This is a genomic window from Algoriphagus antarcticus, from assembly GCF_002150685.1.
Lineage (GTDB): Bacteria > Bacteroidota > Bacteroidia > Cytophagales > Cyclobacteriaceae > Algoriphagus > Algoriphagus antarcticus.
Genome location: NZ_MSSW01000050.1, coordinates 1 through 57,671 on the forward strand (window position 1 = coordinate 1; position 57,671 = coordinate 57,671).

Here is a 57,671-nt window from a genome sequence, read left to right on the forward strand (position 1 = left end):
AATTAAGAATCTTGTTCGGATTAACCGATAGATACTCTTCTGAATGCAGATACAGTCATTCCTTTGCTTACACCGTCAAGGTATTGAGCGATGGTCTTGTTGTTGTCTTTTACAAAAGACTGGCTAAGAAGCGTATTCTCTTTGTAGAACTTGTTCAGTTTACCCAAAGCAATTTTCTCAAGCATTTCTTCTGGCTTGCCTTCAGCTCTTGCCTGCTCTTTTCCTACTTCGATTTCACGCTTTACCGTAGTAGCATCTACTCCGTCTTTGTCAAGAGCTACTGGGTTCATCGCTGCGATTTGCATTGCTACGTCTTTGCCAGCTTCTTCTACGTCAGCTCCACTTGTGTTAGTCAATCCTACCAAAACACCTAATTTACCATTAGAGTGGATGTAAGGAACAACAGTTTCAGCTTCGATTACTTCAAAGTGGGAAATCTCAAGTTTCTCTCCGATTTTACCTGTCATTTCAGTGATCTTGGCTGCTACCAGCTGATCTTCGAAAGGAAGTGCAAGAATTGCTTCTATGGTTGTAGCCGAGTTTTCGACAGCGATGTCCATTAATGAATTAGCGAAAGCCACGAAACCTTCGTTTTTAGCCACGAAATCTGTTTCACAAGTCAATGTAAGTATATAGCCTTTTGAGCCATCAGCAGTGATTCTAGTTACAGCTACTCCTTCTTTGGTCTCACGATCAGCTCTGGAAGCAGATACTTTTTGCCCCTTCTTTCTGAGGATGTCAACAGCTTTTTCGAAATCGCCTTCTGATTCGGTCAAAGCTTTTTTACAATCCATCATACCGGCACCGGTCATTTGTCTCAGTTTGTTTACTTCTTGTGCAGTAATTGCCATTGTGTTATCAGTTTGTATGATTAAACGATATTATTCTATCGGGAAAAACTTCTGGGTCTTAGTGAAGACTTTCGAGGTTCTTTATTGGATAATGTGATGCATTTGGCCTATAAGAGAATTCTCAGGGAGCAAATGTAGGTAAAACAAAAAAATTGAACATTGGCCGAAACCTGATGTTCAATTTTTAATATATTTCAATCAAGTAGTGGATTAATCTTTTGTTTCAGCAGCGTCCACAGCTTTCTTCGCTTCTTCCTCTTCAGTAAGTTTAGCGTCTTCTTTGTCTCTCTTACGCTCTGAAAGACCTTCTTCGATAGCTGCGCCGAATGCTTTAACTAGTAAAGAAACGGACTTGAAAGCATCGTCATTAGCAGGGATTGGGAAATCTACCTCATTTGGGTTAGAGTTCGTATCTACTAATGCGAAAACAGGGATACCAAGCTTTTTTGCTTCAGCAATTGCAATGTGTTCTCTTTTGATGTCCACGATGAAAAGCGCAGCAGGTAGTCTGCTCAAGTCAGCGATACCGCCAAGAACATCTTCCATTTTGTCTTTCTGACGAGAAACCATCAAACGCTCTTTTTTCGCAAGGTTCTTATAAGCTTCCTCTTTCATCAATTTGTCCAAACCGGACATTTTCTTCAATGATTTACGGATAGTAGCGAAGTTGGTCAACATACCACCTAACCATCGTTCAGTTACGAAAGGCATGTTAAGTCTCTTCGCTTCTGAAGCTACAAGATCTTTCGCTTGCTTCTTAGTAGCAACGAACATCACTTTTTTGCCTGAGCGTACGATTTGCTTGATTGCGTTAGATGCTTCGTCGAGGCATACAAGCGTTTTGTTAAGATCGATAATGTGGATACCATTTTTCTCCATGAAAATGTATGGAGACATTCTTGGATCCCACTTTCTCGTCAAGTGTCCGAAGTGGACACCAGCATCTAGTAAGTCTTTATATTCTAATTTTGCCATTATAAAATGTGTTTTTCTATATAAGGAAGATCCTCCAGATTAACGTTTAGAGAACTGGAACTTTCTTCTTGCTTTTCTACGTCCTGGCTTCTTACGTTCTACCATTCTTGGGTCACGAGTAAGGAAACCTTCTTTTTTCAATGCAGGTCTGTGTTCTATGTCGAACTCACACAAAGCACGAGAAATAGCCATACGAGCTGCTTCTGCCTGACCTGTGATTCCACCACCATCTACATTGATCTTGATGTCGTAGTTGCCATTTACGCCTACTAGCGCTAATGGCTGCTTCACTACGATCTGGTGAAGCTCGAATGGGAAGTAAACTTCCAGAGATCTGTTGTTAACGGTGATTTCACCTTTTCCTGGAGCCATGTAAATTCTGGCTACAGAGGTTTTTCTTCTACCGATTTTGTTGATCATTTCCATGATAGACGATTAAAGAGTGATGGCTTTAGGCTGCTGCGCGGTATGTGGATGCTCAGATCCTTCATACACGTACAAGTTGCCGTATAATTTTCTTCCCAATCTGTTCTTAGGCAACATGCCTCTTACAGCTTTCTCGATCAAGATTGTTGAAGATTTCTCTTTCAATAATCTTGGCGTAGAGATACGCTGTCCACCTGGGTAACCTGTGTGTCTCACATAAACTTTGGAGTCCCACTTGTCACCAGTTAATCTGATTTTGTCTGTATTGATTACGATGACGTTGTCACCACAATCAACGTGAGGCGTGAAGCTTGGCTTCGTCTTACCTCTTAAGATTTTTGCTACCTCACTAGCCAATCTACCTAAAACTGCAGCTTGGGCATCCACTACCACCCATTGCTTTTCTACAGTTGCGGCATTGGCTGATACGGTCTTATAGCTCAAAGTATCCACTGTGTAACTGTTTAATATTTAGCTTGTTAAATTTATTTCACCCTCAAAAAGGGACACAAAGATAGGAGTATTTTATTTTTGATGCAAAACATTTCCAATACTAAGTCCTAATTTTCACTGGCTTAGCGTTTTAATTCCAATCAATTCTGGGTTTTTCTTACTCTTTTTCAATGGAAATTTCTCAGCTGGTTTTCTCTAATTGATTGACCAAAACCTTGAAATCCTTCGGATAAGGCGCATTTACGAATAATTCCGTGCCGTCCAAACCCTGAAATCCAATCGAATAAGCATGAAGCGAAACCCGCTGCATAATTGGTAATTCTTCTGTCTCTTTTTTTAAATTGAAGCGACGCTTGATAGAAGAAAGGTATAAAGGGTTGCCTCCGTAAAGTGTGTCTCCGCAAATCGGAGACTTGAGGTAAGCCAAATGAACCCTAATCTGATGCAGTCTCCCGGTGATGGGTTTGCATTCGACTAGCGTATGTGCGTAGTATGTCTTCAACGTATTGAAGATCGTTTGCGCTGGCTTGCCGTCTTTACTTATTTTAGCGATTCCTTTGTTGTTGGCGGCGAGATTTCTGTCCACCAGCTCATCGCTGAATTCCTTGATCCCTTCCACCACTGCATGATAGACTTTATTTACTTTTCTGCTTTCAAACTGCATGGCCAAATGCCTGTAGGCCGCTGGATTCTTGGCAATCACTAGACATCCTGAAGTTTCCTTATCCAATCGATGACACAGTTGGGAATCGGGGATGTGTGTCTTGGCTAAGTCTAGGATGTTCTGCGCTTCGTGCCTATCGTCTAAGCTTGATAGGTACGGCGGTTTATTGATTACCAGGTAATCCTCGTTTTCAAACAGAATAAGATTGTCAAAATCTACTTTCTTCATGATTCTCCTGCCTCTTCAAATGAGGCTGCAAAAGTAGGGAAAAAAGGATGGGTAAAAAACTTCTCCCACTTTTATTCTTAGAGAGTTAACACTTTTAGTTTTTCTTCTGGAGCGTCGATTTTTACAAGAGGAAGTGAAAAACTGAAAATGGATCCTTTTCCCACCGTTGAGCTCACAGAAATCTTGCTTTTGTGTCCTTCGAGGATATGCTTTACGATCGCCAATCCTAAGCCCGTACCGCCTTCTTTTTTGTTTCTGCTTTTCTCCACACGGTAGAATCGCTCAAAAATCCGCTTCAAATCTTCTGGTGGTATTCCCTGCCCATCATCTTTGATGTCAACTTGAATTGTGTTTTTCAGTGTCCTGATAGAGACTTTTACCGCGCCACCAGTATGATTATACTTCATGGCATTGAAGATCAGGTTTTGACAAACTCGATAGAGCTTCTGTCTGTCCCCATTTGTCAGGTAATGCTTATTAGGCTCCACCTCAAATTCTATATGCATATCGCGCTTGGAAGCTTTGTGCTCTAGCTCCTCCATTACCTCTTCTATGAGTGCCTTAAGGTCAAATGCCGTGTAATTGAATTTGATCACACCGCTTTCCATTTGATTGAGCGTGAGTAGATCTTGAACTAGTACATCCAGGGAGTCTAAGCTTTTTGCTGCCCGCTTGAGGAAGCGCATGCGTACCTGCTTATCGTCAATCGCTCCGTCCAAAAGCGTATGGATATATCCTTGGGTGGCAAAAATTGGAGTTTTCAACTCATGTGAAATGTCAGCGATAAATTCCTTTCGGAATTCAGCGTTCTTTTGCAGGGTGTCAATTTCCTTTTGCCGCGCAATAGCATAGGAATTGATGACTTTATTGATTTTCCGTAAAGGAGAAATAGATCCTTTTCTTCCTTTTTCACTGATTTCAGATAGGTCTTTACGTTGGATTTTTTCCAAAAGTGAGTAGATATCTCCTATTTCCTTGAAAATGAAAAATTCAAGTGTAAAAGATATCAGCAGGTAAGCGGATGAAAAAGAAACACCCCACGCTACCAAGAGCAAGAGATAGGTGGATTCATCCATTAATGACAAAAATGCTGCAACCAGAGCCGAGATGGCTAAAGCCAGGATCAAAGAAATTCCTCTGGAAGTGCTAAACATTTATTGTCCTAATTCGAATTTATATCCTACACCTTTTACTGTAGTGATGTAGTCTTCTCCGATTTTCTCACGCACTTTTCTGATATGTACATCCACTGTTCTTGCCAATACGAATACATCAGTACCCCAAATATTCTGAAGAAGTTCATCCCTACTGAAAACTATATTAGGGCTTTTGGATAGGAAATACAAAAGCTCAAATTCTTTTTTAGGAAGGGTGATCGTCTTGCCGGCCTTGTCGATCGTATAGCTTCCACGGTCAATTATCAGGTCTCTGATTTTGATTTGAATCTGCTCTTGTTCTTTTTTGGACTCGCGTCTGAACAAGGCTGAAATACGGCTCATCAGGGCCCTAGGCTTGATAGGCTTAGTGATGTAATCATCTGCTCCCACGTCAAATGCCGCCACTTCTGAGTATTCTTCCATTCTAGCTGTCAGGAAAATAATGAAGGTGTTTTTGAGTTCAGGAATCTGCCTGATCTGCAAGCAAGTTTCTACACCATCCTGATTAGGCATCATGATGTCCAAGAGAATCACATCAGGTAAAAATTTAGCAGCAGTTTTTACTGCTTTCAATCCATCTTCAGCAGTAGCTACCTCATAGCCTTCTTTTTGAAGATTATATTTCAGGATTTCAACAATATCAGGTTCGTCGTCAACTACCAGAACTTTGATTTTTTGCTTATCGCTCATCAGTGATTTCTTAATGTTTGGCTTAAAATTAGGGAATATTTAAGGATTGAAGCCAAATAAAAGATTGTCAATACCCATACTTGATAATGTGAATGGTATGAATATTTGGTGATAGCGGCACTGTGTTATCACAATGTTAAGAATTTTTTAATTAATTGTTTTTCAAACCCTTCGCAGAAATGATATCTAAATTAAGAGAGCCGATGAATAGGTTGGCTTTGATCTTCACGGGGATTTTGTTCTTATCCTTTGTGACCCAGACCTTCACGGGGAATTCTCCGCGGAAAAGTTTGTTTTTCGGTAATTGTGGAGAGAAAATGTATGTCTCCTTCTTGCCTAAGTTCGTCTCCAGGGTTTCTGTGCCCTCGTAGATTAACTTTATGTTATATATTTCTTTATCAAAGAATCCACGGATAAGGATGACTTCACCTTGCTTCAAATCCCGTAAATCTTTCGATCTCAAATAATAAAAAGCACTGACCATATCCTGCACTTGACCCGGTAAATCAAAGTCCTTTGTTTCTTTCAGGTTTCTATTCTCTTTGTCAAAAAGCTTCATAGTAGCTTTCTTGTTTTTCTGGTCAAAGTGAACGAACTCATGCTTTCTGTATTTCCCCTCCTCGATATGTCTATAGGATAATGAAGGCAGAATGGTCTCTACATCGAGGTATGTCCCCCAGTTGTCATTTACTTTACCGAAAATAGTCGCTGCACCTTTAGTTTTGCCATACACATCTATCTTATAATGTGGCTTATCATTTTGATCTTGGGGTCTTTTGGCGACCTGAAGTTTTGCGTCCGCAAGGTTCAACCATCCATAAGAAACCTGAAAAGACAATTCCTCTCCAAAAGTAAATGGCACATTGCCTACTGGATCTTGCGCTGAGAGATCGGATAGGGTAAAGAAAAGAAGGAGAATAAGTGATCCGAAGATTCTTTTCATAAATTTTAATGACAATACCTGACGAAAAGGGCGGTATTCTAAAGGTATTACGAAAAAACGTGCCGAAAGGCGATTAAAATTACGAATTTGGCTTTCCAAAACAATAGTAGTGGGTGTCTTGCTTATAGTCCACTGTTTATTTACTTTCATATAACTATAGATTCTAACAAAATAAAAGAATGAGTAATAACGCTGAAAAATTAAAAGCCCTTCAACTTACCATCGACAAGTTAGAAAAGACTTACGGAAAAGGAACCGTAATGAAGCTGAGCGATAATAAAGTGGTGGACATACCAGCTATATCTACCGGGTCATTGGGCTTGGATATCGCTTTGGGTATAGGAGGGATTCCTCGTGGACGTGTGATTGAGATTTATGGTCCAGAATCTTCCGGTAAAACTACCTTGACCCTACACTGTATCGCTGAGGCGCAGAAGGCTGGCGGATTAGCAGCCTTCATTGACGCAGAACATGCCTTTGACAAGAGCTATGCAGAAAAGTTGGGGATCGATACAGAAAATCTACTCATCTCTCAGCCAGACAATGGGGAGCAAGCTCTTGAGATTGCGGAGCATTTGATCCGCTCAGGAGCTATTGATATTATTGTGATTGACTCTGTAGCTGCTTTGGTTCCCAAAGCAGAGCTAGAAGGCGATATGGGTGATTCCAAAATGGGCTTACAGGCCCGATTGATGTCTCAGGCTTTGCGTAAGCTGACCGGTGCCATCAATAAGACTGGCTGTTCATGTATTTTCATCAACCAGCTTCGTGAGAAGATTGGGGTAATGTTTGGTAATCCTGAAACTACCACTGGTGGTAATGCATTGAAATTCTATGCTTCTGTAAGATTGGATATCCGCAGAATCGGTCAGATTAAAGAGAGTGCAGATAATATTCTTGGCAACAGAACTAAGGTGAAAGTGGTGAAGAATAAAGTCGCTCCACCATTTAAAGTTGTAGAGTTTGACATCATGTACGGGCAGGGGATCTCCAAAGTGGGAGAAATAATCGATCTGGGAGTGGAGTTGGATATTATCAAAAAAGCAGGTTCTTGGTTCTCTTATAATGGAGAGAAGCTAGGCCAAGGGCGTGAATCTGTAAAAACACTTTTACTGGATAATCCTGAATTGATGGATGCGCTGGAGGTTAAGATCAAGGCTGCATCTGGATTATCGCCTAAGGGAGCTAGTGAAGTGGTAGAGAAAGAATAAGCAGTAAAGCTCTTTCAGATCTGAATGCAAATAGAGGTTGCTCAATAATTGAGCAACCTCTATTTTTTTTAGGAGTATAAATCTCTGAATGTTAATTAGTTCTGATTGCCTCTACAGGATCCATACGAGCCGCGAGTGTAGCAGGGACAATACCAGAAACGACTCCAATGATAGTAGAAACGCCGAGTCCGAGCATGATATTATTAAAGGATAGGGTGATTTCCAAACTGCCCAACTGAATGAAAGTTAGGAAAAAGACAATGATAATACCGGTGATTCCACCGATCAAACTCAGACATATTGATTCGAAAAGAAACTGGAAAAGTATGAAGTAGTTTTTTGCTCCCAAGGACTTCTGAATTCCGATAATATTGGTTCTTTCGCGAACTGACACGAACATGATATTCGCAATACCAAATCCACCAACAAGAATAGAAAACCCTCCAATGACCCAGCCTGCCACAGAGATCACGTCAAAAACTGACCCAATGGCATTTTGAATAAATTCGGTTTTGTTCAAAGCAAAGTTATTTTCATCTCTAGGTCTCAATCCTCTTTTGGCACGAAGTAAACCCGTCATTTCATTTTCCAGAGCAACTAATCCAATGTCCTCCACCATGCCTTTCACGGCAATGGTTGGTTCCATACCATTTTTTCCAGTATAATACATTTTATTGAAAGCTCCGTACGGAATAAGGCATGCCTGATCCTTTGAAGGTGTGTCAAATAAACCTTCACCCTCCTCTTCAAATACACCGATAACGGTGAATTTCATACCTTTTATTTTGATTTGGTTGCCAATGACTTCTTGCTGAGGAAAAAGCGTATTTGCTATTTCTTTACCGACAATTGCAAAGTTTCTGGAGGCATTGATTTCGGATAGGGTGAAATATCGTCCTTCCTCTAATGAGATCTCATATACGTCTTGATAGGAGTAAACAGCGCCAGTGAGAGACATGCCTTGGTAAGCGTTGCTTCCTGCCTTTACAGTAGTATTCGAGGAGGCAGAGATCGTGACAGCTTCTGCTGAAGTAAGTCTTTGCTGGAGGAATTCATATTCTGCTACTGTTCCCGGTGGTCTGCGAAAATATTTCCACCATGGGTAATCTTGTGGGCCATTTGCATATGGAAATCTGTCTACCCGCATCACATTCGTACCCAAAAAAGAAAATGAAGACCTGATGTTAGCCTCTAGTGAGTCGACAAGAGTAAATACCGCGATAATAGCAAAAATACCCACTGTGACACCTGAAAGCGATAATACAGTACGGGTCAGATTAGTTTTTAATGCTGATATTGCGAAGCGAAAACTTTCCCAAGATAGTTTCAAAAAGAGCATGCCTTATAGTTGGTTTAAAACAATTTGTTAAGTTAGCTGAAATTGCCTGATATTGTTAGTATCTTTGCATTTTTTAGAGTTATTCTAAATCACTCAAGACATCTAAAACTTATCTATGAAATTATCGGATTTCAAATTTGACGTTCCAAAGAAACTAATCTCTCTTTATCCTGCAGCAAATCGGGATGAATCCAGATTGATGGTACTCCATCGAGATACGGGTAAAATTGAACACAGAGTTTTTAAAGATATTACCGAATACTTCGGTGAGGGTGATGTCTTCGTTACCAATGATACAAAAGTTTTCCCAGCTAGGCTATACGGCAATAAGGAAAAAACCGGTGCAGAAATCGAAGTTTTTCTTTTGAGAGAATTGAACTCTGAGTTGAAGCTTTGGGATGTCTTGGTAGATCCAGCTAGAAAAATCAGAGTTGGCAATAAGCTTTATTTCGGAGATTCCGATCTAGTTGCAGAAGTCATTGACAATACTACTTCTAGAGGACGTACGATCCGTTTCTTGTTTGACGGTACGGATGAAGAATTTCATAAGACTATCGACACACTTGGAGAAACTCCGCTTTTAAAAGAATTTATAGAAAGAAAAGTAGAAGCTGAAGATAAAGAAAGATACCAAACTGTATTTGCTAAGAACGTAGGAGCAGTAGCTGCACCAACGGCTGGCTTGCACTTTACTCCGCATTTGCTGAAAAGGCTAGAGCTACAGGGCGTGGATGTCACTCCTATTACACTTCATGTTGGCTTGGGTACTTTCCGTCAGGTGGATGTGGAAGATCTGACTAAGCATAAAATGGATTCTGAAAATTACAGCATTCCTGATAATACTGTAGCGTTGGTGAATAGAGCATTGGATGCTAAGAAGAGAGTAGTAGCTGTGGGTACTACTTCTTTGAAAACGATTGAGTCATCAGTGACTGCAAATGGTCGATTGAAAGCAAGCAGCGGTTGGACAGACAAGTTTATCATTCCTCCATACGAGTTCAAAATCGCAAATTCATTGATTACCAATTTTCACCTTCCAGAATCTACTTTGCTGATGACAGCATCGGCTTTCGGAGGATACGATTTGGTGATGAAAGCATACAAGGAAGCCATCAAAGAAAAATATCGATTCTTCTCTTACGGAGATGCGATGTTGATCCTTTAATACTGAAAGCTCCGAAAGGGGCTTTTTTTATGTTCACACAGAGATAACTTTGCGGTAGAACATGAGGAGATTGGATCACTTATTTTTGCAAAAAATTAGTATGACAAATAAAGCAGCGATCCTGGTGGCAGGTGGGAGAGGTCAAAGAATGGGCGGGCCAATTGCCAAGCAATATTTACCTGTTGCCGGACAGCCTGTATTAATGCGTACACTTTCTGTTTTTTACCGAGTAGACCCATCTTTGGATTTGATTTTGGTATTGCCTGAGAGCGATTTTGTGTACTGGGAAGAACTATGCTCGGAATATAAATTCACAATCGCTCATCGATTGGTTGCTGGAGGGAATTCTAGATTTCAATCGGTACGAAATGGATTGAATTCACTCAATTCTAAAACAAAGCTGGTTGCAATCCACGATGGTGTAAGACCATTTGTGACTGAGGAAGTTATTAAAGAGAGTTTTGAGGTGGCTGAGCGCCAAGGGAGTGCTATAGCTGTGATTGCGTTGAAGGATTCCATCAGGAAGCTTAGGGATGACGGGAAGTCGTTCTATGAGGAGCGACAATATTTCCGATTGGTGCAGACACCTCAGACCTTTCAAGTTGAGAAAATCAAAAAAGCATTTACTGTGACCGAACTTCAGCAGTTCACAGACGATGCGACAGTATATGAGAATCAAGGTTGGCAAGTGACCTTGATTTCTGGAAACGCGGAGAACATCAAAATCACTACGCCTGAAGACATGGACTATGCAGAGTTTATTGCAAGCAGGGGATTGTCAGATCGGTAAGATTTTAGGGTGAAGACTCACCGACTTTTTTGTAGGCTTTACCGACTTTTTGGATGAATTGGCCTTTTGTTTATTTCAGGATGTCAACCCACACCGTACTTTCGGTCATCACTTAAAACTATAAAATGATGAAACGAAATCGTATAAACAATAATGATGGAGGTATGGTCTTCGGATTTATAATCCTCGCTGTCGGCGTCCTGATTTTACTTAGGAAACTCGATGTTTTTTATCCAGACTGGTTGCTATCATGGCCGATGATACTAATTGCCATAGGCGTGATCACACTAGTCAAGCATGAGTTCAAAAGTTTTTTTGGTGTGATAATGCTGGGCTTAGGCGTATTCTTTCTCTTAGAACAGGAATTTAATTTTGATTTTGGAATGGAACGATTCATATTTCCTATAGCGCTTATCCTCGTGGGGATTTACCTAATTACGAAGAAGCGAAAAGAACAACAGGTGATGAATGATATTCAAGATAAATTGATATCTAAATCTACCTCCTCACCTTCAACTGCCGAAGATTACAATAAAGGAGAAAAGGCAGCTTCTTCAACTCAATCTGCTGGGGGGAAATCCTACGCTGGAATGTCTGGCGTCTCAGGAATCAGCTATTCAGATAGTGTTTCTATCGATTCTATTATGAGCGGGATCAATAAACGAATGCTCACTAAAGATTTTCAAGGAGGAAAACTGACAGCTGCTTTTGGAGGAATTGATCTAGATCTTACGCAGTCAGACCTCTCCGGAATAGTCACTCTTCAAGTGGACGTGATATTTGGAGGTATCAAATTAATAGTGCCGCCTCATTGGGATATACGAGTAGAAGTAACAAACATTGCAGCCGGTGTAGAGGATAAGCGGGTATACCGTCAGTCTGAAGTTGATTCCGACAAAATCTTGGTGATCCGAGGTACAGTCTTCTTTGGCGGTTTGGAAATCAAATCATATTAACGAAATTCCTTTCTTAAAACTCCTGCCTTTTGTTCTCGAAAGTATTTTCAAACCCTTCTAAAAGTATTTGGATCGTCCAAGGAGCCGGAGTAATCTGGTTCCTTGCCACGTTTGGATTGCTCGTATTTTATGGTGTTGATCAATCCATTGCTATTGTAGATTCGTTAGTTTTTGCGCTTCTTTTTTCTCTGGGAGTAAATATGCTAGATCGGGTTTTTGGTTTTTACATTCCTAAAGGAAGTAACAACTGGTTGCTCTTGGGATTGCCTCTCTTGTTTAGCTTAGCGGCTGTTTTGGGGCATCAGTACCTGCTGAAATGGGTGTATTCCGACAATGAGACATACATGATTTTACTGAAATCTCATTTTTACTTACGTTGGGCTATTTTAGGTTTGGCAGAGGTTATGGTGGCTTTGATCGCAATCGTGGTTTCAAAGCTAGAGCAGCAAGATGAAGCTCAAAAAAGGGAAGCCATGATGAGTGAACTTTCTCGGGAAGCAGAATTGACACAGCTACGTCAACAGCTTCAGCCGCATTTTTTGTTCAATAGTCTCAATTCCATAAGTGCACTTACAGTTTCTCAACCTAAAAAAGCTCGGGAGATGGTACTTCAACTTTCTGATTTCCTGCGAGGAACGATCCGAAAAGATCATCAGCAGTGGATGAGTCTCGAAGAAGAATTGGGTTATCTGAAAATGTACCTGGATATTGAGCATGTCCGCTTTGGACATAGACTGGAAGTGGTGTTTGAAGTGGGGGATGAGGTGATGCAAATGCGCCTACCTCAATTGCTGATCCAACCACTTCTGGAAAATGCAATCAAACATGGTCTTTATGGCATCACGGAGGATGTGAAAATAATTCTTTATGCTTTCAAAGAACAGAATTATTTGATGTTGAAAATTGAGAATCCTTTTGATCCTGAAGTGGCTGCACCAAAAGGAACTGGCTTCGGCTTGAGCTCTGTGGATCGCAGGTTGTTTTTACTTTTTGGCAGAAAGGACTTGCTGGAAGCGAAATCAGAAGATTCAATTTTTACCGTAATTTTAAAAATCCCCCAACCGAAATGATCAAGACATTAATCATCGATGACGAGCCTTTGGCGGCAAGTATTGTCCAGGAATTTTTAGCTGACTTCCCGCAGTTCGACGTGATATCTATCTGTCGTGATGGATTTCAGGGGCTCAAAGCAATCCAAGAACATGAGCCGGATTTAATATTTTTGGATGTACAGATGCCCAAAATTACCGGTTTCGAAATGCTAGAACTGCTTGATGAACCACCTGCGGTGATCTTCACCACTGCCTTTGATCAATATGCCTTAAAAGCTTTTGACGCTATGGCCATTGATTATTTACTCAAACCTTTTTCTCAAGAGCGCTTTTCGCAAGCCATAGAAAAACTCTTGGCTCAAAAAGGAGGTAGTGTAGAATCCACTCAGAAGCTTAATGAGTTGGCTGAGAAGAGAAATAGGCTAGTAGTTCGTGTCAAAAATGAAATCAAAATCATTCCTACGCGTGAAGTTAGCTTTTTTGAAGCTGAAGATGACTACATAGCTATTCACACCGTTTCTGGCAAATACCTGAAGAAGATGACTATGAAGTCTCTTGAGGAAGCGCTAGATCCTGCGAAGTTTGTGCGGGTGCATAGATCCTATTTGATCAACCTAAATGAGATCACCAAAATAGAGCCCTACGAACGTGATAATTACTTGGTGATACTGCGCGGTGGTGAAAAAGTGCCAGTGAGTAAAAATGGATATTCCAGGCTGAGACAGGTGCTGGGACTATAGAGAATTTAAGTCTCAGTTTTCAGTCGCGGTGATCAGGCTGGCGCAATTCTTCAGACCCGCCTGCATCAACTCAGGCTTGTGCCTTTTCTTATTTTCATTCTTCAGATTTCCATAGTTATCTCGACCAGTCATAATTAGAGCTTAGGCAGGAGACCGCAATAGATTTGGTCCAAGTCAGGAGACTTGAACCAAATATAGAAGGTTAAATCAAAAGCTGTGCTCTCTGCGAGATCTCTGTCAACCCTGCGGTTAAATAGAAATCTTCATAAAAAAAAGCCCTGAGTGATCAAGGCTTTTTGCATTTAATATTCGTCTTCGTTGAAAAAGAAGTCGTCTTTGGTCGGGTAATCAGGCCAAATCTCTTCGATGGTCTCATAAGGTTCGCCATCATCTTCTAATTCTTGTAGGTTTTCTACTACTTCCATTGGCGCGCCGGATCGGATGGCATAATCAATTAATTCATCCTTGGTGGCTGGCCAGGGTGCATCCTCTAAATAGGATGCTAATTCGAGTGTCCAGTACATAGTGTTTATTTTAAAGGAGTTCCGGAGTTTAAGGGTTGCAAAATTATTCTTTTTTTGTAATAATCAGCGGTGTATTTCTATTTAAAAGAAAGTTGTTTCAAAATATAATTTTTCACATCTACTTTTCTCTTCACCGCAAATAATTTCTTCTTCATCATAATGTCAAAATCAGCTGACTGTACGCGGAAATTCTCCGTATTGTTTTGTGCCGCTTCCAGCTCAGTTTGATCTCTGTGCAATAAATCTTTCAAAAGAGCAGTTTTTATTTGAGTTTGCTCTGCCTCAGGTTTTTCATCAAAGTCAGCATATTTACCGTGAACAAGTTTCTCAAGAAAAGCTTTTTCAAATACAATATCTGAGAAGAATTGGAATGATCTCACAATCAAATTAGCTTCTTTCGGCTTGCGAGGAGGCAGTTTTCTCCATTCTTCCTGAATCAATTTGGCTCTTCCGACAAGTTCATAAGATGTGGGTTTGCCCGCCAAGTCTTTGATCTCTTCGGTTAAAGTCTCCACCTTCCGCATTAGTTCCCTAGGGTTCATTTGTGGGCCGGTTTGGAGCGTTCTTTTAAAGCGGGAGAAGATACGATTGTTCAATTTGGAAAATTCGTCCCAAAGCGGCTGTCGTTTTTCCGCAGGTACTTTTCCAGCTTCTTTCCATTGCCGTTGGATTTTCTTTGAGATTTCAAAGGCAGTTTTTGCGTCAGGGAAATCATGCGCTTCTCTAGCCTGTATTACCAGAGCTTCATAGACTTTGATGTTTTCCTCAGCCTGAAGTGCAAGTCCTTCGAAGAAATGTCTTCTGTTTTCGAAGAAATTCTGCACAATATCATTGAACGTATTCTCTATTTCTTCTTGATGTTCTTTATCTACAGGGCCGGTCTTGATCCATCGAAGTTTCAGTTCTTTATAATACTCCGTGGTTTCCTTCCAGTCAGTATCGTCTTTTTTTACTTCAGCTTCTAAAATTAAAGCATTCTTAACCTCAAGATTTTTAGTGCGGTTTACCTGAATGATTTCGTTCAGGTATTCTTCTTGTTGGCTGAGGTCATTGATAAGTGGCTCAAAATCCCCCAATGCGTCGGACTGCATAAGAGATTCTTTGAGGTGAATGAGTTTCATCAGGAAGGAACCCTTATTCTGGTTTTCCTGAATGTCATTTTTGAGTTTGGCTACTTTTTCTTTGAGTTGTTCAAATCGATCTTCAAAATACTTAAGCGTAGAGGTCTCATCTTCTTTTACTTCACCGATTACCCTATCTTCCTGTCCCAAAAAGCCCCTCAAATAAACTTTCTTGTCCTTGATATATCCATACGGATGCTCCATTGTTCTACAGTAGGTTAGGTGGCGGTTTTCAAATTTCCGCAAATTAATTAATTCAAAAGCACTTATCCTAAAAAAGCGGTTTTTTTGCCATCTTTGAATCTTAATTGCAATTCTAAAGTAAAAATATAACGCATGAGTTCAGAAAAAATCATCTTTTCTATGGCGGGGGTTTCAAAAATCTATCCGCCACAGAAAAAAGTCCTCAAAGATATTTATCTCTCTTTTTTTTACGGAGCCAAAATCGGTGTTCTTGGTTTGAATGGTTCAGGTAAATCTTCTCTTTTAAAGATTATTGCCGGAATGGACAAGGAATTCCAAGGCGAAGTGGTCTGGTCTCCAGGTTATACAGTCGGAATGCTGGAGCAGGAACCAAAGCTCGATCCAACCAAAACGGTGAAAGAAGTAGTAGAAGAAGCAGTTTCCGAGACCGTGGCTTTGCTGAAGGAATTTGAGGCAATCAATGAGAAATTTATGGATCCGGCGCTGATGGAAGATCCAGATGCGATGAATGACCTGATCGAAAAGCAAGGAGTAGTGCAGGAGAAGCTTGATGCAGCAAACGCTTGGGAACTTGATGTGATGCTGGACAAAGCCATGGATGCGCTTAGACTTCCACCTAGTGATGCGAACGTTGCTAATCTTTCTGGCGGAGAAAAGAGGAGAGTGGCGCTTTGCCGCTTGCTTCTGCAGGAGCCGGATGTATTATTACTCGATGAACCTACCAACCACTTGGATGCGGAATCTGTACATTGGCTGGAACAACATTTACAGAATTATAAGGGAACCGTGATCGCAGTAACTCACGATAGATACTTCTTGGATAACGTAGCCGGCTGGATTTTGGAGCTTGATCGGGGCGAGGGTATTCCCTGGAAAGGGAATTATTCTTCTTGGCTGGATCAGAAGCAAAACCGGTTGAAACAAGAGGAGAAAACAGAATCCAAGCGTCAGAAGACATTGGAGAGAGAATTGGAGTGGATCAGAATGACTCCGAAAGCTCGCCAAGCCAAAGGTAAAGCTCGGCTAAGTGCATACGACAAATTGGTGGGAGAGGACTCTAAAGAAAGAGAAGCAAAACTTGAGTTGTTTATTCCTCCTGGGCCACGTTTAGGAGCGAAAGTGATTGAAGTGAACGGTGTGTCAAAAGCTTACGGAGATAAATTGCTTTTTGAAAACCTGACTTTTGCATTGCCGCAAGGAGGAATTGTCGGCGTGATCGGGCCAAATGGTGCGGGTAAATCCACACTTTTCAAATTAATCACAGGGCAGGAAAAAGCCGATGCGGGTCATTTCGAAGTAGGAGAGACAGTTCAGTTGGCGTATGTAGATCAGGGACATGATACGCTTGATCCAAATAAGACAGTTTATCAGACGATTTCCGAAGGAAATGAATTGATGAAACTGGGGAATAGAGAAGTGAATTCCAGAGCGTACGTTTCCAAATTCAACTTCGGTGGAGGAGATCAGGAGAAGAAAGTAGGGATTCTTTCTGGTGGCGAGCGAAATCGAGTTCACTTGGCATTGACGCTGAAAGAAGGCGGCAACTTGCTGCTACTCGATGAGCCTACCAACGACCTGGATGTGAATACACTTCGAGCTTTGGAAGAAGCCTTAGAAAACTTTGGCGGCTGTGCAGTAGTCATCTCCCACGATAGATGGTTTCTAGATCGAATCTGTACACATATTTTGGCTTTCGAAGGCGATTCTCAAGTGGTGTGGTTTGAAGGAAATTACTCCGACTACGAAGAGAACAAAAAGAAAAGGCTTGGTGATGTGGAGCCAAAGAGAATTCGGTATAAGAATTTGAAGTAACCTTTGAGGTTTTTTTCAGACCTCGAAGGTTTATTTATCTGAAGTTTACGAGAGGACTTTCTAGGTCCTCAAAACTTCCTAACCCTTGAAGTCTCTGAGGTTTCAAGGGTTTTTTCTTTGCTAATCTTTGAGGTTTTTGAAAAGGAGAAGCTCCAAGTCGGCAGGTAAACATGAACCAAGTAGATTCGGTGAAATAACTTTCTTAGCAGAAGTGGTATTAGTAGCGACTGAATTTAAAAAAGCAATGAATTATTCTAGCAGTTCTATAAGTTGACAGAATTTGATTCCTTTTGACTTGGGCTTTTGATTGTAGGGTAGAGTTATATACCCGCCATTTTAGGGATATTCCATATTCTTTTCTGCTATAAAAAGCTCTTAGGATTTAGCATAATGAATGGAAACCTTATTTTTTCTTCAGCTCCAGTACTGTAATTTCCGGCCAAATACCCACTCGGCCAGGAAAGGCTAAAAACCCAAAACCACGATTTACGTGTAAATAACGCCCTAGTTCTCGATATAATCCTGCCCACTTTGGGTAGCGCCAGGATACCGGACTCCACTTTATAAAACCAGGAATCTCAATCCCAAACTGCATTCCATGCGTATGGCCACTCAACGTAAGGTGGATGAATTTGGAGAATTTTTTCACCACTTCATCAAAGTGAGAAGGGTCGTGGCTCATCAGTATTTTGAAACTTTTATCGTCAAGGTTTTCTACTGCTTTATTTAGGTCTCCATATTGGGCAAATCCTTTTCCCCAATTTTCTACACCTATCAGGTCTATGGTAGCTCCGCCTTTTTGGAGCTTCACATTTTCGTTGCGCAGTAGCTTAAATCCAAGCTCCGCTTGGACGTTGTACAGGTGCTCCATATTGGCTTTTTTGGCCTCCTTGCTGGGCCAAGTCATATAGTCGCCATAGTCGTGATTGCCTAGAATGGAGTATATACCCATGGGCGCCTTCAGCTTTTTGAAGGTATCCATCCAAGGCTCCATTTCTTTTGATTGGTTGTTGACCAAATCGCCTGTAAATAGGATTAAATCCGATTCTTGCGCGTTGATAAGATCCACCCCATATTCTAGCTTTTTCTTGTCATCAAAACTCCCAGAATGGATATCTGAAATCTGGGTGATGGTTAAGCCATCAAACTCTTCGGGTAGATCGTCAAATGCGATGGTATGTTTTAAAATGCGATAGCGGTATTTGCCATAAAACACTCCGTGAAGTATCCCTATAAACGGAATGGCGGATAGCACTAAGGCTGTCTGGCTTACAAATTTCCTCCGGTCGGGCATAAAGTCGCCTTCACGGTTTCCGGTAGCGGATTGAAAAAGCGCAGCTACAAAGCGCAGTACATCTTCGCCAAACAGTACAGCAAGGATAATAAGCTTTGGAAGCAGCGAAAGCACAAGAACCGAGATCAACCTTCCAAAGTTTTGGGTAGGATTAACACGACTGAAGGTCAGAAAACCGTAGGCCACAAACAGGTATACGAAAACGGAAAAAACCCAAAAGCCAATTTTGATCCAGGTTTGGTCACGAAATAGTGTTTTGAAAGCTTGGTAGGAATACCAGTCGATAAGCGAAAGGAAAAGCACAAAGAGAAGAACACGAATTAGTATTGTAACCACTAGCAAAGGGGATTTTTAGAGCTATGAAAATCGAAGGGCAATCAGCAAATGCCTTTCCAAGAATTTAATAATATCAAAAGTACAGCTTGACTGCTACAAATTGCCTCACTAGGTGAAGAATGTATCTACGCCTTTCTATTGGTAATGATTTAGAATTTGGGATTAAGCCAAAAATTAGACTGGGTATTCAATCAAATAATAGCGAAGCTATTGACGGAAACATGTCCAAACCGGAGAATAAAGAAGTAGATAAACCCCCTTATAAAAACTTCAGCAGTATAATTGGGCCTAGTTTAGCTGATTTGTTGATAAGGAAGACCTTCGAGGTTTTGAACGTGGCAAAGGTCAAGGCTTACCTTTTAGGTTTTTTAGTTAATAACGGCAATGTTTTTTGGATTTTTTCCTCCCTTTTTAGTTATTAGGAGAATGAATAAAGGTATGGTGTACGTTCATCTTTTTCTTATTGCGATTGCTTTGCTGATTGGGGGGTTATCCGTTTGGCGTAATGGGAGGATGACTGAAGGTTATAATTATCCGAATTTGACTGTGATTGCTATGGCTTGTTTAGCACTTTCTCAACTTATTCTGATTATCGGAGAAAAATTAAAAGTCAAAAATTTCCAAAAGCTAAAACGATGAGCAAACGCAGATTATACTTTCACATTTTTCTTATTCTGGCGGCTTTGCTTATTGGGGGTTTGTCCATTTGGAATAGTGGCCTGATCCCTGAAGGTAAAAATTATCCAAATCTCACAGCTTTAGCAATGTTATTTGTGCTGTTAGGTCAATTGGCTCAACTCAAGGCTTATCAAAATCAAAAGAATTCTAAAAACTCTTAATCAAATCAAACTATGAGACTACTTCTAGTATTTATTTCTGTAGCTACATTCCTGACTATTCAAAAGAGAGCTTGATCAGCGTTTAATTGGACGTTGGATGATGCTTTATACCAAAGATGCCTTTGGTGCTATCGTTAAAGATGAGTTTTTTGGGAAAAAACACATGGATACTTATACTAAAGATGGAAAATTACTCATCGACCCACAATTTTTGAGAGACGACATGAAGAGATTCGGAATAAATGCTCCACTGGATTATGCCGCAATTCCTACTTTGGGGTGGAAAACACATAACAATGAGATTCTAGAAATTGAAACCGCTTAAGGCAATCAACAAGTCCGTTACGGTTTTTCTAGCGATACTTTACTGCTAGGTTATGAAAGTGGAAATACCCGCTATCTATTGAAAAGAAAATGAGCAAAAAACCTATCGAAAGACTTTATGGATTTCCTTTCGTCTTGATAATGCTGCTTCTTTTGGCAAAGTATGTAGACCTTTTCCTTGTGCCGTATTGGCTTATGGCGGGAGTGATTATTTGGGGTATAGCGCCATTTTTCTGGGAGGAGATTAGGGAAAGAAGCAAGCGAAACTCCTGAATTTAGCTTACCTCAAAATAACCTTTTGCAGGCTCAAGAAACCATTTCCAAGCTGGAACTACAGGTATTCCTTCGATTAGATCTTCTTGGTCCCAAGTGATCAAGACTCCAGAATCTAAGCCTGTTTCCTTCATTGCATTTTTGATTCCGGCAACTTCCCGGTCCAGCGAATCAGGATTGAGATCCCAGCATACTTGGACTAGCCCGATAACTTCCTCATTCCATTTGATCAGAAAGTCGCATTCTGACTTTTTGGAGCGGAAATAGTAGATTGATTGAAAAGAGCGCCGAAGATGGAGGTAAACCAGATTTTCAAGCCTTCTCCCCAAATCCTTGCTAAAAGAAATCGAGTTGGCAGCAGCCATTGCAGTATCGATGCAGTACGGCTTCTTTGGATTGGCGACCTGCTTTCGGATGGAGGTTGAATACAACGGGATCAGGTCAAAAAGGTAGCTTTCCTCCAGAAAATCACAATAATCAATCATTGTCCTAACAGATTTGACTTCCAGAAGATTGGCCATTCGTGAATAGCTAAATTCCTTCCCAACATTGGAAGCCAGAAAGACTCCTAATCGGATGAGTTGGTTTTCATTTGCTATATTTCTCCGCACTGCCACATCCCGTATCAATATATCACGGAGAAGTGTCCGGAGGTATTCATGATCCTGATTTTGAAGATATTCCGGAAATCCCCCAAACTGAAAATAACTTTCAAAGCTCGATTCATCAGGACTGAGATTTTTGAATCTGAGAAATTCATTATAACTAAAAGGGAACAGTTCTATCTGCTTGTATCTACCTGTCAATCGCGTACCCAGTTCTCGGCTGAGCATACTGGCATTCGAACCGGTGATGAAAAGCTTTTGACCTTTTTCATGAAGCGCTCTTGCAAAGATTTCCCAACCTTCCACGCCTTGAACTTCGTCCAAGAGTATTGCAGATTTCCCCAATTCATCTCGGATTACTTCAAGTTTTGGAAAATCAGCCGTTTCAAAATTCACGAGGCGAGGATCTTCAAAGTTTAGGTACAACCCAGATTCCGGTTCGGAAAAAATTCTTCTGATCAAAACACTTTTTCCACAGCGTCTTACTCCACTGACTATTACGATTTGATTGGAGTCATGTGGTAAGTGCAGTTCCCGATCAACAAGCTTTTTCCGAAGGAAATTCTCATTTTGATCAGTTATTATTTCTTGAAGAAGTTGTTTTGATATCATCTAATCACCTGAAATTCAATATAAATATAAAAGCTTGTATTCAAAATACAAGATATCATGTATCCTGAATACAAGTTTTTATTTAATTAACCAACCGAGATAGGCAATTAGCTGAGTTCCCAAATAATAGGGCAAGTTCAAAAGCCGATAGGGTTTGCCGGCAGGAGTCACCGAATCCTCGATCCGTAGCTCACCGCCATAGATCCGCACAGCAAAACCATGATCGCAGGCATCCACAAATTGATGGAGGGAACGAAGCGATCCCGTGGCCCCTGATTTGATTTCTACTGGGATCGCTAACCCCTGAAAAGGGATTACCAAATCTACTTCTGCGCTGGATTGCTTTTTCTCACGCACCCAGAAATTAGGTTTTTGATCTGTCAGATGGGTGGTGGAAATCAGCTCTTGACTGATCAGATGCGGAATCAGAGCTCCCTTGTAGGCCTGACTCAAGTCCTTCATTCGTAGCATCTGTCCTTGAATTCCCAGGGAATAGTTGACCAAGCCAGTATCCAGAAATTGGATTCGGGGAGATTTTTTCAAGTCGGGTTGAAGCGGTGGGGCTAAATCTGTAGTGGGGTAGATCAACCGCATAACTTTGGCTTCTTCCAGAATACGGAATGATTCTCCAATTTCTCTGGAGCGGTAATTTGAGTTGCCAAATCCTTGAAACTTTACCCGCTCATCCAAGACCAAATGAGCCGAATTCATCAAGTGGCGGATGATTTTCCGCTCAGAGTCATTTGTTGTATATTTTTCTATATCAGATTTGTATGTGCTCCAGATGCTTTCGTAGATGGGAGGGAGATCCGCCAGATTGTTTTTATCCAAATCTGTTTTTATAATCTCGGGCATTCCACCTATGATGGCATAGCGATGAAATAGCTCCATCAATACCTTGTTTGCAAATGGTTTTATAGGAACTTGTGTGAATTGCTCCAAAGCGGCTTTTTGCCCTATTGCATCAAGATACTCTGGGAAATTCATTGGATAGAGATACAGGAATTCAACTCTTCCAACTGGAAAACTTTTCACTTTTTTCAAGGCAAACTCTAGTAATGATCCTGCTGCAATCACAGGCATTTCGGGGATTTCTTCGTAAAAATATCGGAGAAGTTGGATAGCTTTCGGAGACTCTTGGATCTCATCTAGAAAAAGTAGAGTGCTTGAAAGATCGGTAGGAAATAAGTTTTTGCTGACAAATAGTGCCTCAACGATTGTTTTGACATCATCGAAATCCTCGAAGAAGGCCCTATCGCTTTTTTTCTCCAAGTTGAGCATAATGGAATTAGGGAAGGTTTTGGCAAATTGCCTCACCAAAGTTGTCTTGCCTACCTGTCTAGCTCCTCGAATAATAAGAGGCTTTCTGCTTGGGTTAGACTTCCAAGATTCTAATAAGTTGAATATCAGTCTGTTAAAGCTCATTTTAGATTCTGTTTGTCACAAAGTAAGGGCATTTTTTCTAATACTTTGTAACAAAGTAAGGGTAGATTTCATCAGTATTGTAACAAAGTCAGGGCATTTATTTTTATTTCTTGTAACAAAGTCAAGGCAAATTATATTTGGTGATCTTTTTTCACAGGTAGAAAATGTCAGTATTTCGCTTCTGAGAGATAGTTTCATTCCTCTTTTTTGTTTCTTTACGCCCGAATTATTTCGCATTCAGCCTAACAAACCTATGAGACAGCTACTCCTCAGACCCGGAGCCGAAGAATTGACCTATGAAATTCGTGGAATTGTAAAAAAAGCCCGTCAAGTTGAAGCGCTGGGCTATACGATGACCTGGGAGAATATCGGTGATCCTATCCAAAAGAGTAATCAAGTGCCAGAGTGGATGAAGGAAATCATAGCCGATTTGCTGAAGGAAGATAAGACCTATGGCTATGCGGATTCCAAAGGAGTGTTGGAAACGCGTAAATTCTTGGCTGGACTGAATAATGAAAGAGGTGGTACTCAGATCTCCCCGGAAGATATTTTATTCTTTAATGGACTTGGCGATGCTATCGCAAAGTTGTATCAATTTTTGATTCCAACGGCAAGAATTATTGGCCCATCTCCCGCATACAGCACGCACAGTTCGGCTGAGGCAGCACACGCCAATGCTGCTCCGATTACATATAAACTTGATCCAGATAACCAATGGCTTCCAGATATGGAAGACTTGTATTTGAAGGTTCGATATAACCCGTCGATTGTCGGAATTTTGATTATCAATCCTGACAATCCAACGGGGATGGTATATCCAAGAGAGGTTTTGGAGGCTTTTGTGAAAATTGCTGATGAGTTCAGCCTCCTTTTGATCACAGATGAGATTTATCAAAATATCACCTACAACGGAATCACGGCTGTTCCTTTAGCTGAAGTAATTGGAGATAGACCTGCTATTTCGCTGAAAGGAATTTCAAAGGAGTTTCCTTGGCCTGGAGCTAGATGTGGCTGGATGGAATTTTATAATCGGGAATCCTCCCAAGAGTTCTCTAAGCTTTGCCAGACGCTTGAAAACGCGAAAATGATTGAGGTTTGCTCTACCATTTTGCCTCAGCTGGCTATACCTAAAATCATGAAGCATCCTGCTTACTTCAAGTACAGAGAAGAAGCGAACGCTCAAATCGGTAAACGCAGTGACTGGATGCGTGAAATCTTGGGAGATATTCCAGGAATCAAGTTTAATCCGACCCAGGGAGCTTTTTACAATACAATTGTATTTGAAGAGGGCGTATTGAAAGAAGAACAATTTCTTCCTGTAGAAGATCAGAGTTTGCAAAGCTTGCTGGATTCTTGGCTAGCCGAGAAAAATATGCCGTTGGATAAGCGATTCGTTTATAACTTATTGGCTGCTGAGCAGATTTGTGTAGTTCCGATTTCTTCGTTCTGCTCAGATTTGAGAGGTTTTCGTGTGACGCTTCTGGAGGAAAATGAGGAGGTATTTAAAAGCACTTTTAGGAGAATAGGTAAGGCGATTGAGATGTATTTGAAATCTGCCGAAGTAAGTCATCAGTGATCAGTCGCAGTGGTCAGTATTCAACTGTATTGTGATCACTGTTCGGGAATCTATTTTGTAGATGCTCCAAATTTGGAAGGATTCAAGATCATGTAGTTGATTAGTTTTCCTACTTCTTCAGATTTTTGAATGAGTTCCAAATGCGTCTCAATACTTATGTATTCACATGCGTGGGCGAAGTCTAACCAAACACTTTTCTCACTGTTTTCCATGTCAGCATCACTAAGCTTGGATTTGAAGTGGGCAGGATAAGCTCGTTTTCTATAAGATTCGGCTATGTATCCACATACGGATCTGCTGGATCTTCTTATTTGATCAGTTAAAGAATACTTTTCTTCCTTTGGGAATTGCTTAGAGTTATGAAAAATCATCAGTGCCAATTCAAATGCTTTTTTGTAAGCCAATAGATCTTTAAAGTCTATTTTTATAAGTGTTTAAGTGATGAGAATTTAATTATGAAGGCATTAAATTATATGTCTTGTTAGGTGCATCTCAACTGCGACTGAATACTGATCACTGCTACTAAATACTGACCACTAATGATCATGTTCCCTCGTCTTAATCTTAGAATTCTTTACAATCTCTTCCTCTTCTCCTAATTCCTTCGAAAACGAATTCAAATCTGGCTGCCCAGCATTTACCCAAGCAGTAAACCAAAAATCTGCGATCATCTTAATGGATTTCTTCATTTGACGCTCGATTTGGCTATTCAAAGCTGTAGCATAAGCTTCTGTGAATTCCCGGGAATACACTCGGACGGTTAGATTGTTCCTCTCCTCATAGCTAAACTTTTGATCGGGAGAGAAACTTTTCGTCAGTTCCCTTTCAATAGATAAAACACTGTCAACTTGGGAATGAGCTGCTGCCACTGCATCCCAGATAGCCAACTGAGGCTTTTCCACATAGTCCGCCTGCCCGACCCAAAGTGCATAATCTTTTGCCTGAAGCTCAGGAACACGGCTTTCCCAGAATCCATGAATCCCAACTTGGTTTGTAAGCTGTCCATTATAATTTACGGTCGTGTGAAGTGGGACATTCAGATCGCCCAGGTAATGCCCCAAGTCGGCAGAAAGTCGCAGAATAGCAGCAGAATTTTTAGCTTCAAAAGCTTTTGTGAGGTTTAGAAAAGTGAAATATGCAGACCAAGGCCCAATTCCATTCAATCTTAAGCTGTCTTCAGTAAATTTTTCTACGGCCTCATTCCAATATTTTGGAAGAATCTGCAATGCAGAATCCCCATAATAATCCAAATCTATGTAGTGCTTCTCAGCTTCGCCTTCTACGGCATATCTTCTGCGGTCAGGGTTTACGGCATTTTCAGTAATGTATTGGACTTGAGGTTTATAAAAGCCAATCATTTCCTCGGGAAGGGAAAAAACTGCCAGTCGATTAATTAATGAATGTGCATAGAAACCCCAAGCAAAAGGTGCCTCTGAAATCAAAAAGATGGGAATTATCCAGATTAGAAAATTTTTCATACTTAAAAATAATCAAAAACTTTGTCAGGTATATGCGTGGATAAAAGGTATATTTGCAGCCGTAAGGGGTATTTATCAAAATTATTGAATTTGAAAAAGGCTTGCAGTAATAGGAATGTTTGAAATTCCTTTGGCAGAATTAATAAATTACAATAACTTTGCACTCCGATTCGGAATAGGCACACGTAAAGAAATTCAATTATAATTAAGATATGGCAAATCACAAATCAGCTCTGAAGAGAATTCGTGCAAACGAAGCTAAGCGTTTGAGAAACAGATATCAGGCTAAAACAACCAGAACTTTCATCAAAAGATTGAAAGCTACTACTGACAAAGTGGAGGCTTCTGAGCTTTACAAGAAAGTATCTTCTATGTTGGACAAGTTGGCTAAGAAGAATGTGATTCACAAAAACAACGCAAGTAACAAAAAATCAAGATTGGCCAGGTTCGTTTCGGCTCTAGCTTAATCCTTTGAGATTTTATTTCTCTAAAACCCTGCTAGACAGGGTTTTTTTTGTGCTCTGAAGTAATTAGATTCATAGATCATTTTTTAATTGAACGCTATGGATATTTACTCCTCTATCAAAATTTCCCAGTTGGCCGAAGAAGATCGTCCACGTGAAAAACTTCTTCTCAAAGGTAAATCTGCTCTGACTGACGCAGAACTCATCGCCATATTGATTGGCTCAGGAACGCCGTCAGTGAGCGCGGTGGATCTATCTAAATATATCCTTGCGGAGGCGAATTATGACCTTCGTGCACTGGCAAAGATGTCTATTCAAGATCTTAAGAAATTCAAGGGAATAGGCGAGGCCAAAGCGATTTCTATTATTGCTGCGATGGAGCTTGGGAGACGACGAAAAGATTCGGAGCCTGTAGCTAAGCCAACAATCACCTGTTCGCAGGAGATTTACGATCTGATGCGGCCAGAATTGCTTGATGAACAAGTGGAGCATTTTTATTTAATTCTACTTAATCGAGGTAATAGAGTTATAAAAAAGCATTTGGTGTCTCAGGGTGGTACAGCGGGTACAATTGTAGATACCAAGATTGTGTTCAAAATTGCCTTAGAGTATCTCGCTCAGTCGATTATCCTAATTCACAATCATCCGAGCGGGAATGCAACCCCTTCCGAGCAAGACAAGCGACTTACGCATCGGCTAGTGAAAGTAGGTCGGGAATTGGATTTGCCGGTGTTAGACCATGTGATTTTTACAGATAGTGGCTACTTTAGCTTCGCCGATGACGGCATACTGTGATTATTTGAAATCGAGCAAGAGGCGCGGGGTATGCAAAGGAATGTCCTGATAAGAATATCGGGACAACCAAGCGAGATTCTCCCGAACCAAAATTGCCTAAATCAGACAGATTTGGACAGGCTATCTGACCATTAAAAATCAATTATCAATAGATGAAAAACAATACGATTATAATTCTGATTATCTCCGTGGTGGTTTTGACTGCGGTTGTTTATACGTTGACAGCGACTGAAAGTCCCGAAGATTACATCGAAAAGATCGAGGCTGAACGCGAAAGACAATTTAAATTCATTCGATTCAACTTCGAGTCACCTTTGACAGATGCACAGAAGCAATCCTTTTCTAAGTTAAATTTTTACCCAATCGATCCGAATTACAAAGTAAAGGCTCGTATGGTGACAATAGAGGATAGAAAGGTAAGAGAAGTACCTCTCACCGATGGCACAAAGGAAAAATATATAGAACATTCCTGGGCGGAGTTTGAGTTGAACGGCAAGCCGCAGAAGCTATTACTTCTCCAAGCGATGAATGAACCGGATATGAGGAATTTCTTTTTGGCATTTGCAGATGAGACCAGTGCTGCGGAGACATACGGCGGAGGTAGATATATCAACGCTCGCCAAGACGGCAAAAACAGCATAACCATTGATTTCAATATGGCTTACAATCCCTACTGTGCTTACAATCCAGATTATGGCTGCCCGCTTCCTCCAAAGGAAAATTTATTAGACATCCCCATTCCTGTGGGTGAGAAAAATTACGAGAAATAGCCTTTCTGCCTAGCTCAAATCTCTTAAATTTGTGCTCATTATTGAATAAAATGGGGTTTTCGAACCTCTTTTGTTTAGTACGCAGATCAATTTGGATTTGCTTTATTATGAATAACTGATGAAATCGAGCGCGACGAAAGCAAAGTACAAAGGGACGGTTAAAAATCCTGCGAGATTCCATCTGACCTTTGAAAATCAAAAATAAACAGATGAAAATCTCAATCAATCGATTAAAAAAATATATCCCCCATACTGAATCGGCGGAGGAAATCGGCGCATTGCTGACTCAATCTGGCTTGGAGGTGGAAGGTTTAGAAGAATTTGTTTCTGTCAAAGGAGGGCTTGAAGGTATAGTGATTGGCGAAGTGTTGACTTGTGAAAAGCATCCCGACGCAGATAAACTGAGTTTGACTACTGTCGATATCGGTGGAGAGTCTCCTTCACAGATTGTTTGCGGAGCGCCAAATGTAGCTCAAGGCCAAAAAGTGTTGGTGGCGACCGTTGGAGCCACACTCTATCCTTCCGAAGGTGACTCTTTCCAAATCAAAAAAGCTAAGATTCGAGGTGAGGTTTCCGAAGGAATGATCTGTGCTGAGGATGAGTTGGGACTTGGGTCTAGCCATGCTGGTATTATGGTATTGGATACGGATTTGCCAAATGGTACGTCAGCTTCTAAATTCATTGAAGTAGATCAAGATCAGGTTTTGGAAATCGGACTGACTCCAAACCGAGCTGATGCAGCTTCTCACTTGGGAGTTGCACGTGATTTAAAGGCACTTCTGGGAAGAAATTTGGTGATCGACACTGCACCTGAATTGAACCTAGAGGCTTCTGGCCCGGCTATTCAAGTGGAAGTAGAAAATTCCACTGATTGCCCACGCTATGCAGGTGTGGTTGTCTCGGATTTGAAAGTTGGCCCTTCTCCGACTTGGCTGCAGAATTTTTTGATAGCATTGGACCTGGAGCCTATAAATAATGTAGTGGATATCACCAATTTCATTTTGCATGATCTGGGTCAGCCGCTTCATGCATTTGATACTGCAAAAATTTCCGAAGGGAAAATCATCGTAGGCAAGCTTTCAAAGGATTCCAAGTTTGTGACATTGGACGGGAAAGAGCGTAAGCTTTCTGGCGAGGAGTTGATGATCAAAGATCCAAAAGGAGGGCTTTGTATCGCTGGCGTTTTTGGCGGCGTCGATTCTGGCGTTTCTGAAGACACTACTTCCATCTTCTTGGAATCCGCTTATTTTTCCCCAGACATAATCAGAAAAGGAAGTCAATTTCATGGCTTGAAGACTGATGCATCTTTTCGTTTTGAAAGAGGAACTGACCCAAATATGCCTGTTTATGCGCTGAAAATGGCGGTTAAATTGTTGCAGGAAATCGCTGGCGGAAAAGTAAGTTCTGAGTTGATTGATATTTATCCGGAGCTGATTGCCGATTTTGTCATCGATGTGACTTACGGCCATATTAATCGACTGATCGGAAAGAAAATTGAGCCATCGCAGGTGAAATCAATTTTGGAAAGCCTCGAGATATCCGTTTCAAATGAAACGGCTGAAGGTTTTACTGCGACTGCCAAACCATACCGCGTGGATGTGACGCGTGAAGCAGATATCATCGAAGAGGTTTTGAGGATCTATGGCTTTCATAATGTGGAGCTTTCAGAAAATCTGAGAACGGATTATCTGGCTGAACATCCTGTGAAAGACCTGAATAAACTTCAGTACAGATTGACCGAGATTTTGACTGGTCAGGGATACTACGAGATGATCACAAATAGTTTGACTAAGTCAAGTTATGCGGAGAAATCTGGATTCCTTGATCCAAAGGATAGCGTAGTCATCTACAACAAGCTCAGCGAGGACCTTGACGTGATGCGTCAAAGTCTGCTTTACTCTGGTCTGGAAGTATTGGCAAGGAATATCAACAGACGGCAGACCGATTTGAAATACTTCGAGTTTGGAACCGTTTATCATAAGGCTGCCGAAGGTTACGTGGAAAGCAGAAGACTTTCGCTTTTCCTTACGGGAAAGAAAACTGCTGAAAGCTGGTTAGAATCAGCCAAGGCATTCGCGTTTGCTGATATTTATTCTACAGTGGAAGGTATTTTGGAGAAGCTGAATGTATCTCCAGGCGATCTTTCTATTGTAGAAAAAGCACCATTTGCTTATAACTTGAAAATCATGCTGGGACAGAAGGAGCTGGCAAGTATAGGTTTGCTGGATGATAGGATTTTGAAGCAAGCGGAAGTACGACAGGAAGTATGGTATGCCGACTTGAATTGGGATTTACTTTGCAAAAAAACTTCTGGATTGAAGAAGTTTGAAGAGATCTCAAAATTCCCGGAAGTTCGTAGAGATCTTTCCTTGGTGATAGACAAAAATGTGAGCTATGATCAGGTGAAATCTGTTGCTACGAAGTTTGGAGGAAAATTATTAAAAAGAATTGGAGTTTTTGATGTGTATCAAGGTGACAAAATTGACACTGGCAAAAAGGCCTATGCATTAAGTTTTCACTTACAGGATCACGAAAATACACTGACCGATAAGGTAATTGATAAAACTATGAGTAAATTGATTCAAGCCTTTGAGAAAGAGGTTGGTGCTTTGATAAGAACATAGAAATGATTCAAGAGGAACTGCAAAAATTAGAGAAACTAGCACTACAGGCTAGTAGTAAATTGCTTGAGATTGGTGAGGAGAATCAGCAATTGAAGCAAAAATTATCCGAAGTAAGTATTGCTTTAGATAAAAAAGAGCAGCAAATCGAACATTTTAAAAATAAAATTAAAATTAGTAACATTGTAGACAACCAACCGGTGAATCCGGAACAGTCAACTGAAATGAGTGACCTAATCAATAATTATATACAAGAAATCGATCATTTAATCACCTACTTATCCGAGTGATATGGAGACAACACTTGCCATCAGACTAAAAATAGGGGATAGAGAATATCCTATGCGCGTGAAGATCGAGGACGAATCCAAGATCCGTCATGCTGGCAAGCTGATTAATGAAAAACTAAGAAAGTATAAAGAGGAATACGGACTGGACGATAACCAGGATTTGCTGGCGATGGTAGCCTTTGATTGCATGGTGGAATCATTAGAAACCAGTCAAGTTAATACGGAAGATTCCGAGCATATAAAATCCAGTATTTCTCATATCAACGCCTTACTAGCAAAGGCTTTGTGATTATTCATAACGCAAAATTCAGGTGATTTTTCAGATTCCCGAGGTTTAATTTATATCCAAAATACCTATGGGAGACATATTATATATCGTCCTCGCAGCCCTAATTGGGACTGGTGCAGGAGCCGCTATTGCTGGCGCATTAATAAAAAATAAAAATGCTAAACTGGAGGAAGAAACTCGTGAGCGGGTAAAATCTATGCTCCGGGAAGCCGAGATCAACGCGGAATCTATAAAGAAGGATAGGATTCTAGAAGCAAAGGAAAAGTACCTCAAGCTAAAGTCTGAGTTTGATGAGGAGATGAGTAATAAGAAGAATATTATTCTCACCAATGAAAATAAGGTAAAGCAAAAAGAGCAGCAGGTTTCCAAAGAATTGGAGCAAGTGAAGAGAAAAGAGGCAGAAGTGGACAGTAAGTCGGAGAATCTAAATGCGCAACTTCACTCAGTAAAAGTAAAAAAAGAGGAGCTAGATCGAGTGACTAATCAGCGAATAGCTGACCTGGAAAAAGTTGCTAACCTTACTCGTGAAGAAGCACGTGATCAATTGGTAACCATGCTTACTGAAGAAGCTAATTCCCGAGCATCTTCTCAGATCAAAGACATTCTCGACGAAGCGAAACTGACTGCAACCAAGCAGGCAAAAAAGATCGTGTTGGATACTATTCAGCGTACAGCTACAGAGCATGCGGTAGAAAATTGCGTGTCAGTATTCAATATCGAGAGTGACGATATTAAAGGCAAAATCATCGGTAGAGAAGGAAGGAATATCCGTGCGCTGGAAGCAGCAACCGGTGTGGAGATCGTCGTAGATGACACGCCTGAGGCAATCATCATTTCCGGTTTTGATCCGGTGAGAAGAGAGATCGCAAGACTTTCACTTCATAGATTGGTGCAGGATGGACGTATCCACCCAGCTAGAATCGAAGAGGTCGTAGCCAAAACAGAAAAGAACATCGAGGAAGAAATCGTAGAAATCGGAGAGAGAACGTGTATAGATCTTGGTATACATGGACTTCATCCTGAGTTGATCAGAATGGTGGGACGTATGAGATATAGATCGTCTTATGGTCAGAATCTGCTTCAGCACTCTAGAGAAGTAGCCAAGCTTTGTGCTACTATGGCTGCCGAAATGGGACTGAATGCGAAGATGGCTAAGCGTGCAGGTTTACTTCACGATATCGGAAAAGTATGGCATGAAGAGCAAGAACTTCCACACGCAATCTTAGGTATGGAGCTTGCGAAGCGATACAAAGAGCATCCAGAGATTTGCAATGCTATCGGAGCTCACCACGATGAAATTGAGATGACTACTATGATCTCACCGATTGTGCAGGCTTCGGATGCGATATCAGGCGCGAGACCAGGTGCAAGACGTGAAGTGATGGATAGTTACATCAAACGTTTGAAAGACCTTGAGGAGCTAGCTTTAGCTTTTGATGGAGTGAACAAATGCTTTGCTATGCAGGCAGGCCGTGAACTCCGCGTGTTGGTGGATGCTGATAATGTAGATGATGCTACCGCAGGTAAGCTTTCTTTTGATATTTCTCAGAAAATAGAGAAGGAAATGCAGTATCCCGGGCAGATCAAAATCACTGTAATTCGTGAAATGCGATCTGTAAATTACGCTAGATAAAAGGGCGAAGGAAGACAGAAGACGGAAGACCGAAGTAGCGAACATCAACTAGGCGATTGGTCTATGTTTTGACTTATAAATCAAATGGCAGTTACTGAAAAGCAGCTGTCATTTTTCATTTTATCTGGTCACCGTGGTCTGTGTCTCACAGACCAATTACAGTTTAGGTCTGTGGGATACAGACCACGGTGAGAAATCACATTAATTCGTGAAATCACATCTTTGAATTACGCTAGATAACTTAGCCATTAATTCTTATTTTGATAGTATTTACTGACTATTAGCTGCTGTTTTTATTCGCCTATGTTCTTACTTCATTCACTTTTACTTGCCATTTTCGAATGGCTCTCAGATGGAGTTAGCTATTTGAAAAGGCGAAAAATTACCAGTTCGGAAAAGACACTATTGCAAAACACTTTTCCATACTATCAGAGACTCAGTCAAAAACATAAAGATGAGTTTGTGGAAAAATTGGAAATGGTCTTGAGTTCCAAATCGTTTATCGGTAGGGAAGGTATTAGAATTGTCACTCCAGAGATGAAAATACTCATTGGAGCAACTATCGTGATGGTGACCTTTGGGTGGAATGATCTGCGCTTGCCTCATTTCAGTAAGATATTAATCTATCCAGACACTTATTACAGCACCATTTCAAAGCAATACCATCGAGGAGAAGTCAATCCAAGGCACGGGATCATAGTAATCTCTTGGAGCTGTTTTTTGGATGGAATGAACAATGAAAATGATGGGGTAAATCTTGGAATCCACGAAGTAGCACATGCCTTGAAACTAGAAAATCAGATTTACTACAATGAGGAAAGTGAGTTCTTCAACCCTGACGTTTATAACTCCTTTCAGCAATTGGCGAATGTGGAGATAGATAAAATTAAAGCCGGAAACCTGACCGTGTTTCGGTCAAGTGGAGGTTTAAATGACGATGAGTTTTTTGCTGTGGCATTGGAGACTTTCTTCGAAAAGCCGCATGAATTTTTTCAGTATAACCCTGAATTGTACGGAAACTTGGTTCGGCTGATGCGCCAAGATCCGCGAGTTTGGATCAGGAAATAAGCAAATTGTCCACAGCTCTACTGACACCTTCCACCAATCCTTCATAACCTCTCAAATCTTCTCCCCAATACGTCCTTTCGCTGAGAAGTTTGACCACAGTCTCTTGAGTAGAACCAAGCGCCCAAGCCGAATTGAACTCATCCATTAGCGTTGGATTGTCATTGACTGGAGTTTCTACCCCGTTATAATTTCCTTTATAAAAGACCAAAAGTGCGGCAAATGAAAGGATTAATTTTTCAGGCCATTCCTTTTTCAGCTCATAATAAGCAAGGATGGAAGGAAGCACCCGAACTTTGAATTTGGAGATGCTATTCAGCGCAATCGACTTGAGTTCGTGCACGATAAATGGATTGGCAAATCGCTCCAAGACATCATTGGCAAACTGCTCCAGTTCTTCCTTTGGCATATCGAGCGTAGGGATGATCTCATTGTAAATTGCCTCTTTCAGAAAAGATCCGATTTCTGGGTTTTCCACAGCTTCTCTTACAGTTCTTAAGCCTTTTAGGTACCCATAAGGCACCATAGCCGTGTGTCCACCATTTAGGATTCTCACTTTCTGAGTTCGGAAAGGAGCGAGGTTGTCCACGAATTTCACATTCAACCCGGCTTTATCCAACGGGAATTCCTCTTTTACGGTGCCAGTATCTTCGATAGCCCAAAAATGATAAGGCTCCACCATCACGGCCATGTCATCTTTATATCCGATTTTCTCCTGAATTTCTTCGATAGATCCTTTAGGAAAACCAGGTACAATTCTATCCACAAGTGTATTGCAGAATGTGTTTTTCCAATCAATCCAATCAGAAAACTCGGTTGGCAACTTCCAAAATGAAATATATTTTTGAATACATTCTTTCAATGCTTCACCATTCCCTTCGATCAATTCGCAGGGAAGGAATATCAGTCCTTTTGAAGCATCCCCATGGAAAGTTGTGAAGCGATGATAGAGCAAGGCAGTTAGCTTACCTGGAAATGTCTTTGAAATGCTATCTAAGGAAGAATCTGTCTGGTCAAAGACGATTCCAGCTTCTGTAGTATTGGAAACTACAAATCGTAAATCTGGATTTTCGCCCAGTTTCAGATATTCTTCATATTCCTCAAATACATTAGTAATACCAGCTACACAAGTCACAAGTGTAGATTCCTGTACCAATTCCCCTTTTTTTAATCCTTTCTCTATCACATGAAATAGGCAATCCTGATCTTTCATTGGATTGTTTGCAGACTTGCTGTGTACCTGTACGATGTGAATATCGCCGTCAAAGATGTTTGCTTGATTTGACTTCTCAATCATCCAATCGGTAAATCCGCGTAGGAAATTTCCATTTCCAAATTGAAGGATTTTTACAGGACGTTCTGAGGGAGCAAGTGTGGATTTGGAAAGAAGTTGCATTAAAAGTAAGGGGTCTAAAGAGCGTTAGTTTTTCTGATGGTTGATCGATGAATTACGTATGATCAACTCAGGTTTTAGAATTGTTTTTTTGGGAATGTTATTAGTTTGATCTTTTTGGTTAAGGATTTCAAAGAAGGTTTCAGCCGTGATTTTTCCCATTGGAATACTTTTTTGATTCACAGTGGTAAGTGTGGGCTCTGTGAAAGAGGTAAATGGCTCATCTCCAAAGCCAACTAATTTCACATCTTCAGGGAGTTTGTACCCATTTTCCTTCAAGACTTGCATTGCACCCATGATAGAATAGTCTGAAGAGGAAAATACAGCATCAAAGGGGATTTTAGCATCAATAACTTCTTGCATCGATGCTCTTCCATCTTCCAGTTGAAGCTTGCTAAAGCGAATCAATTCAGGATCCACAGGGATTCCATGCTTCAATAAGGCATCCTCATAGCCTCTTTTACGCTCCTTGTAAATATTGATATTCTGAGAATTAGAGAAATGCACAATTCGCTTGCATCCTTCATTGATCAAATGCTCAGTAGCCTGGAATGCTCCATAATGATCGTCAATCACTACTTGACTCACATCGAGCTCGTTTGTCACCCTATCGAAAAGCACCAAAGGGATTCCTTTTTTAAGTATTTTCTTAAAATGATCCACATTTTCAGTGGTTTTCCCCACAGATGCTATTACCCCATCAACTTGGGCATTTAGCAAGGCCTCAACAGTTTGTACCTCCTTTTCATAATCATCATATGACTGTGAAATCACGACTTTATAATTCAGAGAATTGGCTATTTCTTCGATGCCTCTGATTACTGAAGAGAAGAAATTTCGATTTGCTGTAGGTACGACCACGCCGATTAGTTTGCTTCTGCCACTTCTCAGTGCCGAGGCTATATTGTTAGGCTGATAGTTGAGCTCTTTGGCAACTTTTAATACTTTTTTCTTCGTAGCATCAGAGATCCTAGGGTTATTATTCAATGCTCTCGATACAGTAGAAGCAGTTACTTGGAGCTTTTCAGCGATATCGTGAATGGTGGCTTTCCCGTTTCTCATTGCCTAATTTAATGTTGAAGAAAAATAATTTTGAAAGTGCTATGGTAACTATTCACCAGCTGGTTTACCTATTGTTGCGAGGATTCCCCCGTCCACATAGATGATTTGTCCATTGACGAAATCACTTGCTTGGCTGGCTAAAAAGACTACAGCACCTCCAAGATCGTCAGGATTTCCCCATCGACCAGCAGGAGTTCTATTTATTATAAAGTCATTGAAAGGATGTCCGTCCACACGGATCGGTGCAGTTTGTTCAGTGGCAAAATAGCCTGGGCCGATTCCGTTCACTTGGATGTTATATTTGGCCCATTCGGTGGCGAGATTTCTCGTCAGCATCTTCAATCCGCCTTTGGCAGCTGCATAAGCACTTACGGTGTTACGACCAAGTTCGCTCATCATAGAGCAAATGTTGATGATCTTGCCTTGCCCATTTTTCACCATGGTTTTGGCTACTCGCTGAGAGACAATAAATGGTGAAACGAGATCTATATCCAATACTTTTCGAAAGTCTTCGGGATCCATTTCTAACGCAGGGACTCTTTGGATCATTCCCGCGTTATTTATCAAAATAGCTATTTCTCCTATTTCTTTTTCGATTTTTGAGATAGCTACATCTACAGCTTTTACATCACTTACATCGAATAAATAGGGGTGAGCTAGTATATCCTCATTTGCATATTCTTTAATTGCTGCCTCCATTTTGGTTGGAGTATGCCCATTGATGACTAATGTAGCGCCTTGGTGCGCAAGCGCTTTTGCCATAGCCATACCCAGACCATGAGTTGCTCCAGTGACAAGGGCAATCTTGCCTTTTAATTCAAAGTTAGGTTTCATGTTATTTTAAATCTGAAGGTTTTACAATATCCATGTCGCCATAATCGAGATTTTCCCCAGCCATTCCCCAGACAAAAGTGTAATTGCTGGTTCCGGCTCCACTGTGGATAGACCAAGGTGGCGACAAAACTGCCTGATTGTTTTTCATCCAAATATGTCTTGTTTGCTGCGGTTCTCCTATGAAATGGCAAACCATCTGATCCTCAGGAAGGTCAAAATAAAGATATGCCTCCATTCTGCGGTCATGCGTATGAGCTGGGAATGTATTCCAGACACTGCCTTCTTTAAGCTCCGTGAGACCCATTTGAAGTTGGCAAGTCTGCACTACACTATTCACGATCAACTTTCTGATTTTGCGATGATTTGATGTAGTTAGAGAGCCTATTATTACTTTTTCTGCATCAGCCTCACTGATTTTTTTGGATGGATAGGTAGTGTGAGCTGGAGCAGAATTAAAATAAAATATAGGCTGATTAGTTTCACCTCCAGATTTAAAAGTTACTGACTTTGTGCCTTTCCCCAGATAAAGTGCTTCTTTATTTTCTAAAGTATAGGTCACTCCATCGGCAATAATTTCGCCAGTTGCGCCTATGTTTATAATCCCCAATTCTCTGCGCTCCAAAAAATATTCTGATTTGAGAGGATCGATGGTCTCTAGGTTTAAGTCTTTGCCGACGGGCAAAACTCCTCCTACAATCATACGGTCGTAGTGGGTGTAATTCATGTTGATTTGGTCTTCAACAAATAGATTTTCCATCAAAAAAGACTCACGCAATTCATCGGTGTCCATCTGCTTAAACTCACGTGGACTGACAGCATGTTGTATTTTATAGGATTGATTTTTCATGGAATGAAGGGTATTAGTTTTTTCTCCGATGAATCGGAATTTGATTTTATGTTATTCGAATTTTAGAATAAGTGGTGTTGCGAGTTTTTTGGAAAAATCCTTGAGATACTGATTCCATTCAGAAAGAGAAGAGAATTCTCCGGCTTTTTCCCAAGCAAAACCAGCGTAGTAACTGATTTTTTTAGTTGGCTTCAGGATTAAATAAATATGACTTTGGTCTGTGACGGCTGTTCTAACTGCAAGTTCTTGAAGGATATCCGCAGGATCGGCTACAATGCCTGTTCCAAGCTTAGTGTCATCTATTGTCTCCCAATAGCTAATCCAACCTGCCTTTGGGTCAGAATTAACGTCCCCCGTGCCATCATGTAAGGTAATTCCTGTAGTCAGATTTGGGACTGGACTATCACATTTTAAGCTTACTTCCATGTGATAAAGCTGGGATCCCAGATCGATCGAAATCCGCTTAGCTTCTTGTATTGTCGCTATTCCAGCCATCCAAGGTGCATAACTCACCTCGAAAATTGATCTCAAAGGGCCATTTGCCAGGATTTTATGACTGATGATGTTTTTTGAAACATATAATGAATCATCAATCCAAATACCGACCCCACCGATTCCGCGACTATTTCCGACGTGATAAGGATCATACCCTTCGCCGCTATCTTTGTGATAACTTCCGCCATCTACATATTTCTGATACCATTTGTCAATGATGGGATAATCCACCCGCTTCAGCCAAGCATCGATTCCGCTTGTGAGTGTACCGCCTGTTAATTTTTCATCAGTTAGGCGTTGTGCTTCAGGACCGTAAGTCCTGAAAGCCACTTTGTCATTTTCCCAAGCAATGTCATCAATCCGCTCAGGGACAAATCTGGCAAAAGTTTTAATACCTGACTGGACTGCTTTATCCGCTTCATCGCTGAGGCTTATCTTATAGCTTTTGGTTTCCAGCTCTTTTATATCAGCCAGGAAAAGAAGTTCCTCATAGTGATCATCCTGATCTATATCCACCCACTGAATTAGAACTGGTCTCTGTGATTTTGACTCTTGAACTTGCAAGTGAGACGGATCAAATTCCGCACCCAGCATTTTTTCAAGTTGGGCAAATGAGATACTAACCACTTCTTGCCTAGAAATGTCTAGTTTGTTTTCTACCCTGAAAGTTGGATCGGGCTGCAAGAACTGAAAGGCAACTAAAATCAGTTGAAAGATCATGTGTTATTTGTGGTTGTGCACCAATGCATTACTTGTTTTTATTGATCAGGATTTAGCATTCTGTATCGCTTCAATGCTTCGAGGAAGTAATAATCTGCATAGCTGATCGGCGTGTCAATTTCCGAATCATGTGGTTTATGACCAGTGCTATGCATTAAGATAAATCCTTGATTGGTTCCAGGCTTGGCCATATAAGCAGGACTACTAAGACTGGTTAGCATTTTTTCTGCTGCGGCAAAGTAATTAGCCCCGTTTTCAGAGTATCTGCTGAGCTCAAGTAATCCCGATGCAGCAATTGCGGCTGCAGAAGCATCGCGAGGCTCATTCGGAATATTAGGTGCATTGAAGTCCCAATAAGGAATCATGTCTTCTGGCAGATTGGGATGATTTAGATAGAAGTCCGCAATCTTTACCGCTTGTTCAAGATATTTTTTGTCTCCAGTCTCGCGATAAACCATCGTGAAACCGTACAAGGCCCACGCCTGACCTCTTGCCCACGCAGAATCGTCAGAGTAACCTTGGTGTGTTTTCTTAGCTTTCACATTTCCCGTGATCGTATCATAATCCACTACATGATAGCTACTAAAATCCGGGCGGAAGTGATTTTTGATCGAAGTATCTGCATGCTTCACCGCCACTTCATAGAAGGTAGAATCTCCACTGTATTTGGTAGCCCAGAATAACATCTCAAGATTCATCATATTATCTATGATCACAGGATATTCCCATGGGGCAAAATCCCAAGAGCGAATACTCCCGATTGTTGGGTCAAACCGCTTAATTAACGTCTGAGATCCCTGCAGTAGAATTTGGGCATATTTAGGATTTTCTGTCAATCTTAACCCATTACCAAATGAACAATAAAGCACAAAACCAAGATCATGGGTATGGGTATTGAACTTCACACTTTCGAGTCCTGCACTCCAGGCTGCGGCGGAATCTGCCCATTTTTGATCCTTGGTATAATCATACATGTACCACATACTACCCGGATAAAATCCGCTTGTCCAGTCTCTGGAGGGTACTACATTCAAGCTTCCATCTGGTTTGACTGACCGGGGAAAGGTTGATTTATCCGTGTGGTTTTTTAAACTGTAAGTTAATTGAGCTTCAGCGGTTTTCATGGTTTTGGGTACACTCAGATCTGCTGTGGATTTGCAGCTGCTGGCCAAAAGACATATACATGAACAGAGGAATAATAAATATTTCATTGACTAGGAAGTTATTGAAAATAGGATCGGCGAAAGCGTTTCGCCGACCCATTTTTACAAAATAAGAATTAATAACCCGGGTTATTCGGAGCCAAATTTGGATTGATTCTAAGCTCAGAATCTGGAATTGGCATCAGATAGTCGCGAGAAGGATCAAATGTTGGCTGTGGCTCAAGGCTATTGGGACCCAAGAAGACTTTTTCACCCAAATTTCTTCTCTTAATGTCATACCATCTTTTCCATTCGAAGGCAAATTCTAACCGACGGTCTTCGATAATCAAATCTATAAATTCAGGCTTACTCATGCTAGGCATTACATCAGCAGGGAAATCGACTTGCGTACCTGCCCAGTTTCTCGCCCGAGCTCGGATTTGATTGAGATATCCTGCAGCCTCGGCATTTGGGCCATTGATCTCAGCAGATGCTTCAGCTGCTATCATTAGTACTTCTGCATATCTGAAGTCGGCGATATTGTGATCCGAATATCTTCCTATTGCATTGGCATTGCCAGGGAGTTTTACCCACTTACCCACATGCGGTCTTGGTGTGGAGAAGTCTTTATATGGTCTTTTCACTCCATTGACTACTAGGGTGTCGACGAAGCTTACTTTCTTTCGGTAATCCCTTGCATCCCAAGTATCATAGACAGCTTGAGTAGGTACGGATACGCCGTAGCCACCAGTGAGATTTAATACTGCGAGCATGGGAACCAAAGAGTCATCATTTTGACCATTCGAACCACTTATTTGTCCTAAAAAGTCAAAAGCGAAAATGGTCTCTTTCAAATTATCTGCAATGTTAGCATTGAAATTATTTTCAAAATTGGCTTCCAAAGCATATCCGAATAGATCTTTATTATCGATTACAAATTTTGCCTCAGTATAAGCTTTCTGATAATCCCCCAATGTCAAATAAACTGAAGCAAGATAGGAAGCCGCAGTACCTGCAGATGGTCGAGTACGAACATCATTCTTCTGTTTGTTTGGAAGCCACTGCTTTGCAAATTCTAGATCGGCAATGATCCCTTGATAGATTTCTGCTTCACTAGTTTTGGAAATCGTCTTCAAACTCGTCGGATCAGTAACTGGAAAGTTTATATAAGGAAGATCTCCAAATACTCTGACCAAGTGAAAATATGAGAATGCCCGAACAAATCTAGCCTCCGCAATCAGATAATTTATTTCATTGTCAGGAAGATCAAGGCTGATTCCACCAGCTTCGGCAGAGTTTGCGGCATTGATCGCTTGAAACCATTGTGGCCAAAATCTCCTGATCATCCCATTGTCGGAGTCCATATTGAAGTCATTCATTTGAATTCGTTCCGCTGAAGTAGCTCTGTTTCCGATAGTGATCATATCGCCTCTGAATTGCAAAGCGCAAATAAATTGTCGACCAAACAAGTTTTCAGAAGCGATCACCCCATAAGCACCTAAAACGGCGGTTTCGACATCTTTAGGAGTTTGGAAAAAGGTCTCTGGGGCAAAGACGCCGATAGGTTTTTCCTCCAAGTCTGCACAGGCACCAAGTCCTATAACTAGACCCAGAGAAATAATTATTTTATGTAGATTTTTCATGAATTTTTTTGGTTTAGCGATTAAAAACTAACATTTAGTCCTATTGTGTAGGATTTCGCATTTGGATAGCTGGCGTAATCAAGGCCAAGATTTCTATTGGACGCTGCACCACCACCGGAATTATAATTCACTTCCGGATCAAACCCTTTATACTCTGTGAATGTCAGGATATTTTGTGCGCTCACGTAGAATCTGGCTTTGGAGATAGACAGTTTTTCCAAAATACTGGAAGGCAAACTGTAGCCCAAAGAAATGTTTTTCAATCTGACATAGCTGCCATCAAAGACCCAATGAGAAGATACTCTCTGCGATCGCTGAAGGGTTCGCTTTGGTACATCTGTATCGGTGTTTGTAGGAGTCCAGCGATCTAGCGCACGGGTAGTGGAATTGTTAGATCCTGATAGTGTTTCGATCTCAAGTAAACTGTAGCTCAAAATCTGATTGCCCTGAGAACCTTGGAAGAAGATATTCAGATCGAAGCCTTTGAAGCTGAAGTCATTATTGAGACCCCAAATGAATTTCGCCTGTCCATTTCCAATCACGGTACGATCATCAGCATTCAAAGCCCCATTTGGATTGCCGGTAAGTGCGCCATTGGCGTCTTTTTCTCCATCAATATCCCTGAACTTTTCACCTCCAGCTACTTGCTCAAATCCGCCTCCTGGAAGGAAATCGTCACCTTGTTGGTAAACTCCGTCATAAACCCATCCAAAAAAACTACCAACAGGCTCGCCCACTCGCAGTATTTGAGTTTGTCCCAAACCGATCAAGTGTCCTGGTCCTGATCCGTAAAGGATATCATTTCCATCAGGTAGTTCGAGAACCTTATTTCGATTGATTGAGATATTGAAACTTGTATTCCACTTCAATGCTCCAGTGGTGTTTACCGTGTTTAAGGTGAATTCTATTCCTTTGTTTTCAACTTTTCCTAGGTTTTGAAGTTGACTTGAATACCCTGTGTATGTCGGTAGTGGAACTGAGAATAGTAGGTCCGAAGTAACACTTCTATAATAGTCTGCAGTTAGATTCAGTCGGTTGTTTAAGAAAGACATATCCGCTCCAAAGTCAAATTGCCTGGTAGTCTCCCAAGTCAAATCATCATTAGCTACGGTAGTTGGACGTACAGCATTTACAGCTACCCCGTCGATTATAGTATATGAGTTCGAAAACCTAGCGAGAGTCTGATAAGGTCCGATAGCTTGATTTCCAGTCAGACCATAACTTACTCTCCATTTAAAATCGGAAACGAAGTTGACATCTTTCATAAAACCTTCATCCTTCATATTCCAAGCAAATGCACCGGAAGGGAAGAAAGCATATTTATTATTCTTGCTAAAGTTTGAAGAGCCATCATATCTCGCATTGACAGTAAATAAATATTTGTCGTTGAAAGAATAATTGATTCTGCCAAAAACCGACTGAATTTGTGTTTCAGAAAAACCAGAACTTGGAATTTTCTGTACAGCACCACCTTGAAGGTTCCAAAAAGAAACTGAATTGGTAATAAATGACTGAGCTCCTGATGACCAGTCTGTATCATTCGATTTCTGAAATGAATAACCTGCCACAAAGTTGAATTTGTGTTTAGTATTCAGATCTAAATTATAGGTAAAGTAGTTTTCACTGATCAGATCTGTATTTTTGGATGCTCCGATTGTGGCATCTCCACCCACATTGGCTCCCGCATAAAGAGTCGTGGGAACGAAGGTTCCAGTTCGATTATTATCAGTTCGGAATCCTAGTGTGGTTTTGAAGGAAAGATTTTTAACGATGTCATAATTCAAGTAAAAATTACTTTGAAAAAGATCGCCGATTGTCTCCTGTTGACGTTCGGTGGCTACTGCGAAAGGATTGTCAATAGGATCTCCGATTGAAGCCAGCGTGAAGGTTCCATCTTCATTTCTTACGGGAAGATCAGGCATAAATCGAAGTGCCGAGCCTACCACGCCGGCACCACCGGCACCACCAGATCCCTCTTGGGTGACTACTCCATCGCGACCGGTTCTTCTGGCTAGAAGGTTTACACCAACAGATATTTTGTCAGAAGCCTTGAAATTCAAATTACTTGTAATTGCATACCGCTCAAATCCTGAGTTGAGGATAATACCTTTTTGATCAAAAAATGATCCTGACACATAATAGTTAACCACGTCGGATCCACCGGATACGGATACTTGATAATTTTGGATGCCGCCTGCTCTGAATATTTGATCCTGCCAATCAGTGTCAGCTCCATTGTCAACATAGTTGGGAATTACCTCCCGTGTGTAGTCCAAAAACTGATTTGCATTTAACATATCGATCCGATTGATTACTTCTTGGCTACTGTAGGAGGTATTGAAATCAACTTTTGCTTTGCCAATTTTCCCTCTTTTGGTAGTAACCATTATCACACCATTTGCACCTCTGGATCCATATATCGCAGTAGCGGATGCGTCTTTGAGTACTTCTATGGATTGAATATCTTCTGGAGCGGGTAAAGTACCACCGATAAATCCATCCACTACATAAAGAGGATCACTGCTCGCATTGATGGAGTTTCCACCTCGAATTCGAACTTTCAAAGATCCTCCTGGATCACCGTTATTTGACTGCACGCTTACACCTGCCGCACGTCCTTGGAGCGCTTGGGTAGCATTGGCTACAGGGAAGGCAGTAAGTTCCGCGGCTTTGACGGAAGATACAGAGCCAGTCAAGTCACTCTTTTTTGTGGTGCCATATCCCACTACCAGCACCTCATCTAACTGGGAAATGTCAGTTTCAAGAGTAACGTCATACATATTTGATGAATTGATAGCGATTTCTTTGGTTTGCATCCCTATAAAGGAAAACACCAAAACATCGCCTTCACCGGCTGATATGGAATAATTTCCATCAATATCAGTGGTGGTGCCTAATGTGCTTCCTTTTACGAGGATACTAACGCCTGGCATAGTTTCTCCTGAATCAGATGTGACTTTACCAGTGATTAGCTTGTTTTGAGCCAGGAGAGACCCAGAGCTCAATAACAACATGAACATGAATACCCATAGGAATCCATGCTTTTGGGATGTTAAAAGTTTCTGCATGTTTAATTATTTTAGGGTTAAATTATAAATTGATTGTGCAATCGATTGCATTTTACAAATAAAATAATTTTGCTCAAAATGATTTTAAGAATTATTTTTGAATCGATGAATTGAGTCGTTTTAAAAGGGATGTCACCCTATTGAAAAACCAGGGAATTGACTTTATTTCATATCAAAATTTATAATCATACAATCGATTGTCTAAAAAAGCCTATGAAATTTGAACATTTTGCGCTCAATGTGAGCAATGCAACAGCCGCATCTCGTTGGTACGAGGAGCATCTTGGGTTGAAAGTGGTCAAGAAAATGATTGAGCCACCTTATATGACCTTCTTGGCGGATGATAGCGGTACGGTGATGCTAGAAATTTATTCAAACCCAAAAGGTGAAACATTAGACTTTGCTAATCTACACCCCTTGGCAGTACATCTAGCATTGGTATCCGCGGATCCAAATGCGGACAGAGACCGTCTGGTAGAAGCTGGAGCTAAGTTGATTTCTGATGATATTTTGCCAGATGGATCTCATTTGATAATGGTGAAAGATCCTTGGGGATTGGCGCTGCAATTATGCAAACGAGCCATACCTATGATCTGATTTGTTTTCTTGATTCTGAAAATGAAGGGGATCAGAGTAAAATACTTCTGCATTCTGACAGTATTGCGAAATAGTTTTTCACTAATCAGGCAAAAGTGGATGGTAGATTTTATCTTAGGGGATATCACGTTTTAGAATTCTTTTATTAATGATTGATCTTCAAATTCCTTTTGAGCAAATCAGCACAACGCTGAAAGAAATACTACTTACCCATGGATTTACAGAAGAAAGGGCACAGCGATGTGGGCTGCTTTTTGCAAAAGCCGATCTTGATGGTGTGCGCTCTCATGGTGCAAATCGGTTTTTTCTATTTCTGGATTTTATAAAAAAAGGATTGGTTAAACCTGACAAGGAGCCTGTCGCATTAAGTCAACTTGGGATGTTTGAGCGCTGGGATGGTCAGGGAGGAGTGGGGAATTTAAATGCAGAATTTGCCATGAATCGGGCGATTCAGCTCTCCAAAGAATTTGGGATTAGCTGCGTCACTTTGCAAAACACCAATCATTGGATGCGTGGCGGGAACTTCGGTTGGCAAGCAGTAGAGGCAGGATGCATCGGGATTTGCTTCACCAATACGATTCCCAATATGCCAGCCTGGGGTGGCAGTGAACCGAAAATTGGTAATAATCCACTTGTGATCGCGATTCCCAGAGCAAAGGGAGCTGTGGTTTTGGATATGGCTTTTACCCAGTTTGCTTATGGGAAGTTGAGTATTGCCAAAGACAAAGGTGAGCAAATGCCTTATGACGCAGGTTTTGATGAGGATGGAAATCTGACCAAAGATCCGGGAGCTGTGATCGACAATCTTCTGGGATTACCGATTGGATTATGGAAAGGCTCAGGGCTGAGCATGGTTTTGGATTTACTTTCAGCGGTTCTTTCTGGGGGAAATGCTTCTTTTGAAGTCGGAAAATCTGGTCATGAAAGTGCTGTTTCGCAGGTATTCCTTTGCTTTGACCCAACCAAACTCAAACTCACAGACTGGATAGAAGCTAAGTCAGACGCATTGATAGAAGACCTGAAAAGCTCAGCAACTTTTGGCGATAAATCAGTTCGATATCCTGGAGAAAAAACGTTAGAAACCCGAAATAAAAACCTAAAAAATGGAGTGCCGATCGCAGAGAAACTCTGGGCGGAACTGCAAAATGAATTGAAATTATGAGGCAACTAAAAATAGGAATAGTAGGCACTGGTGCGATCACTGGAAAGCATGCAGATGCAATCAGTGAGATTGAAAATGCTGAATTGGTTGCACTTTGCAGCAGTTCATCCGAAAGAGCAAAAGCCGCTCAGGAGAAATTTGGAATTGATGCTTACTCTGACATCTCCGCTTTTTTGACCCATCCCGAACTCGATATTGTCTGCATTTGCACGGCTAGCGGGCATCACCTAGAAGCTGGATTGTTGGCAGCAAAAGCTGGAAAGCATTTGCTGATAGAGAAGCCAATTGAAATAAACCTCCACAGAGCGGATCAGTTGATTGAAGCCTGCGAGGAAAATGGAGTTAAGCTTGGAGTTATTTTTCAAAACAGGTTTTCGGCTGATTATATAAAGCTCAAGGCTGCGGTAAAAGATGGAAAATTCGGAAAGCTTCTGATGGGAAATGCGCATGTGAATTGGTACAGAGCTCCAGAATATTACAGCAATAGTCCTTGGAAAGGCACGCTGGAGGGAGATGGTGGAGGAGCTTTTATGAATCAGGGCATTCACACAGTCGATCTTTTGCTAGACTTGATGGGGGATGTGAAGTCAGTTTTCGCAAAAGTTAAAACCGCTCTTCATCCTATTGAAGGCGAAGATTTGGGGGCTGCATTGGTGACTTTTGAAAATAAAGCGTTGGGGAATATTACAGCTTCTACGGCATTGTATCCAGGGTTGCCTGAGCGTCTGGAGATTTTTGGGAAAAATGGCAGTGCTGTTTTGGAAGCTGGAAAACTGGTTCAATGGAGTATTGAGGGAGAAGAACCTGAACCAATTATCGCTGATACCAGCGCAGGTTCAGGAGCAGCCGATCCTATGGCAATTGGGCATGCACTTCACAAAGCACAATGGGAGCATTATTTGAATGCTATCGAGACAAATGAGCCTGTAATAGTAGAAGGAAATATGGCCCGAAAATCAGTTGAGCTGATCCGAGCCATTTATAAATCTTCAGAACTTGAAAAGGAAGTCGAGCTTCCTTTTATAGATCATGGTTAAAGCGAAACGCCTCTTTTCCAAGGTATAAAGTCATCTTGCCCGAGTATCATTGCTTTGGATTTCTCTTCACCGCTAGCAATCTTGATTACTTTCTCCAGGATTTCTTCCCCCATCTGCTGGATGTTTTTTTCGCCCGAGATCACAAAACCCGTATTGATATCGATGATGTCGGGCATGCGTTCGGTTAGTTTGTGATTAGAGGAAACCTTTATCACAGGTGTCACGGGATTTCCGGTAGGAGTGCCTAGGCCAGTAGTGAAAAGAATCATATTTGCTCCTGCTCCTGCCATGGCAGTGGTGCTTTCTACATCATTTCCAGGAGTGCAAAGTAAAGTCAGACCTGGCGTGTTTACATATTCGCCATAGTCCAGCACATCAGTTACTGGGGAAGTTCCTCCTTTTTTGGCAGCGCCGGAAGACTTCATGGCGTCAGTGATCAGTCCGTCTTTAATGTTTCCGGGGCTTGGATTCATATCAAAACCAGAACCTGATGCCTCTGCCGCAGCTGCATAGAGACGCATCAAAGTTGAAAAGCGCTCTGCTTTTTCATCAGAAACGCAGCGGTTGATCAATTCTTGCTCTACGCCGCAAAGCTCGGGGAATTCGGATAAAATCGCTATTCCGCCCAAGGCTACCACCAAATCTGCGGCATATCCTACAGCCGGGTTTGCGGAGATTCCGGAGAATCCATCAGAACCACCGCATTCCAAACCGACGACCAATTTGCTCAAGGGAGCAGGTTGACGGGTTTGTGTATTGGCTTCTGCCATACCTATAAATGTTTCTTTAATAGCCCTAGTTAGCAATTGCTGCTCAGTTCCTTCTACTTGCTGCTCCAGAATGATGAGAGGCTTTTTGAAGTCAGGATTGATTTTTCGTAGCTTATCCTCCATGTAAGAAGACTGCGCATTTTGGCAACCCAAACTCAAGATGGTGGCTCCCGCAACATTCGGATTGTTGATATAGCCAGCTATGAGTGCGCAAAGTGCCTGAGAATCTGTTCTTGTGCCTCCGCAACCTACTTGGTGATTTAGGAACTTAATTCCGTCAATATTTTCAAAAAGGCGTTCTTCGGTTTTTTCTACTAGTGTCTCTACCGAAACCGTATCGAAGGAAGTGGTTTGACCTGACTTGTATAGATTGGCCATTTCTCTTACCATTTTCTTAAATGGATTTGGCTTGCCGAAGCCAAGTTCTTCGAGGAAAGCATCTTTGATGATATCTACATTTCTATTTTCGCAGAAAACCATAGGGATTACCAACCAATAATTTCCCGTTCCCACCTGACCATCCGGTCTGTGAAAACCCATAAAAGTCTTGTCTTTAAACTTGCTGATATCTGGAGCATCCCACTGGTATTCCCCTATTTTTTTACCAAAATCCTCCGCTTCGTGTGTCACATTTTGAGTACTAAGGACACCGCCTGACGGGATCATTGAAAGAGCTTTACCTACAATTCCCCCATACATAAAGACCTGATCGCCCTTATTCAACTCATTGATTGCAAACTTATGTTTTGCAGGAATGCTGTCTTTGAGAGTGATTTTTAATCCGTTATGCTCAAATATTTCTCCTGCTTCTAGGTCTTGTAAAGCGACCAAAACATTGTCCTTAGGATGAATTTGTAATGTTATATGGTTCATTGGGATTATTCATTAGATTGAGCAATCGATTGCGCGGAGTAAGTAATTGTCAAGCAATAACGAAAATCATTTGTAGATATTAAAACTATTGCGAAGAGTGTAGAAATCGAAACACGATTTTATCAAAATAGGGCATATGATATTAGTATGCTGGAAGAGAAAAAGGAGGGTTACTCTCCATTGGACTAGTAGTGACATTTATCCTACGGTCTAAATCGTTTCCGTAAATCGACCTTACATATCCGCTTAGAAAAACTTAATATTGTGTAGTATATTTTATGTTCAATAAACCCATGAAATCGAGCATGACGAAGCACGTCATACATTGGAATGTCCCGATAACTATCGGGATAACATTGCGAGATTCCATCTGACAATTGAAAAACAAAAAATAAACAGATGAAAATCAAAAAACTTCAAATCCTTTCTTTTTGCGTTGTAATGACCCTCTTTTTTTCCTGTCAGGCCACAGGCGATAAGCGAATTATAAAGCTCGGCCACGGTCTTGGTATCACACATCCAGTGCATGAGGCTATGCTCTTTTTAGCCAAAAAAGTAGAGGAGAAATCAGGAGGGAAAATGATTGTGAAAATATACCCAAATCAGCAATTGGGAAGTGAGCGTGAGCTGGTGGAACTTCTGCAAATTGGAAGCTTGGGAATGACTAAGGTATCTTCAGCTGCTTTGGAAGGATTTGCTCCTACTATGCAAGTGTTTGGGATGCCCTATTTATTTAGAGACGACGCGCACCAGCTGAGTGTATTGCAGGGTGAAATCGGCAAAAAGCTTTTACTTGATCCTCAAAAGTACCTTTTACGAGGTCTTTGCTACTATGACTCTGGGAAAAGAAGCTTTTATACCAAGGACAAATCTATAGAGACTCCGTCGGATCTTGAGGGCCTGAAGGTCCGGGTGATGGAAAGTAACACAGCCTCAAATATGGTGAAAAGCTTAGGCGGTTCCCCTACCCCTGTTTCGTTTGGAGAGCTATACACTGCTTTGCAACAGGGAATTGTGGATGGAGCAGAGAATAACGCACCGAGTCTGTATACCTCAAAGCACTACGAAGTATGTAAGTTCTATAGCTTAGATGAGCATACGGCTTTGCCGGATGTGATGATCGTAAGTACCAAGGTATGGGAAAGCTTGAATGAGCAGGAGCAACAGTGGCTGCAAGAGGCAGCTGATGAGTCTGCCACGTATGAATATAAAATTTGGGCAGAGGCTACAGAGGATTCTTTGAATGAACTGAGAAAGGCTGGAGTGACTATCACCTACCCTGATAAGCAGCCATTTCGAGACGCTGTCGAGCCCATGTATTCAGACCTCAAAATTCAGCAGCCAGAAATCTACAAAATCGTGGAGGAAATCCGCGCAGTAAAGTAACTATCAACCCAACTTATCAACCCTATGTTTTCACCCTATTCCAAGCTAAATCTGGATAAATGGATTGGCAATTTTCTGGTCGTCTTGATGGCACTCATGGTGCTCAATGTGACGTGGCAGGTGGTTTCTCGCTATGTTTTTCAAAGCCCAAGTTCGTTTACAGATGAGCTTTCACGCTATATGTTGATCTGGGTAGGAATGCTTGGGGCTGCATATGTCGCCGGTAAAAATGAGCATTTAGCGATTGATATTCTCCTCACCAAACTAGCGGAAAAAGCACAGGATAAATTAATGATTTTGATAAACTGCTGTATTTTGATCTTCGCACTTGTAGTAATGGTGATTGGTGGTTCAAACTTGGTTTACCTTACTTTTATTTTGGAGCAGAGATCAGCAGTGCTGCAGATTCCTTTAGCATATATCTACGGAATCATTCCTTTTAGCGGGCTATTGGTGATTTACTACCAGTTAGTCGCAATTAAATTTTTAACAACTGTTAAATCTGCTGTGTAATGGAGATTTTGAGCGTATTAATACTAGTAATTTCCTTTTTGTTCTTGATAGGTATAGGAGTGCCGGTGGCTTGGAGTCTTGGGATTTCCAGCATGCTGACTTTGATGGTGACAGTGCAAACTATGCCTGCAATAACAACCATCGCACAGCGTATGGGGACTGGATTAGATAGTTTTTCCCTTTTGGCAATTCCATTTTTTATTCTCGCAGGGGAATTGATGAATCGGGGAGGGATCGCCAATCGTCTGATCGAATTTGCAAAAGCACTCACAGGTAGAATGAGAGGCGGCTTGCTACATGTGAACATCATTGCAGCCATGCTAATGGGAGCGATTGCAGGGTCAGCGGTAGCTGCTGCATCTTCTATGGGAGGTATTTTGGGGAAAAGAATGGAAAAAGAAGGTTATCCTAAAGAGTTGGGTGCTGCAGTGAATATCACTTCTTCTACCACTGGATTGATCATTCCTCCATCCAATGTCTTGATCGTTTATTCACTTGCATCTGGTGGAGTTTCTGTTGCGGCACTATTCGTTGCGGGATATTTGCCTGGATTGCTGGTCGGGGGGTTGTTGATGATGACAGCGGCGATAATGGTGAGAATCCATAAGCTTCCAGCGGGTGAAGGATCTTCTTTTAAATTGATTTTGAAGACATTCTGGCAAGCAGTACCGAGTTTATTCTTATTGATTGTGGTGATCGGAGGAATTATCGGAGGTGTATTTACAGCCACAGAAGCTTCGGCTATTGCCGTTGTTTATTCCTTGGTTTTATCATTGATCTACCAAGAGCTGAAAGTAAAAGATTTGCCATCCGTATTATTGAAAGCTGCTGAGACTACAGCTGTCGTGATGCTTTTGATCGCAACTTCTATGGCGATGTCTTGGGTGATGTCGAGCGAGGACATCCCTCAAAACATCTCTAATGCCCTTTTGGGATTGAGTGACAATATCTTTGTGATTCTGATTATGATTAATCTACTGTTGCTCTTTGTGGGGATTTTTATGGATATGACTCCTGCGGTGTTGATTTTTACTCCGATATTCTTGCCAGTTGTGACAGCACTTGGAGTGGATCCAGTTCACTTTGGTATTATGATGGTACTGAATCTTTGTATAGGTCTGTGTACTCCGCCAGTAGGCTCCATTCTTTTTATAGGTGTTGGGGTGGCAAATACAACAATACAGAAAATCATGAAGCCTTTACTGCCATTCTATGCTGCAATGGTCTTGGCGTTGATCCTGATTATGCTTTTTCCTGAGATCACCCTTTGGCTTCCAAGAGTATTTGGGGTGTAAGGAAGTTTTGTGTAGGATGTCAGATGACCGATGTTTAGAAAAAAAAACTGTAGTTTAAGGACTGCCGTTTTTTGTTTTAGGCTGTTTTGATCATTAGGGGAAGATTTCCGTAAATTGAGCTAGGAATATTCCCCTTCAAAAAATCTCATCATGGACTCTATTATTTTAAACCCTAAAAACGAAAAGGAGCTGAAATTCATCATTGAGCTTTTAGGGAAACTTGGTGTAAGTAATATGGTAATGTCTGACGAGGACAAAGAGGATTTAAGACTTTCTTTTTTATCGGCAGAAGTAGATAGAGTAGAAGAAGCCCCTAAAGAAGAAGTTTATAAAAAGCTAACTACCTTCCTGAATGAAAAATATGAGTTTGGCTTAACTGAGGAAGATTATCAAGTTCTTGACGAAAGGAGAGCTAGACATTTGGCTGGAGAGTCAGTTTCTTATTCCTGGGAAGAGGTGAAAGAAACGGCGAAAACATTACGCAAGTGAATTTTGAAATAAAGGAGGAAGCTAGGAGGGATCTTTTAATTGCTTTCTCATATTATGAAGATGCAAGTGCGGATTTGGGGGAGAAATTTTTTAAAGCAATTGAAGTGGCCTTTGCTTTTATCACTAAATCTCCTGAATCATACCAAGTAAAGAGGGGCTCATATCGTGAATTTAGAATTAGAAAATTTCCTTTTTTAATAGTTTATTCAATTGATAGTGATTCGATTGTTGTTTATTCAGTTTTCAACACCTGGAAGAATCCAAATAAAAAACCATAACAATAATCAACTCATCATTATATAACGGAGTTCGCTTTATCCAACATCCAACATCCAACATCCGACACCGGACATCAGACACCCGACATCCGACACCGGACAAAAAACTACCTCTCCACTTCCTTCAAATTCTCAATCTTCTTAATTCTCAGGAAGCCATTAATGTCTTCGAAGTGCTCTTTCACCCGCTTATTCCCGAATTCAAATACCTTGGTTATCAAGCCATCTAAGAAGTCTCTATCGTGAGATACGATGATCAACGTCCCATCAAAAGCCTTTAATGCGTCTTTGATAATATCCTTGGTTTTCATGTCCAAGTGATTGGTCGGCTCATCGAGAATCAGCAAATTCACTGGTTCTAAAAGTAGCTTAATCATCGCCAAACGAGTTTTTTCTCCACCAGAAAGCACTTTTACTTTCTTGTTGATATCATCGCCTTTGAACATAAATGCCCCCAAAATATCCTTCACTTTAGTGCGAGCTTCCCCAACTGCGATGTGGTCAATCGTTTCAAAAATCGTCAAGCTCTCATCCAAAAGAGAAGCCTGGTTTTGAGCGAAATATCCGATCATGGAATTGTGTCCCAATTCACATTTTCCTTCAAATTCTATCTCACCCATAATCGCCTTGATCATGGTGGATTTACCTTCTCCGTTTTTACCGACAAAGGAAATTTTCTGTCCACGCTCGATGGTCATGGCGGCATTTTTGAACACCACATGCTCATCGTATTTTTTACTCATGTCTTCGACGATGACAGGATAGTTACCAGATCGTGGAGAAGTAGGGAACCGAAGTTTCAAAGCAGAGCTGTCCACTTCATCCACTTCGATGATGTCCATTTTCTCCAGCATTTTCACTCGGGATTGTACCTGAAGTGTCTTGGAATACGTGCCCTTGAAGCGGTCGATAAATCCTTGGATATCTGCAATGACCGCTTGCTGTTCTTCGTATTGTTTTTGCTGCTGCTCGCGACGTTCTCTTCTTAGCTCTAGGTAATGACTGTATTTGGCTTTGTAATCGTAAATACGGCCCATGGTCACTTCGATAGTTCTCGTAGTGATATTATCCACAAAGGCTCTATCGTGGGAAATCACAACCACTGCCTTAGCCTTGTTCAGTAAAAAATCCTCAAGCCACTGAATAGACTCAATATCCAAGTGGTTAGTAGGCTCATCGAGTAGTATCAGATCTGGCTTTTGCAAAAGGATCTTCGCCAGCTCAATTCGCATTCTCCACCCTCCGGAAAATTCAGAAGTATTACGTGTCAAATCGGCTCTCTCGAAGCCCAAACCAAGCAAAACTTTTTCCACTTCCGCCTCATAATTCACTTCCTCGATAGCGTAGAACTTCTCGCTCAATTCCGAAACATCCTCGATCAGCTTATAGTACTCATCAGATTCGTAATCCGTTCTCACGGTCAATTCCTCATTGATCCGCTCGATCTCAGTCTTCATGTAAAGGTAGCTGGCGAAAGCTTTGGACGTCTCATCCATCACTGAGCAATCATCCGAAGTAAGCAAGTGCTGAGGCAAATAAGCCACGACAAAGTCTTTTGGAGCCGAAACAGAACCAGAACTCGGCTTTGTCTGACCAGCGATGATCTTTAAAAGTGTGGATTTCCCTGCACCGTTTTTACCCATAAGAGCGATCTTGTCGGTTTCGTTGATGGCAAAGGAAACATTACTAAAAAGTGTGGAACCGCTGTGAATGACAGCCACATTATCTACTGAAATCATAAGTTTTGGAAGTGAAGCGGCAAAGGTAAGGAATTGAGAATTTAAAAATTGGTAGAATTGAAGAACTTGTTCGCCGCGGCGAATTGGAAAGTGGAATGAGGAGTTAAGATGAATCGTGAACTTACTTTTTAAAAAAAAACCGCCCCGAACTCAATCGAAGCGGCTTCAAACCCACCAATGAGGGCAGGCATCGGGCATCTGTCACCAAACACCCTATAAATATTTAAGCATTCACGCCCAAGGCTTTCGCCATGGTAGCTCCGATCTCCGCTGGAGAATCTACTACATGAATTCCATTTTCTCTCATGATTCTCATTTTGGCAGCTGCAGTATCGTCAGCTCCTCCTATGATCGCACCCGCGTGACCCATTCTGCGTCCTGCTGGAGCAGTTTGACCAGCGATGAATCCCACTACAGGCTTTTTGTTGCCAGTTTCTTTGATCCACTTTGCAGCTTCAGCTTCGTAGTTTCCTCCGATTTCACCGATCATCACGATCGCGTCAGTCTCCGGATCTTCCATCAGCATTTGTACTGCTTGCTTAGTGGAGGTTCCGATGATAGGATCTCCACCGATACCGATGGCTGTAGATACACCAAGACCTGCTTTTGCTACTTGATCAGCAGCTTCGTAAGTCAACGTTCCCGACTTAGATACGATACCTATTCTTCCTTTTTTGAAGACAAAGCCAGGCATAATACCCACTTTAGCTTCTCCCGGAGTGATTACACCTGGGCAGTTTGGGCCGATAAGTGTCGCTCCTCTTTCTATTATATAAGGCTTAGCTTTCATCATATCTGCTACAGGAATGCCTTCTGTGATAGCGATGATTACTTTGATGCCTGCATCTGCAGCTTCCATGATCGCATCCGCAGCAAAAGCAGGCGGCACGAAAATGATGGAAGTATCTGCACCAGTTTTTTGAACAGCTTCTTCTACAGAATTGAACACTGGCTTTTCCAAATGAGTCGAGCCTCCTTTACCTGGAGTTACACCGCCGACTACGTTAGTTCCGTATTCGATCATTTGCTGTGCGTGAAAAGAACCTTCTGAACCGGTGAATCCTTGTACGATTACCTTGGAATTTTTATTTACTAGTACACTCATGATGCGATTTCTATAGTTTGGCACAAAAATATAATAAACCGACCGCCTACAAAAGAAAAGGATAACAATATGCAGGGATTTCGATGATTCTTTGCAAAAGCTGGCATTCCAGGGTGAGATGACAGGGAAAATTGCTGAAGGTCTAATCTAACTTTAGGCATTCCGAAAATGAAATTTAATTTTGAATGAGTCTGCATTTATGAAGCAATTGTTCCATTTCCACTTACTAGACTTTTATTTTTTATATTTTCGATTCAAATTAGATTTTTAACATTTTTCATGATCTATGTTTAGCCTTAAAATCCTCATCGTTGAAGATGATCCGGTATCAGCTCTTTTGCTTCAGCGCGCGCTAGAGAAAAACAGACACGAAATCCTGGGAATAGCCGATTCAGGGGAAAAAGCACTGGATATTTTGGCCGCAAATCACGCCGATATGGTGATGATGGATATCAATTTGGCTGGTGAACTGGATGGGATAAAAACTACAGAAATCATCAATGAGATATACGATATTCCAGTTGTTTATCTGAGTGCAAGCTCTGATGCTGAGACACTTAATAAGGTAGTGGGCACCAACCCTAGTGCTTATGTGATCAAGCCGTTTAATATCCGTGAGCTAAACATGGTGATTGAACTGGCGATCTACAAAGACCGCAAGGAGAAAGAGCTTTATAAGCTCAATAATGAACTGGAAGAAAAAGTAAAGCAGCGTACAGAGGAACTTTACAATGCGAATAGAGAGCTTACCAAAGCATTGGAAAAGGAGCGGGAAATCAATGAATTGAAGTCGAGGATAGTATTGAATGTTTCCCATGGATTTAAAACCCCGCTGACTTCCATTTTGAGTTCTGCTCAGCTACTTCAGATCTATGCGGAAAAGGAGCATCCTTTCAAAGCGAAGATCACTAAGCATACATTCAAAATCGAAAACGCAGTTAGAGCTTTGAATAGTTTGCTGACTAGCGTGCTGTTTTTCGGAAAATCGGATGCGGATAAGATCGAGTTCAAACCCAAAAAGATGTTTTTGGGTGCTTTTGTTAAGGAGGTGCTAGATACTGTAAATGCAGGCAAGGATAACGACGTGAAAATCAAATCTGAATTAGTTAATCTTCCTAAAGTAATTACCTCTGATAGAGAGCTAATGTATCAGGTGTTCGAAAATCTTCTCTCAAACGCTGTTAAATATTCAAAAGATGGACAGGAAGTGGTTTTTAAAATGGAATTCGCAGA

57 protein-coding genes (1 of these 57 running past the window's edge) are annotated in these 57,671 nt (G+C 41.2%); 30 read left to right on the forward strand and 27 right to left on the reverse strand.

Annotated features, from left to right (window positions below; genetic code table 11):
* Positions 1-20: 20 nt before the first annotated feature.
* From tsf to BVH04_RS16525, 8 genes are all read right to left on the reverse strand, one after another.
* Complete coding sequence (tsf, locus tag BVH04_RS16490) at positions 21-851, reverse strand: translation elongation factor Ts (RefSeq protein ID WP_086542572.1); 831 nt, start codon at positions 849-851, stop codon at positions 21-23.
* 210 nt (positions 852-1,061) lie between these two features.
* Positions 1,062-1,826, reverse strand: coding sequence for a 30S ribosomal protein S2 (gene rpsB, locus BVH04_RS16495; RefSeq protein WP_086542573.1), 765 nt, complete (start codon positions 1,824-1,826; stop codon positions 1,062-1,064).
* A gap of 39 nt (positions 1,827-1,865) precedes the next feature.
* Positions 1,866-2,252, reverse strand: a complete 387-nt coding sequence (gene rpsI, locus BVH04_RS16500) for a 30S ribosomal protein S9 (RefSeq protein ID WP_086542574.1) — start codon at positions 2,250-2,252, stop codon at positions 1,866-1,868.
* A gap of 9 nt (positions 2,253-2,261) precedes the next feature.
* Positions 2,262-2,705, reverse strand: a complete 444-nt coding sequence (gene rplM, locus BVH04_RS16505) for a 50S ribosomal protein L13 (protein WP_086542575.1) — start codon at positions 2,703-2,705, stop codon at positions 2,262-2,264.
* A gap of 181 nt (positions 2,706-2,886) precedes the next feature.
* The gene (locus BVH04_RS16510; RefSeq protein WP_086542576.1) at positions 2,887-3,597 is read right to left on the reverse strand and encodes an RluA family pseudouridine synthase; all 711 of its coding nucleotides are present in this window, start codon (positions 3,595-3,597) and stop codon (positions 2,887-2,889) included.
* A gap of 77 nt (positions 3,598-3,674) precedes the next feature.
* Positions 3,675-4,751: a sensor histidine kinase gene (locus tag BVH04_RS16515; protein ID WP_086542577.1), complete on the reverse strand. Its 1,077-nt coding sequence runs from the start codon at positions 4,749-4,751 to the stop codon at positions 3,675-3,677.
* Positions 4,752-5,444: a response regulator gene (locus tag BVH04_RS16520; RefSeq protein ID WP_086542578.1), complete on the reverse strand. Its 693-nt coding sequence runs from the start codon at positions 5,442-5,444 to the stop codon at positions 4,752-4,754. It abuts the gene before it with no gap.
* 151 nt (positions 5,445-5,595) lie between these two features.
* The gene (locus tag BVH04_RS16525; protein ID WP_240510962.1) at positions 5,596-6,387 is read right to left on the reverse strand and encodes a DUF3108 domain-containing protein; all 792 of its coding nucleotides are present in this window, start codon (positions 6,385-6,387) and stop codon (positions 5,596-5,598) included.
* 179 nt (positions 6,388-6,566) lie between these two features.
* On the opposite strand from BVH04_RS16525, the gene recA reads away from it, so the two are divergent.
* Positions 6,567-7,598 carry a recombinase RecA gene (gene recA / locus BVH04_RS16530; RefSeq protein ID WP_086542580.1) on the forward strand — a complete coding sequence of 344 codons (1,032 nt, stop codon included), beginning with the start codon at positions 6,567-6,569 and terminating at the stop codon, positions 7,596-7,598.
* Positions 7,599-7,689: 91 nt separating this feature from the next.
* Here recA and BVH04_RS16535 read toward each other — a convergent pair whose 3' ends face one another.
* The gene (locus BVH04_RS16535) at positions 7,690-8,937 is read right to left on the reverse strand and encodes an ABC transporter permease (protein WP_086542581.1); all 1,248 of its coding nucleotides are present in this window, start codon (positions 8,935-8,937) and stop codon (positions 7,690-7,692) included.
* A 115-nt stretch (positions 8,938-9,052) separates the two neighbouring features.
* On the opposite strand from BVH04_RS16535, the gene queA reads away from it, so the two are divergent.
* The 5 genes from queA (at position 9,053) to BVH04_RS16560 (ending at position 13,640) form a co-directional block, all read left to right on the forward strand.
* Positions 9,053-10,102 (forward strand): tRNA preQ1(34) S-adenosylmethionine ribosyltransferase-isomerase QueA, encoded by a 1,050-nt coding sequence (gene queA, locus BVH04_RS16540; RefSeq protein WP_086542582.1) that lies wholly within the window; start codon positions 9,053-9,055, stop codon positions 10,100-10,102.
* A gap of 100 nt (positions 10,103-10,202) precedes the next feature.
* A complete protein-coding gene (locus BVH04_RS16545) occupies positions 10,203-10,892 on the forward strand; it encodes a 2-C-methyl-D-erythritol 4-phosphate cytidylyltransferase (RefSeq protein WP_086542631.1) in 690 nt (229 codons plus the stop codon).
* A gap of 125 nt (positions 10,893-11,017) precedes the next feature.
* Complete coding sequence (locus tag BVH04_RS16550; protein WP_240510963.1) at positions 11,018-11,848, forward strand: LiaF transmembrane domain-containing protein; 831 nt, start codon at positions 11,018-11,020, stop codon at positions 11,846-11,848.
* 29 nt (positions 11,849-11,877) lie between these two features.
* Positions 11,878-12,918 carry a sensor histidine kinase gene (locus tag BVH04_RS16555; RefSeq protein ID WP_240510964.1) on the forward strand — a complete coding sequence of 347 codons (1,041 nt, stop codon included), beginning with the start codon at positions 11,878-11,880 and terminating at the stop codon, positions 12,916-12,918.
* Complete coding sequence (locus BVH04_RS16560) at positions 12,915-13,640, forward strand: LytR/AlgR family response regulator transcription factor (RefSeq protein WP_086542583.1); 726 nt, start codon at positions 12,915-12,917, stop codon at positions 13,638-13,640. Before BVH04_RS16555 ends, BVH04_RS16560 begins: the two co-directional genes overlap by 4 nt.
* A 302-nt stretch (positions 13,641-13,942) precedes the next feature.
* Here BVH04_RS16560 and BVH04_RS16565 read toward each other — a convergent pair whose 3' ends face one another.
* Positions 13,943-14,164, reverse strand: a complete 222-nt coding sequence (locus tag BVH04_RS16565) for a DUF2795 domain-containing protein (protein WP_024284896.1) — start codon at positions 14,162-14,164, stop codon at positions 13,943-13,945.
* Positions 14,165-14,241: 77 nt separating this feature from the next.
* Entirely contained in the window at positions 14,242-15,489 is a 1,248-nt protein-coding gene (locus tag BVH04_RS16570; RefSeq protein ID WP_086542584.1) for a DUF349 domain-containing protein, read from the reverse strand.
* A 132-nt stretch (positions 15,490-15,621) separates the two neighbouring features.
* Here BVH04_RS16570 and ettA point away from each other — a divergent pair, with 132 nt between their 5' ends.
* Positions 15,622-17,301 (forward strand): energy-dependent translational throttle protein EttA, encoded by a 1,680-nt coding sequence (gene ettA, locus BVH04_RS16575; RefSeq protein WP_086542585.1) that lies wholly within the window; start codon positions 15,622-15,624, stop codon positions 17,299-17,301.
* Between the two features lie 403 nt (positions 17,302-17,704).
* On the opposite strand, the gene BVH04_RS16580 is transcribed toward ettA, so the two are convergent.
* Entirely contained in the window at positions 17,705-18,931 is a 1,227-nt protein-coding gene (locus tag BVH04_RS16580) for a metallophosphoesterase (protein WP_240510965.1), read from the reverse strand.
* A gap of 119 nt (positions 18,932-19,050) precedes the next feature.
* Between BVH04_RS16580 and BVH04_RS16585 the strand changes: the two genes are divergently transcribed.
* The 5 genes from BVH04_RS16585 to BVH04_RS16605 all read left to right on the forward strand — a co-directional run bounded on the left by BVH04_RS16585 (position 19,051) and on the right by BVH04_RS16605 (position 20,367).
* Entirely contained in the window at positions 19,051-19,353 is a 303-nt protein-coding gene (locus BVH04_RS16585; RefSeq protein ID WP_086542587.1) for a hypothetical protein, read from the forward strand.
* A gap of 4 nt (positions 19,354-19,357) precedes the next feature.
* Entirely contained in the window at positions 19,358-19,570 is a 213-nt protein-coding gene (locus tag BVH04_RS16590) for a hypothetical protein (protein WP_086542588.1), read from the forward strand.
* Positions 19,567-19,770: a hypothetical protein gene (locus BVH04_RS16595; RefSeq protein ID WP_086542589.1), complete on the forward strand. Its 204-nt coding sequence runs from the start codon at positions 19,567-19,569 to the stop codon at positions 19,768-19,770. Before BVH04_RS16590 ends, BVH04_RS16595 begins: the two co-directional genes overlap by 4 nt.
* 97 nt (positions 19,771-19,867) lie before the next feature.
* On the forward strand, positions 19,868-20,095 hold the full coding sequence (locus BVH04_RS16600; RefSeq protein WP_086542590.1) for a hypothetical protein: 228 nt from the start codon (positions 19,868-19,870) through the stop codon (positions 20,093-20,095).
* 89 nt (positions 20,096-20,184) lie between these two features.
* Positions 20,185-20,367 (forward strand): hypothetical protein, encoded by a 183-nt coding sequence (locus tag BVH04_RS16605; RefSeq protein ID WP_086542591.1) that lies wholly within the window; start codon positions 20,185-20,187, stop codon positions 20,365-20,367.
* A 2-nt stretch (positions 20,368-20,369) separates the two neighbouring features.
* Here BVH04_RS16605 and BVH04_RS16610 read toward each other — a convergent pair whose 3' ends face one another.
* Together BVH04_RS16610 and BVH04_RS16615 are read right to left on the reverse strand one after the other, a co-directional pair.
* On the reverse strand, positions 20,370-21,584 hold the full coding sequence (locus tag BVH04_RS16610; protein WP_086542592.1) for an ATP-binding protein: 1,215 nt from the start codon (positions 21,582-21,584) through the stop codon (positions 20,370-20,372).
* Positions 21,585-21,662: 78 nt separating this feature from the next.
* Positions 21,663-23,009, reverse strand: a complete 1,347-nt coding sequence (locus tag BVH04_RS16615) for an ATP-binding protein (RefSeq protein ID WP_086542593.1) — start codon at positions 23,007-23,009, stop codon at positions 21,663-21,665.
* A 253-nt stretch (positions 23,010-23,262) separates the two neighbouring features.
* On the opposite strand from BVH04_RS16615, the gene BVH04_RS16620 reads away from it, so the two are divergent.
* On the forward strand, positions 23,263-24,585 hold the full coding sequence (locus tag BVH04_RS16620; RefSeq protein ID WP_086542594.1) for a pyridoxal phosphate-dependent aminotransferase: 1,323 nt from the start codon (positions 23,263-23,265) through the stop codon (positions 24,583-24,585).
* 50 nt (positions 24,586-24,635) lie between these two features.
* On the opposite strand, the gene BVH04_RS16625 is transcribed toward BVH04_RS16620, so the two are convergent.
* Positions 24,636-24,989: a four helix bundle protein gene (locus tag BVH04_RS16625; RefSeq protein ID WP_240510966.1), complete on the reverse strand. Its 354-nt coding sequence runs from the start codon at positions 24,987-24,989 to the stop codon at positions 24,636-24,638.
* Between the two features lie 132 nt (positions 24,990-25,121).
* Positions 25,122-26,063: a zinc dependent phospholipase C family protein gene (locus BVH04_RS16630; RefSeq protein WP_169714450.1), complete on the reverse strand. Its 942-nt coding sequence runs from the start codon at positions 26,061-26,063 to the stop codon at positions 25,122-25,124.
* 212 nt (positions 26,064-26,275) lie between these two features.
* On the opposite strand from BVH04_RS16630, the gene rpsT reads away from it, so the two are divergent.
* The 8 genes from rpsT to BVH04_RS16670 all read left to right on the forward strand — a co-directional run bounded on the left by rpsT (position 26,276) and on the right by BVH04_RS16670 (position 33,993).
* Positions 26,276-26,530 carry a 30S ribosomal protein S20 gene (gene rpsT, locus BVH04_RS16635; protein WP_086542596.1) on the forward strand — a complete coding sequence of 85 codons (255 nt, stop codon included), beginning with the start codon at positions 26,276-26,278 and terminating at the stop codon, positions 26,528-26,530.
* Positions 26,531-26,626: 96 nt separating this feature from the next.
* The gene (gene radC, locus BVH04_RS16640; protein ID WP_086542597.1) at positions 26,627-27,322 is read left to right on the forward strand and encodes a RadC family protein; all 696 of its coding nucleotides are present in this window, start codon (positions 26,627-26,629) and stop codon (positions 27,320-27,322) included.
* 152 nt (positions 27,323-27,474) lie between these two features.
* Positions 27,475-28,092, forward strand: coding sequence for a DUF1684 domain-containing protein (locus BVH04_RS16645; protein WP_086542598.1), 618 nt, complete (start codon positions 27,475-27,477; stop codon positions 28,090-28,092).
* 209 nt (positions 28,093-28,301) lie between these two features.
* Positions 28,302-30,716, forward strand: coding sequence for a phenylalanine--tRNA ligase subunit beta (gene pheT / locus BVH04_RS16650; RefSeq protein WP_086542599.1), 2,415 nt, complete (start codon positions 28,302-28,304; stop codon positions 30,714-30,716).
* Between the two features lie 2 nt (positions 30,717-30,718).
* Positions 30,719-31,003 (forward strand): hypothetical protein, encoded by a 285-nt coding sequence (locus BVH04_RS16655; protein WP_086542600.1) that lies wholly within the window; start codon positions 30,719-30,721, stop codon positions 31,001-31,003.
* Position 31,004: 1 nt separating this feature from the next.
* Positions 31,005-31,292 carry a cell division protein ZapA gene (locus BVH04_RS16660; RefSeq protein WP_086542601.1) on the forward strand — a complete coding sequence of 96 codons (288 nt, stop codon included), beginning with the start codon at positions 31,005-31,007 and terminating at the stop codon, positions 31,290-31,292.
* 67 nt (positions 31,293-31,359) lie between these two features.
* Positions 31,360-32,925 (forward strand): ribonuclease Y, encoded by a 1,566-nt coding sequence (rny, locus tag BVH04_RS16665; RefSeq protein WP_086542602.1) that lies wholly within the window; start codon positions 31,360-31,362, stop codon positions 32,923-32,925.
* 303 nt (positions 32,926-33,228) lie between these two features.
* Positions 33,229-33,993 (forward strand): zinc-dependent peptidase, encoded by a 765-nt coding sequence (locus BVH04_RS16670; RefSeq protein ID WP_086542603.1) that lies wholly within the window; start codon positions 33,229-33,231, stop codon positions 33,991-33,993.
* Here the strand turns inward: BVH04_RS16670 and BVH04_RS16675 are convergent.
* The 8 genes from BVH04_RS16675 to BVH04_RS16710 all read right to left on the reverse strand — a co-directional run bounded on the left by BVH04_RS16675 (position 33,983) and on the right by BVH04_RS16710 (position 45,194).
* Entirely contained in the window at positions 33,983-35,386 is a 1,404-nt protein-coding gene (locus tag BVH04_RS16675) for a tagaturonate reductase (protein ID WP_086542604.1), read from the reverse strand. The genes BVH04_RS16670 and BVH04_RS16675 overlap by 11 nt on opposite strands.
* A gap of 24 nt (positions 35,387-35,410) precedes the next feature.
* Positions 35,411-36,445, reverse strand: coding sequence for a LacI family DNA-binding transcriptional regulator (locus BVH04_RS16680; RefSeq protein WP_086542605.1), 1,035 nt, complete (start codon positions 36,443-36,445; stop codon positions 35,411-35,413).
* 48 nt (positions 36,446-36,493) lie between these two features.
* Complete coding sequence (locus BVH04_RS16685; protein ID WP_086542606.1) at positions 36,494-37,279, reverse strand: gluconate 5-dehydrogenase; 786 nt, start codon at positions 37,277-37,279, stop codon at positions 36,494-36,496.
* 1 nt (position 37,280) lies between these two features.
* Positions 37,281-38,126, reverse strand: coding sequence for a 5-dehydro-4-deoxy-D-glucuronate isomerase (kduI, locus tag BVH04_RS16690; RefSeq protein ID WP_086542607.1), 846 nt, complete (start codon positions 38,124-38,126; stop codon positions 37,281-37,283).
* Positions 38,127-38,177: 51 nt separating this feature from the next.
* Positions 38,178-39,341 (reverse strand): DUF4861 domain-containing protein, encoded by a 1,164-nt coding sequence (locus tag BVH04_RS16695; RefSeq protein ID WP_086542608.1) that lies wholly within the window; start codon positions 39,339-39,341, stop codon positions 38,178-38,180.
* A 38-nt stretch (positions 39,342-39,379) separates the two neighbouring features.
* Positions 39,380-40,465 carry a glycoside hydrolase family 88 protein gene (locus BVH04_RS16700; RefSeq protein ID WP_240510967.1) on the reverse strand — a complete coding sequence of 362 codons (1,086 nt, stop codon included), beginning with the start codon at positions 40,463-40,465 and terminating at the stop codon, positions 39,380-39,382.
* A gap of 155 nt (positions 40,466-40,620) precedes the next feature.
* On the reverse strand, positions 40,621-42,126 hold the full coding sequence (locus BVH04_RS16705; RefSeq protein ID WP_086542610.1) for a RagB/SusD family nutrient uptake outer membrane protein: 1,506 nt from the start codon (positions 42,124-42,126) through the stop codon (positions 40,621-40,623).
* Between the two features lie 20 nt (positions 42,127-42,146).
* Positions 42,147-45,194, reverse strand: a complete 3,048-nt coding sequence (locus tag BVH04_RS16710) for a SusC/RagA family TonB-linked outer membrane protein (protein WP_086542611.1) — start codon at positions 45,192-45,194, stop codon at positions 42,147-42,149.
* A gap of 213 nt (positions 45,195-45,407) precedes the next feature.
* Between BVH04_RS16710 and BVH04_RS16715 the strand changes: the two genes are divergently transcribed.
* The 3 genes from BVH04_RS16715 to BVH04_RS16725 all read left to right on the forward strand — a co-directional run bounded on the left by BVH04_RS16715 (position 45,408) and on the right by BVH04_RS16725 (position 47,990).
* A complete protein-coding gene (locus BVH04_RS16715) occupies positions 45,408-45,791 on the forward strand; it encodes a VOC family protein (protein WP_086542612.1) in 384 nt (127 codons plus the stop codon).
* Between the two features lie 148 nt (positions 45,792-45,939).
* Positions 45,940-46,953 carry a 3-dehydro-L-gulonate 2-dehydrogenase gene (yiaK, locus tag BVH04_RS16720; protein ID WP_086542613.1) on the forward strand — a complete coding sequence of 338 codons (1,014 nt, stop codon included), beginning with the start codon at positions 45,940-45,942 and terminating at the stop codon, positions 46,951-46,953.
* On the forward strand, positions 46,950-47,990 hold the full coding sequence (locus BVH04_RS16725; protein WP_086542614.1) for a Gfo/Idh/MocA family protein: 1,041 nt from the start codon (positions 46,950-46,952) through the stop codon (positions 47,988-47,990). The genes yiaK and BVH04_RS16725 overlap by 4 nt, the downstream gene beginning before the upstream one ends.
* On the opposite strand, the gene BVH04_RS16730 is transcribed toward BVH04_RS16725, so the two are convergent.
* Positions 47,987-49,633 (reverse strand): UxaA family hydrolase, encoded by a 1,647-nt coding sequence (locus BVH04_RS16730; RefSeq protein WP_086542615.1) that lies wholly within the window; start codon positions 49,631-49,633, stop codon positions 47,987-47,989. The two genes, BVH04_RS16725 and BVH04_RS16730, sit on opposite strands and share 4 nt — an antisense overlap.
* Positions 49,634-50,032: 399 nt before the next feature.
* On the opposite strand from BVH04_RS16730, the gene BVH04_RS16735 reads away from it, so the two are divergent.
* From BVH04_RS16735 to BVH04_RS16755, 5 genes are all read left to right on the forward strand, one after another.
* Complete coding sequence (locus BVH04_RS16735) at positions 50,033-51,019, forward strand: TRAP transporter substrate-binding protein (RefSeq protein ID WP_394335235.1); 987 nt, start codon at positions 50,033-50,035, stop codon at positions 51,017-51,019.
* A gap of 24 nt (positions 51,020-51,043) precedes the next feature.
* A complete protein-coding gene (locus BVH04_RS16740) occupies positions 51,044-51,532 on the forward strand; it encodes a TRAP transporter small permease (RefSeq protein WP_086542616.1) in 489 nt (162 codons plus the stop codon).
* Positions 51,532-52,827, forward strand: a complete 1,296-nt coding sequence (locus tag BVH04_RS16745; protein ID WP_086542617.1) for a TRAP transporter large permease — start codon at positions 51,532-51,534, stop codon at positions 52,825-52,827. Before BVH04_RS16740 ends, BVH04_RS16745 begins: the two co-directional genes overlap by 1 nt.
* A 150-nt stretch (positions 52,828-52,977) precedes the next feature.
* The gene (locus BVH04_RS16750) at positions 52,978-53,316 is read left to right on the forward strand and encodes a hypothetical protein (protein WP_086542618.1); all 339 of its coding nucleotides are present in this window, start codon (positions 52,978-52,980) and stop codon (positions 53,314-53,316) included.
* A complete protein-coding gene (locus BVH04_RS16755) occupies positions 53,313-53,594 on the forward strand; it encodes a type II toxin-antitoxin system RelE/ParE family toxin (RefSeq protein ID WP_169714451.1) in 282 nt (93 codons plus the stop codon). The genes BVH04_RS16750 and BVH04_RS16755 overlap by 4 nt, the downstream gene beginning before the upstream one ends.
* Before the next feature lie 107 nt (positions 53,595-53,701).
* On the opposite strand, the gene BVH04_RS16760 is transcribed toward BVH04_RS16755, so the two are convergent.
* Complete coding sequence (locus tag BVH04_RS16760; RefSeq protein ID WP_086542620.1) at positions 53,702-55,333, reverse strand: ABC-F family ATP-binding cassette domain-containing protein; 1,632 nt, start codon at positions 55,331-55,333, stop codon at positions 53,702-53,704.
* Between the two features lie 223 nt (positions 55,334-55,556).
* Entirely contained in the window at positions 55,557-56,438 is an 882-nt protein-coding gene (gene sucD, locus BVH04_RS16765) for a succinate--CoA ligase subunit alpha (protein ID WP_086542621.1), read from the reverse strand.
* 286 nt (positions 56,439-56,724) lie between these two features.
* On the opposite strand from sucD, the gene BVH04_RS16770 reads away from it, so the two are divergent.
* Positions 56,725-57,671, forward strand: the 5' portion of a protein-coding gene (locus BVH04_RS16770) for a hybrid sensor histidine kinase/response regulator (RefSeq protein WP_086542622.1). Its footprint extends 229 nt past the window's final position; 947 of the gene's 1,176 nt are visible here — the first part of the coding sequence; its start codon is at positions 56,725-56,727; its stop codon lies off the right edge, out of view.

Excerpts from the sequence above, each read along its gene's own strand:
- tsf (WP_086542572.1), bottom strand. The coding sequence starts at position 851 with ATGGCAATTACTGCACAAGAAGTAAACAAACTGAGACAAATGACCGGT.
- rpsB (WP_086542573.1), bottom strand. The coding sequence starts at position 1,826 with ATGGCAAAATTAGAATATAAAGACTTACTAGATGCTGGTGTCCACTTC.
- rpsI (WP_086542574.1), bottom strand. The coding sequence starts at position 2,252 with ATGGAAATGATCAACAAAATCGGTAGAAGAAAAACCTCTGTAGCCAGA.
- BVH04_RS16510 (WP_086542576.1), bottom strand. The coding sequence starts at position 3,597 with ATGAAGAAAGTAGATTTTGACAATCTTATTCTGTTTGAAAACGAGGAT.
- BVH04_RS16515 (WP_086542577.1), bottom strand. The coding sequence starts at position 4,751 with ATGTTTAGCACTTCCAGAGGAATTTCTTTGATCCTGGCTTTAGCCATC.
- BVH04_RS16520 (WP_086542578.1), bottom strand. The coding sequence starts at position 5,444 with ATGAGCGATAAGCAAAAAATCAAAGTTCTGGTAGTTGACGACGAACCT.
- BVH04_RS16525 (WP_240510962.1), bottom strand. The coding sequence starts at position 6,387 with ATGAAAAGAATCTTCGGATCACTTATTCTCCTTCTTTTCTTTACCCTA.
- recA (WP_086542580.1), top strand. The coding sequence starts at position 6,567 with ATGAGTAATAACGCTGAAAAATTAAAAGCCCTTCAACTTACCATCGAC.
- BVH04_RS16535 (WP_086542581.1), bottom strand. The coding sequence starts at position 8,937 with ATGCTCTTTTTGAAACTATCTTGGGAAAGTTTTCGCTTCGCAATATCA.
- queA (WP_086542582.1), top strand. The coding sequence starts at position 9,053 with ATGAAATTATCGGATTTCAAATTTGACGTTCCAAAGAAACTAATCTCT.
- BVH04_RS16545 (WP_086542631.1), top strand. The coding sequence starts at position 10,203 with ATGACAAATAAAGCAGCGATCCTGGTGGCAGGTGGGAGAGGTCAAAGA.
- BVH04_RS16550 (WP_240510963.1), top strand. The coding sequence starts at position 11,018 with ATGATGAAACGAAATCGTATAAACAATAATGATGGAGGTATGGTCTTC.
- BVH04_RS16560 (WP_086542583.1), top strand. The coding sequence starts at position 12,915 with ATGATCAAGACATTAATCATCGATGACGAGCCTTTGGCGGCAAGTATT.
- BVH04_RS16565 (WP_024284896.1), bottom strand. The coding sequence starts at position 14,164 with ATGTACTGGACACTCGAATTAGCATCCTATTTAGAGGATGCACCCTGG.
- BVH04_RS16570 (WP_086542584.1), bottom strand. The coding sequence starts at position 15,489 with ATGGAGCATCCGTATGGATATATCAAGGACAAGAAAGTTTATTTGAGG.
- ettA (WP_086542585.1), top strand. The coding sequence starts at position 15,622 with ATGAGTTCAGAAAAAATCATCTTTTCTATGGCGGGGGTTTCAAAAATC.
- BVH04_RS16585 (WP_086542587.1), top strand. The coding sequence starts at position 19,051 with ATGTATCTACGCCTTTCTATTGGTAATGATTTAGAATTTGGGATTAAG.
- BVH04_RS16590 (WP_086542588.1), top strand. The coding sequence starts at position 19,358 with ATGAATAAAGGTATGGTGTACGTTCATCTTTTTCTTATTGCGATTGCT.
- BVH04_RS16595 (WP_086542589.1), top strand. The coding sequence starts at position 19,567 with ATGAGCAAACGCAGATTATACTTTCACATTTTTCTTATTCTGGCGGCT.
- BVH04_RS16600 (WP_086542590.1), top strand. The coding sequence starts at position 19,868 with ATGATGCTTTATACCAAAGATGCCTTTGGTGCTATCGTTAAAGATGAG.
- BVH04_RS16605 (WP_086542591.1), top strand. The coding sequence starts at position 20,185 with ATGAGCAAAAAACCTATCGAAAGACTTTATGGATTTCCTTTCGTCTTG.
- BVH04_RS16610 (WP_086542592.1), bottom strand. The coding sequence starts at position 21,584 with ATGATATCAAAACAACTTCTTCAAGAAATAATAACTGATCAAAATGAG.
- BVH04_RS16615 (WP_086542593.1), bottom strand. The coding sequence starts at position 23,009 with ATGAGCTTTAACAGACTGATATTCAACTTATTAGAATCTTGGAAGTCT.
- BVH04_RS16620 (WP_086542594.1), top strand. The coding sequence starts at position 23,263 with ATGAGACAGCTACTCCTCAGACCCGGAGCCGAAGAATTGACCTATGAA.
- BVH04_RS16630 (WP_169714450.1), bottom strand. The coding sequence starts at position 26,063 with ATGAAAAATTTTCTAATCTGGATAATTCCCATCTTTTTGATTTCAGAG.
- rpsT (WP_086542596.1), top strand. The coding sequence starts at position 26,276 with ATGGCAAATCACAAATCAGCTCTGAAGAGAATTCGTGCAAACGAAGCT.
- radC (WP_086542597.1), top strand. The coding sequence starts at position 26,627 with ATGGATATTTACTCCTCTATCAAAATTTCCCAGTTGGCCGAAGAAGAT.
- BVH04_RS16645 (WP_086542598.1), top strand. The coding sequence starts at position 27,475 with ATGAAAAACAATACGATTATAATTCTGATTATCTCCGTGGTGGTTTTG.
- pheT (WP_086542599.1), top strand. The coding sequence starts at position 28,302 with ATGAAAATCTCAATCAATCGATTAAAAAAATATATCCCCCATACTGAA.
- BVH04_RS16655 (WP_086542600.1), top strand. The coding sequence starts at position 30,719 with ATGATTCAAGAGGAACTGCAAAAATTAGAGAAACTAGCACTACAGGCT.
- BVH04_RS16660 (WP_086542601.1), top strand. The coding sequence starts at position 31,005 with ATGGAGACAACACTTGCCATCAGACTAAAAATAGGGGATAGAGAATAT.
- rny (WP_086542602.1), top strand. The coding sequence starts at position 31,360 with ATGGGAGACATATTATATATCGTCCTCGCAGCCCTAATTGGGACTGGT.
- BVH04_RS16670 (WP_086542603.1), top strand. The coding sequence starts at position 33,229 with ATGTTCTTACTTCATTCACTTTTACTTGCCATTTTCGAATGGCTCTCA.
- BVH04_RS16675 (WP_086542604.1), bottom strand. The coding sequence starts at position 35,386 with ATGCAACTTCTTTCCAAATCCACACTTGCTCCCTCAGAACGTCCTGTA.
- BVH04_RS16680 (WP_086542605.1), bottom strand. The coding sequence starts at position 36,445 with ATGAGAAACGGGAAAGCCACCATTCACGATATCGCTGAAAAGCTCCAA.
- BVH04_RS16685 (WP_086542606.1), bottom strand. The coding sequence starts at position 37,279 with ATGAAACCTAACTTTGAATTAAAAGGCAAGATTGCCCTTGTCACTGGA.
- kduI (WP_086542607.1), bottom strand. The coding sequence starts at position 38,126 with ATGAAAAATCAATCCTATAAAATACAACATGCTGTCAGTCCACGTGAG.
- BVH04_RS16695 (WP_086542608.1), bottom strand. The coding sequence starts at position 39,341 with ATGATCTTTCAACTGATTTTAGTTGCCTTTCAGTTCTTGCAGCCCGAT.
- BVH04_RS16700 (WP_240510967.1), bottom strand. The coding sequence starts at position 40,465 with ATGAAAACCGCTGAAGCTCAATTAACTTACAGTTTAAAAAACCACACG.
- BVH04_RS16705 (WP_086542610.1), bottom strand. The coding sequence starts at position 42,126 with ATGAAAAATCTACATAAAATAATTATTTCTCTGGGTCTAGTTATAGGA.
- BVH04_RS16710 (WP_086542611.1), bottom strand. The coding sequence starts at position 45,194 with ATGCAGAAACTTTTAACATCCCAAAAGCATGGATTCCTATGGGTATTC.
- BVH04_RS16715 (WP_086542612.1), top strand. The coding sequence starts at position 45,408 with ATGAAATTTGAACATTTTGCGCTCAATGTGAGCAATGCAACAGCCGCA.
- yiaK (WP_086542613.1), top strand. The coding sequence starts at position 45,940 with ATGATTGATCTTCAAATTCCTTTTGAGCAAATCAGCACAACGCTGAAA.
- BVH04_RS16725 (WP_086542614.1), top strand. The coding sequence starts at position 46,950 with ATGAGGCAACTAAAAATAGGAATAGTAGGCACTGGTGCGATCACTGGA.
- BVH04_RS16730 (WP_086542615.1), bottom strand. The coding sequence starts at position 49,633 with ATGAACCATATAACATTACAAATTCATCCTAAGGACAATGTTTTGGTC.
- BVH04_RS16735 (WP_394335235.1), top strand. The coding sequence starts at position 50,033 with ATGAAAATCAAAAAACTTCAAATCCTTTCTTTTTGCGTTGTAATGACC.
- BVH04_RS16740 (WP_086542616.1), top strand. The coding sequence starts at position 51,044 with ATGTTTTCACCCTATTCCAAGCTAAATCTGGATAAATGGATTGGCAAT.
- BVH04_RS16745 (WP_086542617.1), top strand. The coding sequence starts at position 51,532 with ATGGAGATTTTGAGCGTATTAATACTAGTAATTTCCTTTTTGTTCTTG.
- BVH04_RS16750 (WP_086542618.1), top strand. The coding sequence starts at position 52,978 with ATGGACTCTATTATTTTAAACCCTAAAAACGAAAAGGAGCTGAAATTC.
- BVH04_RS16760 (WP_086542620.1), bottom strand. The coding sequence starts at position 55,333 with ATGATTTCAGTAGATAATGTGGCTGTCATTCACAGCGGTTCCACACTT.
- sucD (WP_086542621.1), bottom strand. The coding sequence starts at position 56,438 with ATGAGTGTACTAGTAAATAAAAATTCCAAGGTAATCGTACAAGGATTC.